The following is a 54748-nucleotide window of genomic DNA, read 5'->3' as shown; positions in this document are numbered from 1 at the left end:
ACGGGCGCTGGTGCTGTGGCTGGTGCCCGGGCGGGGGCACGGGCCTTGGCTACCGGCGCCGCATCGCGCCTGGCCGGCGCTGGCGCCATCATCACGACGGCCGGCGGTTCTGCCGACGGCGCCTGCTGCTGCTGCGGCGGCGGCGCGGCGGCCACCTCTTCACGCAGCGGTGCGGCCCGCTTGGCTTCGGACACCGCGGCCACCTGCTCGAACTCGGGCGATGTCGGCGCCGTCGACAGGTGCCAGGCCAGGTTCAGCGCCAGGCCGAACGCGCCGACGCCGGCCGCCGCCGCCCACAGGCGCGGCCCGCCGGCCTGGCCTGGTGCGAGGCCAAGCAGGCGCTGCCACCACGACGGCCGCGGCGGCAACGCGGCCCGCGCCGCCTGCAGCACCGCGTTGCGCAGCGCGGCGGGCGGCCGGCTCGCCTCGTCGGGCGCGTGCTGCAGCGCCGAGCGCAGGCGCGCGTCGGGGCGCAGTTCGTCGTCGTGGTCCGGCGGCAGCGTGCTCATGCCCCACCCCCTTTCAGGTCGGCCGCCGGCAGGTAGGCGCCCATGCAGGTGCGCAGCTTCGACAGGCCGTAGCGCAGGCGGCTTTTCGCGGTCTCGAAACCGATGCCCAATGCACCGGCCAGTTCGGCCACGCTCAGGTCGTCTTCATGGTGCAGCAAGAACGCGGCCTTCTGCGGCAGCGGCAACTCTTCGAGGCAGCTCAGCAGCCGCTGGCCGGCGCGCTGCCAGAACGCCAGCTCTTCGGGCGCCACCGCGCTCGGCGCGGGCCAGTCGAGCCAGGGTTCGCCGGCGGGCGCGAAGGGCGCGTCGCCGGCCTCGCCGGTGTCTGCATCGATGCCCCAGGCCTGCTCGCGGCCGCCGCGGCGCAGCATGTCGATCGCGCGGTGGTGGGCGATCGTGAACAGCCAGGTGCGAAACCGCGCGCCCTGCGGCGACCACTGCGGCGCGGCCTGGATCATGCGCAGCCAGGTGTCTTGAAAGACTTCGTCGGCCTGCGAGGCGAGATCGCGCCCCAGCAGGCGGCGCACGAAGCGGTACAGCGCCTGCTCGTGGCGCGCGTACAGCGCGTCGAAGGCCCGCGCGTCGCCGGCGGCAAAGGCGCGCACCAGGGCATCGTCTTGGGCGTCGTCGGTGATGTTGAGGCGGGCGTCGGTGGGTTTCACGGGCGCCGGCCAGTCTGCCACACAGCTCATTCAGGCTGATACGCGGCAGCCGGCCGTTCGGGGTCAAACCGGCCGTGGGTGTTTTCACCCGGGGGGTCGGCCAACCCCGCGCCGACAGCCCGGCCGTATCAAGCAGGGAACCCACCTCAAGGAGACCCTGATGCCACTCGCCCGATCGACCCGCCTCACCCAGCGTTGGGCCGCGGCCACCGCCCTGGCCTGCCTGATGGCCACACCCGCCGCGCAGGCCTTCTGCGGCTTCTATGTCGGCAAGGCCGACGCCGGCCTGTTCAACCAGGCCAGCCAGGTGATCATGGCCCGCGACGGCGACCGCACCGTGATCTCGATGGCCAACGACTACCAGGGCCCGCTGAACGAGTTCGCGCTGGTGGTGCCGGTGCCCACCGTGCTCAAGCGCGACCAGGTGCACATTGGCGACCCGGCGATCTTTGCCCGCGTCGACGGCTGGTCGGCGCCGCGCCTGGCCGAGTACCACGACGACAGCCCCTGCGAGCGGCGGCTGTACGAGATGAAGGCCGCCTCCATCATGCCGGCCACCGCCCCAGCCCCGGCACGCGCGAAGTCGGCCGACGCCTTGGGCGTCAAGGTCGAGGAGCAGTTCAGCGTCGGCGAGTACGACATCGTGATCCTGTCGGCCACCGAAAGCGATGGCCTCGAAACCTGGCTCGTCGGCAACGGCTACAAGCTGCCGCGCAACGCGTCGAAGGCGTTGGCGCCGTACATCCGCCAGGGCCTGAAGTTCTTCGTCGCCAAGGTCAACCTGAAGGAGCAGGCCAAGACCGGCTCGACCAGGCTGCGGCCGCTGCAGTTCGCGTTCGAGAGCCGGCGCTTCATGCTGCCGCTGCGCCTGGGCATGCTGAATGCGCAGGGCCCGCAAGACCTGGTCGTCTACATGCTGACGAAGAAGGGCCGGGTCGAGGCGAGCAACTACCGCACCGTGAAGCTGCCGGCCAACATGGACCTGCCGGTCGGCATCCGCGGCGAGTTCGGCCGCTTCTACAAGGCCTTGTTCGACAAGCAGTGGGCGCTTGAAGGCGGCCGCGCCGTCTTCACCGAGCATTTCTGGAACATGGGCTGGTGCGACCCCTGCGCGGCCGAGCCGCTGACGCCGGCCGAGCTGCGCGGCGCCGGTGTCTTCTGGCTCGACGAGCCGGGGCGCGCCGCCGGCACCCCGGTGATGCTGACCCGCCTGCACCTGCGCTACAGCCGCGACACCTTCCCCGAAGACCTGGCCTTTCTAGAGACCTCGGATCAGCAGAACTTCCAGACCCGCTACGTGCTGCGCCACCCCTACGAGGGCGTGATGAACTGCCCCGAGGCCGAGCCCTACCGCGGCCAGGTGCGCGAGCGGCGCGAGCGAGAGGCGCTGTCGCTCAACGAGCTGACCGGCTGGTCGCTGGCCGACAGCCGCAAGCTGGCCGGGCTCGAACCGGCGGTCGGCACCGACAACACCGCCCGCGGCTGGTGGAGCAAGCTGTGGCAATGAGCACCGCGATCCCGACCGCGCCGGGCGGCCTGCCGCGCGCCTGGGCCGCCTTGCGTGGCATGGATGCGCGGCTGTTCCAGCTGCTGTTCCAGGGCAGCCTGCTGCTGGTGGGCGCGCTGCTGTGCGACTTTGCGCTGCAGCCGCTGCAGGTGGCGCTGACGTTTGCGACCGTGGTCGCCACGCAGTCGGCCTGGCTGCGCGCCACCGGCCTGCAACAGCGCGGCCTGCTGTCGGCGCTGGTCACCGGGTTCGGCCTGTCGCTGCTGGTGCGGGCCGACAACCTGTGGGTGCACCCGCTGCTGGCGGTGCTCGCGATCTCGTCGAAGTTCGTCTGGCGTTACGCGTTCGTGCCGGGCCAGCCCGGCACCGGCAGCGCACACCGCTTCAACCCGGCCAACCTCGGCGCCATCGTCGCGGCCTATGGGCTGCCGGGCGCCTGGCTGTCGCCCGGGCAATGGGGCCACAGCGCGACCGCGGCGCTGGGCGTGATGCTGCTCGGCGCGGTGGTCTCATCGAAGGCGCGGCGCGCCGATGCGAGCTGGGTCTTTCTGCTGACCTATGCCGGCCTGGTCAGCGCGCGGGCGCTGTACCTGGGTGTCAACCCCTGGTCGATCTGGCACCAGATCGACAACGGCGCGCTGCTGCTGTTCGCGTTCTTCATGATCAGCGACCCGATGACCACGCCGCGCGTGGCGGTGCAGCGCGTCGTCTTTGCCGCGCTGGTGGCCCTCGGCGCGTTCGCCTGGCAGTACGGCCTGTTCAAGCCGAACGGGCCGATCGTGGCGCTGTTCGTCGCGAGCTTCGCGGTGCCATGGTTGAACCAGCGCGCGGCGCGGGCGCGGCAGGCCGTGACCTACCGCTGGTGACAGGCTCGGGTCAGCGCACGATCGGTGCGCAGGCGGGCTCGGCCAGCGCCTGCGCCGCCGGGGCCCCACGTCGCACGGCGGGCACCCGGCTGACGAAGAAGTCGACCTGCAGCGGCGGCGTGGAGCCAGCGGCCGCCGGCCCTGTCTGGCGCGGCGACACGCCGCACAACACCACCTCGTGGCCGCGCCATGTCTGCGCGCGCCGCGGCGCCGTCGGCGCGCCGAACACCATGCGCTCGGCCGGCGCGCCCTTGGCGCTCAGCTCGACGTCGACCTGCACATGGCCCGCCGTGATGCAGGCGACGCCGTTGGGGCAGCGCTGGTCGTCGATCGAGACCACCCGCAGATCGAAGCCCGCGCGCGGCAACACAGTTGTCGCACCTTGTTGCACCAGCACGCGGTCTGCCGGCGTCAGGCGCAGCGTGGCCCGCTGCACCCGCCCCGGCCCATCGGCGGGCAGCTCGCGGCCGGCCGGCGCGATGTCGACCAACGCCACCAGCTGATCGCCCATCCGCGCGAACGCGGGCGCCGACGGGCTGGGTTGGTCGCGACCCGCACCGATCGCCAGCGTGGCGGCGTAGCGCCGGCCATCGGCGGCGCGCAGCGTCAACTGCACCGCAGCGTCGCGCGACACCGCCTCCGAGGCAGAACAGCGCTCGGCCGTTCGGCACCGGCTGTCGCTCACCTCGTCCACGCTCAACACCGCGTCGCCCGAGCCGCGCGCGGATTCATGCGCGGCCAGGCTCACCGTGCGCTCATCGGGTTCGGCGCACACGGCACTGGCCAGGCCCATCCCACCGGCCAAAGCCACCATCACGGCGATCGCGCTGGATCGACGGCGTTGCTGCATGGTCCCCATCCCTCACCGCGGGCGCGTCCGGCCCCTGCGGCGCAGGGTCAAGGTCAGCAGGTCGCCCGGTGAGTTCAACCAACGCGCCAGTGGCCACCTTGGCCGACAGGGTTCTCGGCGCTCGCGCGGGCGCGTGGCCCACGCGGCCTCAGAGCCCGCTGCGCTGGCCTTCGGTGAGCGTGTCGACCTGGAACTTGCCGGTCTTGTCGACCAGCCAGATTTCCTTGTAGGTCGCCTTCGCCATGCGGGTGGGCGCCGGGAACTGGCCGATCTTGCGCAGCAGCGCAACGACCCACGGGCCGACCTCTTTCGCCGCCGCCGGCTCGCGCGTCAAGCGCACGTCGGTGACCCGGCCGCTCGCATCGACATCGGTCTCGGTGATCGCGATCGCGTACATCAGCGGCGGCAGCTTGCCGCGGTGGATGTGGGCGGGGAACGACTCATACACCCGTCGGGCCGCGTCCCGTCGGTACTCCTGGTCGGTCTGTGCCTCGGACACCGCACCAGCGCTGAGCGCGAGCGGGATCGGCACCTGGTTGAACTGGGCCAGCGCCGGAGAGCTGGCAGCCGCGCATGCGGCAAAGAGACCGGCAGCGAGGAGCGTGTTCATGCCCCGGTCTTCGTTCGAGTGCAGCGCAGCATTGAGCCGGGTGAACCCGCCCCAAATGCAACCAGACGCGACGCCGGTGACTTTATGGCGGATTGGGGCCCCCACGGCCCTTCCAGGGCGCTACCTTGCAGGCCGCGCCGAGCCAGAAGCTCGGCCCCTCGGTAGGCACGAACAGTCCTCAGGACTGTTCATGTCCGACCTCGGCCCCCCAAGGGGGCTCGCGCGGCGGACCGGCCAAGCCGGATCCGCGCACGCCACTTGGAGTGCGGCGGCTCCTGCGGAGCGCCGCGAGTGGGCTACCGCATCCAGCCTTTGCGGCGGAAGTACAGCAAAGGCGCGGCGACGGAGGCCACCATCAGGCCGATGGCGAAGTAGTAGCCGTGGCTCCACTGCAGCTCGGGCATGTATTGGAAGTTCATGCCGTAGACGCTGGCGATCAGCGTCGGTGGCAGCAGCGCGACCGAGGCGACCGAGAAGATCTTGATGATCTTGTTCTGGTTGATGTTGATGAAGCCGACGGTGGCGTCCATCAGGAAGTTGATCTTGTCGAACAGGAACGCGGTGTGCGAGTCGAGCGAGTCGATGTCGCGCAGGATCTGGCGCGACTCCTCGAACTGCTCGGCGTTGAGCATGCGGCTGCGCATCATGAAGCTGACCGCGCGGCGCGTGTCCATCACGTTGCGGCGGATGCGGCCATTCAAGTCTTCTTCTTTCGCGATCGCGGCCAGTGCCTCGCCGGCGGCGCGGTCGTCCACGTCCTGCTTCAGCACCCGCGCGCTGACCGCCTCGAGGCTGTCGTAGATGCCTTCGAGCGCATCGGCCGAGTACTCGGCGTCGGCGTCGTAGAGCTTGAGCAGCACATCTTTTGCGTCTTCGATCAAGGCCGGGATGCGGCGCGCGCGCAGGCGCAGCAGGCGAAACACCGGCAGGTCTTCGGCATGGACCGAGAACAGCACGTTGTTGTAGAGGATGAAGGCCACGCGCACGTTGCGCGGCGTGACGTCGTCATCGATCAGGAAGTCGGAGCGGATGTGCAGCTCGCCGTTGTCTTCTTCATAGAAGCGGGCCGACTCTTCGAGGTCGTCGTCGACGATGTTGTCGGGGATGCGCAGGCCGAAACGCCCGGCGATCCAGCCGATTTCTTCGGCGGTGGGCGCCTCCAGGTCGACCCAGACGGGCTGCACCTCGGCCAGCTCGGCCGCGGAATCGATTTCTTCTTGCAGCAGCCGGCCTGACAGGCGGCCTTTGTCCAGCGTGAAGACGTTGAGCATGTGGGCTCCAGCGGGGCGGGCCGACAGCTGGGGGCGGCACCGCGAAGTCACTCGGATGGGGTTGTTCGGTTCAACCGCCCACCCTGGCGACGACCACCGTTAGGCGCGGTGGCGGCTGGAGCAGGCGGTCACCGAGGGTGGGAACTGTCCACGGTGGCGTTTCAGGAGGTGAGGAAACAGCAGATTATCGCTCCGTCACGAGGCGGCGTTTCTGCACGAAACGACACAGTCTAACCGGGGTGGGAACGGTCGCTTTTTCTTGTCAAAGCGGGGTCCCGGGGGCACACTGGGTCGGACCGGTGGCGTCATCTCGGCGTCATGAAACCGGCTTGGCCTAAGCCGGTGCGGTGGGTAACCCTTTCCCTTGCAAGGAGGCCTCGATGAACTTGACGATCAGCGGACACCACCTGGAAGTGACACCTGCTCTCAGAGAGTACGTGCTCACCAAGCTGGAGCGCATCACGCGCCATTTCGATCAGGTGGTGGATGTGAACGTGCTGCTGACGGTTGAAAAGCTGAAGGAAAAGGAGCGCAGGCAGAAGGCCGAAGTGACCTTGCATGTGAAGGGCCGCGACATCTTCGTCGAGCAATCGAACGAAGACCTGTACGCGGCGATCGATCAACTGATGGACAAGCTCGACCGCCAGGTCTGCCGCCACAAGGACCGGCTGCAAGACCATCACCATGAATCGGTCAAGCGCCAGGACGCCAGCGCGACCTGAGCGCCCCAGGGTTCGGCTGGCCGAGCCCGCCTCCGAGGGGTCAAGGAACTCGGGAGCGGCCGTCGTTGCCTCCCGAGCCCCTCGGCGGCAGCCCCTGGCCACCGCCGCATCCTTCACACCCAGGCGACCCTCGTGGTCGCCTTGCTATTTGTTGACAAAGAAAATCGCCCACCGAAGCGGTGACTCGCTAGACTGTGTTGCTGCAACGCAGCATCGTCGGGTCAACCCCGGTTGAAGGGCTGACGTTGACGTCGTGTGGGATGCAACCGATTTCTATAATCCGCACCCTTAAAGCCGGAGGGATCACCGGCCGAAAGACACAGACGCCCATTGATCGTTGTTGTCGAAAGAGCCGTTCATGAACCGCCTTGCCGCCATCCTGCCCGTGGACAACGTGCTGGTGGGTGTGGAAGCCACCAGCAAGAAGCGCGCCTTTGAGCACGCGGGCCTGCTGTTCGAAAACCAGCACGCCATCGCCCGTGCCACCGTCACCGACAACCTGTTCGCCCGTGAGCGACTGGGCTCGACCGGGTTGGGCCACGGCGTCGCCGTCCCGCACGGCCGGGTCAAGGGGCTGAAGAACCCGCTGGCGTCGGTGCTGCGGGTGCAGAACCCGATCCCTTTCGACGCCCCGGACGACGAAGCGGTCAGCCTGCTGATCTTCCTGCTGGTGCCCGAAGCGGCGACCCAGCGCCACCTCGAAATCCTGTCCGAAATCGCCGAGCTGCTGTCGGACCGCGAACTGCGCGACAAGCTCAAGACCGCGCCCGATGCCGCCACCGTGCACCGGCTGATCGCCGACTGGGAACCGCTCAAGTCGGTGGCATGAGGCCCCCACGCTCACTGGCGCTCGCTGCCCCCCAACGGGGTGCTTGCAGCGGACCGGCCAAGCCGGATCCGCGCAAGGCCCTTGATGAGGTCGGCGCCAGGTGAAGCCCATTTCCATCAGCGCCGAGGCGCTGTTCGAGGAACACCAGCCTTCGCTGCGCTGGGAATGGATTGCCGGCCACGCGCACCCCGAGCGCCGCTTCGACGAAGCGGCCGTGCGCGACGCCCGCTCGGCTGCCGACCTGGTCGGCTACCTGAACTACATCCACCCTTACCGCGTGCAGCTGGTCGGGCGGCGCGAGGTGGCCTACCTGGCCGATGCGCCGGCCGAGGTGCTCGAGCGCCGCATCCAGCGCATCGTCACGCTCGAGCCGCCGGTGATCATCGTCGCCGACGACCAGCGCGCGCCGGACCGGCTGGTGGCCATGTGCGACCGCGCCGAGATCCCGCTGTTCATCACCTCGGCCTCGGCCGGCCACGTGATCGACGTGGTGCGCTCGTACCTGAGCCAGCTGTTCGCCGAGCGCACCACGCGCCACGGCGTGTTCATGGACATCCTCGGCCTGGGCGTGCTGCTGACCGGCGAATCGGGCCTGGGCAAGAGCGAACTCGGGCTGGAGCTCATCTCGCGCGGCCATGGCCTGGTGGCCGACGACGCGGTCGACCTGTTCCGCGTCTCGCAGAGCACGCTCGAGGGCCGCTGCCCCGACCTGCTGATGAACCTGCTCGAGGTGCGCGGCATCGGCCTGCTCGATATCAAGGCGATCTTTGGCGAGACCGCCGTGCGGCGCAAGATGCGCCTGAAGCTCATCGTGCACCTGGTGCGCAAAGAGACGATGGAGCGCGAGTTCGAGCGCCTGCCCTACGAGCCGCTGTACGAAGAGATCCTCGAGATCCCGGTGCGCAAGGTCGTGATCGCGGTGGACGCCGGCCGCAACCTGGCGGTGCTGGTCGAGGCCGCCGTGCGCAACACCATCCTGCAGCTGCGCGGGATCGACACCTACCAGGAGTTCATTGGCCGCCACCAGGCGGCAATGGATGCGCTCCGGGAGCCCTGAGCAGGCCCCCGCCGCCGGCCGGGCGGTGCTCGCAATCGGTCTTGGTGCAGACGGCGTACAGCGCCAGTGTGTGGTCGTGCAGCTCGAATCCGCGCGCCTGCGCCACCGAGCGCTGCCGCGCCTCGATCTCGGGGTCGAAGAACTCCTCGACCCGGCCGCAGGTCAGGCACACCAGGTGATCGTGGTGCTGGCCTTCGTTCAGCTCGAACACCGACTTGCCCGATTCGAAATGGCTGCGCGCCAGGATGCCGGCCTGCTCGAACTGCATCAGCACCCGGTAGACGGTGGCCAGCCCGATGTCCGAGCCTTCGCCCAGCAAGGCCTTGAACACGTCTTCGGCGGTCATGTGGCGCACGGTCGATTTCTGGAAGATCTCGAGGATGCGCAATCGGGGCAGGGTGGCCTTCAAGCCGCTGCTTTTCAGTTCGTCGACATGGGTGGGCATGGTCTGGCTCTCGCGGTCCGTTGCGGCCGGGGCAGGCCGCTAGAATCGTTGCATCATAGCCAGCCCGGCTCCCGCCGGGGCCTTGCGCAGTCACCGTCACGGCGGCTGCTGGCGCCCCCGGCCCGCTTGCCTTTGCGCATACCTCCCATGCCCTTGTTTCGCCTTTCCCGCATCGTCCCTGTCAGCGCTGCGCTGCTGGGCTTGGCCGCGCTCTCGGGCTGCACGCTCATCACCCGCACGATGAGCGACGGCATCACCAGCGTCATCACGCCCTACCGGGTCGAGGTGGTGCAGGGCAACGTGGTCACGCGCGAGCAGATCGCCGCGATCAAACCCGGCACGCAGCGCGGCCGTGTGAAAGACGTGCTCGGCTCGCCGCTGCTGGCCGACCCGTTCCACGCCCAGCGCTGGGACTATGTCTTCGTGATCCGCCGCCCCGGCACCGAGCCGCAGCAGCGCTCGGTTGTCGTGCTGTTCGATGGCGACGCCGTCAAGTCGGTCCAGGCGCCGGACCTGCCCAGCGAGCTGGAGTTCGTCGCGTCGATCAGCCGCCCGAGCCGCGGCGACACGCCGAAGCTCGAACTGACCGACGAAGAGCGCAAGGCCCTGCCGCTGCCGCCGAAGGTCGAGACGGCGGCGGCGGCCGCCGAGCCGCAAGGCGCGATCCGCAGCTACCCGCCGCTGGAGAACTGATGATCCGGGTCGCGATCGCCGGCGCCAGCGGCCGCATGGGCCGCATGCTGGTCGAGGCCGTTCACCAGGCGCCCGATTGCACGCTGGCCGGCGCCCTGGCGCATGCCGGCAACCCGGGCATCGGGCAAGACGCCACCGCCTGGCTGGGCCACGCGAGTGGTGTCAATGTGACCGACGACCTCGCGATCGGCCTGGCCGACACGCAGGTGCTGATCGACTTCACCCGCCCCGAGGGCACGCTGGCCCACCTGGCCGCCTGCCGTGCACGCGGCATCGCGGTGGTGATCGGCACCACCGGGTTCAGCGAAGCCCAGAAGGCCCAGATCGCCGAGGCGGCGCAAGACATCGGCGTCGTGCTGGCGCCCAACATGAGCGTCGGCGTCAATGTGGTGCTGGGGCTGCTGGACATCGCCGCGCGCGCGCTGAACGAAGGCTTCGACATCGAGATCGTCGAGGCCCACCACCGCCACAAGGTCGACGCGCCCAGCGGCACCGCGCTGGCGATGGGCGCGTCGGTCGCCCGCGCGCTCGGCCGCGACCTGAAGGCCTGCGCGGTCTACGGCCGCGAAGGCGTGACCGGCGAGCGCGACCCGTCGACGATCGGCTTTGCCACCGTGCGCGGCGGCGACATCATCGGCGACCACACCGTGCTGTTCGCCGGCACCGGCGAGCGCGTCGAGATCAGCCACAAGGCCACCAGCCGCGCGGTGTTCGCCCAGGGCAGCCTGCGCGCGGCGCGCTTTCTTGCCGGCCGCAAGCCCGGCCTGTACACGATGGCCGACGTGCTCGGGTTGGGGGCTCGCTGATGGAAGGTCTGCAAGGCTTCTGGTTCCAAAGCGATGTGATCGGCCGCGCGGTCGCTCTGATGCTGCTGGCGATGTCGGTCGGCGCCTGGGTGCTGATCTTCTGGAAGACCTGGGTGCTGCACCGCGCGCGGGTCGACCTGCGGCGCGGCATCGACGCCTTCTGGAACGCGCCCGACCGCCAGGCCGCCCGCGAGCGTCTGGCGGCGCTCGACCGCGAAGGCGTGATCGCGCCGATGGCCGAGGCGGCCTTCACGCAGCCCGGCACCGGCACGCTGCAGACCCACGGCGCGATCGAATCGCAGCTGACGCGGCGCCTGCGCGACGCGCTGCACGCCGGCCTGGCGCACCTGCAGATGGGCCAGGTCTTCCTGGCCTCGGTCGGCGCCACCGCGCCCTTCGTCGGCCTGTTCGGCACCGTCTGGGGCATCTACCACGCGCTGCTGGGCATCGCGACCTCGGGCGGCATCACGATCGAGAAGGTCGCCGGCCCGGTCGGCGAGGCGCTGGTGATGACCGCCGCCGGCCTGGCGGTGGCGATCCCCGCGGTGTTGGCCTACAACGTGTTCGGCACGTGGCTGGGCGCCTGCGAGGCCGAGCTCGAAGGCTTCGCGCACGACCTGCGCGAAATCGCGCTCCACAACGACTGACCGGGCGCGCGCCATGGCATTCGGCCGCCTCGAACGTGCCCGGGCACCCAGCCCGATGAGCGACATCAACATGACGCCGCTGATCGACGTGATGCTGGTGCTGCTGGTGATCTTCATCATCACCGCGCCGCTGATGAGCAGCAGCCTGCGCCTGGACCTGCCCAAGACCGAGGGCGGCCGCGCCAGCGAGGCGCCGAAGTTCCTCTCGCTGGCGATCGACGCCCAGGGCCAGCTCTTCGTTGCCGAGCAGTCGGTGACGCTGGACCAGCTGCGCGAGCAGGCCGAACGCGCCGCCGGCCGCGACCCGGCCACCGAGGTGCAGCTGCGCGCCGACCAGAGCGTGCCCTACGGCCGCGTGGCCGAGCTGATCGGCCTGCTGCAGCAGGCGGGGCTGTCGCGCATCGGCTTCATCACCGCCGGCGGGTCGGCGGCCAGCGCGCCGAAGTAGCCCACTTCGCCGGCGCGGCAGGTGTTCGCCGCCGGGCCGCCCCAAGGCGAGCGCTCACCCTTGGGGGGACCGGCCCGTAGGGACGTAGGGGGCCCCATCCTTACAATCCGGGGATGAACGAGAAATACGTCCCCGCCGAGGTCGAGAGCGCCGCCCAGGCCCACTGGAATTCGCGCGACGCCTACCGCGTCACCGAAGACGCGAGCAAGCCCAAGTTCTACGCCTGCTCGATGCTGCCCTACCCCTCGGGCAAGCTGCACATGGGCCATGTGCGTAACTACACCATCAACGACATGATGGCGCGGCAGCTGCGCATGAAGGGGTGCAACGTGCTGATGCCGATGGGCTGGGACGCCTTCGGCCTGCCGGCCGAGAACGCGGCGATCGACAAGAAGGTCGCGCCGGCCCAGTGGACGCGCGAGAACATCGCCGACATGAAGTCGCAGATGCAGCCGCTGGGCCTGGGCTTCGACTGGAGCCGCGAGGTCGCCACCTGCGACGCCAGCTACTACAAGTGGAACCAGTGGATGTTCCTGAAGATGCTCGAAAAGGGCATCGCCTACCGCAAGACCCAGGTCGTCAACTGGGACCCGGTGGACCAGACCGTGCTGGCCAACGAGCAGGTCGTCGACGGGCGTGGCTGGCGCTCGGGCGCGCTGGTCGAGAAGCGCGAGATCCCCGGCTACTACCTGGCCATCACGCAGTACGCCGACGAGTTGCTGGCCAACGTCGCCGACCCCGCCGCGCCGAACTACCTGGCCGGCTGGCCCGAGCGCGTGCGCCTGATGCAAGAGCACTGGATCGGCAAGAGCGAGGGCGTGCGCTTCGCGTTCACGCACGACATCCGCGGCGCCGACGGCGCGCCGATCGGCGAGGGCCGGATGTACGTCTTCACGACCCGTGCCGACACCATCATGGGCGTCACCTTCTGCGCCGTGGCGCCCGAGCACCCGCTGGCCGAGCATGCCGCGCGCGGCAACGCCGAGCTGGCCGCGTTCATCGAGGAATGCAAGAAGGGCGGCACCACCGAAGCCGAGCTGGCGCTGAAGGAAAAAGAAGGCCGCCCGACCGGGCTGTTCGTGACGCACCCGCTGACCGGCGCGCAGGTCGAGGTCTGGGTCGGCAACTACGTGTTGATGGGCTACGGCGACGGCGCCGTGATGGGCGTGCCGGCGCACGACGAGCGCGACTTCGCGTTCGCGCTCAAGTACCGCCTGCCGATCAAGCAGGTCGTGGCCGTCGAGGGTGAAACCTATTCGACCACCGCCTGGGCCGAGTGGTACGGCGACAAGCAACGCGGCCGCTGCGTCGACTCGGGCGTGCTCGATGGCCTGGCCTACAAGCCGGCCGTGGACAAGGTGGCCGAGCTGCTGGCCGCCAAGGGGCTGGGCGAGAAGAAGACCACCTGGCGCCTGCGCGACTGGGGCGTCAGCCGCCAGCGCTACTGGGGCACGCCGATCCCGATCATCCACTGCGACACCTGCGGCACCGTGCCGGTGCCGGAGAAAGACCTGCCGGTCGTGCTGCCGGAAGACCTGATCCCGGACGGCAGCGGCAACCCGCTGAACAAGTGCGAGTCGTTCCTGAAGGTCGCTTGCCCCTGCTGCGGCAAGCCGGCGCGGCGCGAGACCGACACGATGGACACCTTCGTCGACAGCGCCTGGTACTACATGCGCTACTGCGACCCGCGCAACGACGCGGCGATGGTCGGCGACGGCACCAAGTACTGGATGCCGATGGACCAGTACATCGGCGGCATCGAGCACGCCGTGCTGCACCTGCTGTACGCCCGCTTCTGGACCAAGGTCATGCGTGACATGGGGCTGGTCAGCTTCGACGAGCCGTTCACGCGCCTGTTCACCCAGGGCATGCTGCTCAACGAGTGCTTCTACCGCGAAGACCCTTCGGGCAAGAAGCGCTGGTTCTACCCGAACGAGGTCGAGGTCCAGCACGACGACAAGGGCCGCCCGGTCGGCGCCACCGCGCGCGAAGACGGCCAGCCGGTCGTGCTGGGCGGCATCGAGAAGATGTCGAAGTCGAAGAACAACGTGGTCGAACCGCGCGACATCATCGGCCGCTACGGCGCCGACACCGCGCGCATGTTCACGATGTTCGCCGGCCCGCCGCAAGACAGCGCCGCCTGGTCCGACGCCGGCGTCGAAGGCGCGCACCGCTACCTGCGCCGCCTGTGGGGCTTCGCGCACAAGCAGCGCGACAACGTGCGTGCCGGTGCCGGCGCGAGCACGAGCGAGGCCGCGCGCGCCGCCCGGCGCGAGATTCACCTGGTGCTCAAGCAGGTCAGCCACGACTTCGAACGGCTGCAGTACAACACGGTGATCTCGGGCGCGATGAAGCTGCTCAACACGCTGGAAGACGCCACGCGTGACGGCCAGGCCGAGCCGGCCTTGGTGCACGAAGGCCTGTCGGTCCTGCTGCGCGTGCTGTACCCCGCCTGCCCCCACGTCACCCACGCGCTGTGGACCGAGCTGGGCTACGCCGCGGCGATGGGCGACCTGCTCGATGCGCCCTGGCCCACGGTCGACGAGGCCGCGCTGGTGCAAGACGAGATCGAGCTGATGCTGCAGGTCAACGGCAAGCTGCGTGGCTCGATCAAGGTGCCGGCCGCGGCCGACAAGGCGGCGATCGAAGCCACCGCGCTGGCCAACCCCGAGTTCGCCAAGTTCGCCGAGGGCAAGGCGCCGAAGAAGGTCGTGATCGTGCCCGGCCGCCTGGTCAACGTGGTGGTCTGACGCATGGCGATCGCCCGGCGCACGCTGGTGGTCACCGCGCTCGGCAGCCTGGCGCTGGCCGGCTGCGGTTTTGCGCTGCGCCGGCCGGCCGAGTTGCCGTTCTCGAAGCTGGCGATCAGCGGCTTCAAGCCCAACTCGCCGATGGCCGAGGCGCTGCGCCAGTCGCTGCCGCGCAGCGTCACCGTGGTCGCGTTGCCCAAGGATGCCGACGTGGTGCTGCTGGCGATCGAAGACCGTTTCGACAAGACGGTCGCGGCCTCCACCGCCGCCGGCCAGGTGCGTGAGTTCCGCCTGCGCGTGACACTGCGCTTTAGGCTCGACCGGCCCGATGGCAGCCCGCAGCTGCCCGAGACGCAGCTCGAGCTGACGCGCGACATGAGCTACAGCGAAAGCACCGCGCTGGCCAAGCAGACCGAGGAAGCCGGCCTGGTGCGCGAGATGCGCATGGACCTGGCGCAGCAGCTGCTGCAGATGCTCGCGGCCACCGGCCGCTCGGTCGGCCAGGCCGCCGCCCAGCCGGCCAGCTGAACAGCGGCCGCGACACACGATGCAGGTTCGCGCCGACCAACTGGCCACCGCGTTGACCCGCGGCGGCCTGAAGACCATCTACACCATCCACGGCGACGAGCCGCTGCTGGCGCAAGAGGCGGCCGACGCCTTGCGCGCCGCCGCGCGCGCCGCCGGTTTCAGCGAGCGCCAGGTCTTCACCGTCAGCGGGGCGCATTTCGACTGGAGCGGCGTGCTCGGCGCGTCGCAGTCGATGGGCCTGTTCGCCGACAAGAAGATCATCGAGATCCGCATCCCCAGCGGCAAGCCGGGCAAGGACGGCTCGGCCGCGCTGCAGGCCTATTGCGACCAGTTGTCGGAAGACGTGCTGACGATCGTGCACCTGCCGCGGCTGGACCGCCAGCAGCAGCAAGGCGCCTGGTTCCTGGCGCTGGACCGCGCCGGCGTCACCGTGCGCGTCGACCCGGTCGAGCGCAACGCGCTGCCGAACTGGATTGCCCAGCGCCTGGCCAAGCAGGGCCAGCGTGTTGCGGCGGGCGAGGCGGGGCAGCAGGCGCTGGCCTTCTTCGCCGACCGCGTCGAAGGCAACCTGCTGGCGGCGCACCAGGAGCTGCAGAAGCTCGCGCTGCTGCACCCCGAGGGTGAGCTGAGCTTCGAGCAGATCGAGTCGGCGGTGCTGGACGTCGCGCGCTTCGATGTCTTCCAGCTCGGTGCGTCGGTGCTGGCCGGCCACGCGGCACGCGCGCTGCGCATGCTCGACGGGCTGAAGGCCGAAGGCGAAGCCGCGGTGCTGGTGCACTGGACGTTGGCCGAGGACGTGCGCGCCCTGAAGCGCACCCATGATGCGATGGCCGGCGGCAAGCCGCTGCCGATGGCGCTGCGCGAAGCCCGCGTCTGGGGCGACAAGGAGCGCGCCTTCGAAGCCGTGCTGCCCGGCATCGACGCCGCAGCGCTGGCCGCGCTGGTCGAGGCCGCCAGCACCTGCGACGGCCTGGTCAAAGGCCTGCGCCACCCCGGCTGGCCCGACGACGCCTGGGAGGGCCTGCGCCGGCTGATGCTGATGACGCTGGACCTGGTGGCCGGGGCGCGCAACGCGGGCCGACGCGGCCGCGCCGCCACTGCGCCGCTGGCCCTGCAGCCGACGCGGTAGGCGCTAACAGCGCAACCTCTCCGCTCCCCTGGGCGCGCGCAGCGCCGCCCACCCCAAGTGGCGTGCGCGGATCCGGCTTTGCCGGGCCGCTGCGCGAGCCCCCCTGGGGGGCAGGCCCCGGAAGGGGGCGTGGGGGCCTCAATACCCTCGCGCCCGGTCCACCAAATGCGCCAGCGGCCGGCCGGCACGCAGCGCGCCCACATTGGCCGCCACCACCTGCGCCGCGCTGCGCGGGTCGGTCAAGGCTGCCGCATGCGGCAGCACCGTGACATGCGGGTGGGCCCAGAACGGGTGCGCCACGTCCAGCGGTTCGCGCTGGAACACATCGAGCACCGCCCGCGAGAGTTGGCCGCTGTCCAGCGCCGCGAGCAGGTCCGCCTCGACGACGTGGGCGCCGCGCGCCAGGTTCACCAGCGCCGCGCCGGGCTTCATCGACGCCAGCCGGGCCGCGTCGAAGAAGCCGCGGGTGCCGTCGGTCAACGGCAGCAGGTTGACGACGATGTCGCTGACGGCGAGCAAGGGCCGCAGTGCAGCGCCGCCTTCGTGCACCACCACACCGTGCGGTGAGGGCGGTGCCCCGGCGCGCCCACCCTGCCGCCAGCCGTGCACCGCGTACCCCTGCGCCGCCAGCCGCTCGGCCACCGCCCGCCCCAGCTGACCCAGGCCCAGCACGGCCACCTGCAGCTCGCCGGCGCAGCGCTGCGGCAGCACCACCCAACGCCGCTCGCGCTGCAGCTGCGCGTAGTCGAAGTAGCCGCGGTGCAGCGACAAGACCGCCCACAACGCCGTCTCGGCCATCGCGTCGGCCATTGAGCCGTCGACCATGCGCGCCAGCGGCACGTCGGCCGGCAGCGTCGCGTCGGCCAGCAACCGGTCGACGCCGGCCCACAGCGACTGGATCAGCCGCAACGACGGCAAGGTCTTCAGCCGCCCCGGCGCAGGGTTGGCCACCAGCGCCACATCGACCGCCGACGGCTCCAACGCCGTCAGCACCGCCTCGATCCGCTCTTCGGGCAGGGCCGCGCGCAGCGCCCGCAGCCAGGCTTCGGTCTCGGCCGCGTCGAGCTCGCCACACAGATAAATACTCATCACGGCAAGCCTAACCGGTTCACAATTCCAAGGCACCGGCGTGCGTGCGCGCCGGTGGATCATCAGGGAGCATGCGCATGCCAGCGACCACCACAGCGGCTGCCGACCCGGCAGCGGGCTCGCCCCGCGCTGCGCACGCGCACGTGGGCGCCACGCCCACCTGGCTCGACCCGCCCCGGCCCTCGGCCCAGCCGCCACGCGGCCGCAGCAGCGCGCGGCGCTGGCACTGGCCGCACATGTCGATCCGCATGACGGTGCTGGCGGCCATCCTCGCCGGCGTGGTGCTGCCCGGCCTGGGCATGCTGTGGGCCGACGCACGCACCGCCCGCGTCCAGATCGACCCACTGATCGACCGCCGCCGTGAACACCTGCTGAGCCTGACCGCCATCGCGGTGGCCGAGCCGTGGCACCGCGGCCAGTTGGCCGAGCTCGCGGTGCTGCAGGCCGCCGCCTTGCGAGACCCTCTGGTCTGCGGGGTCGAGCTGCGCAGCACCGACGGCGCCGGCGCCGCGCCCGCCGGCAGCTGCGCCGGCAAGGCCGGGGTCACCTGGAGCGAACAGCCCATCATCGCCGGCGGCCAGTTGCTCGGCACGCTGCGGATGGGCTTCGACACCCGCGTGCGCGACCAACTGCTGAGCGACCGCCAGGGCGCGCTGATGCGGCTGGTGGCGGCGCAGGTGGTGCTGGGCGCGCTGGTGCTGCTGTGGGTGCTGAACTGGCGGCTGCTGCGCCCGATCGACCGGCTCAAGCGCCAGGCCGGCGCGATGGCCCAGCCCGACGCGCGCGCCGCGCCGCGCGTCGACTGGCTGCGCCAGGACGAGCTGGGCGTGCTGGGCCAGCACCTGAACCTGGCCCACGACCGGCTCGACAGCCTGCTGGCCGAGCTGGAAAGCAGCAACGCCGAGTTGCGCCGCCTGGCGATGGTCGACCAGCTGACCGGCCTGCCCAACCGGCGCCTGTTCCGCGAGCTGTTCGACCATGCGCTGGCGGTGGCCAAGCGCTCGCAGCAGACGATGGCGCTGATGTTCATCGACCTCGACCGCTTCAAGCACATCAACGACACGCTGGGCCACCCGGCCGGCGACGAGCTGCTGCGCACCCTGGGCCAGCGCCTGCGCCAGGTGATGCGCGGCTCGGACATCATCGGCCGGCTGTCGGGCGACGAGTTCCTCGCGCTGCTGCCTGACGTGAAAGGCCCCGAGGCCATTGCCCACACCGCGCTGCGCGTGATCCACGCGATCGAGGGCCCGGTGCCGCTGGCGGGCAAGGCGGCGGTGCAGATGCAGGTGTCGGCCAGCGTGGGCGTGGCGCTGTTCCCGGCCGACGGCGGCGGTTTCGACGAGCTGCTGCGCCACGCCGACCAGGCGATGTACCGCGCCAAGGCCGCGGGCCGCGGCCGCTACGTGCTGTTCCGTGAAGTGCAGCGCCCGGACACCCCCAAACCCGGCAGCGACGCCGAGCTGGCGATGGCGCTGACGCGCCACGAACTGCTGCTGCACTACCAGCCGGTGATCGACACCCACACCGGCCGCGCGGTCGGCGCCGAGGCCTTGCTGCGCTGGCAGCACCCGAGCCAGGGGCTGCTGCCACCGGCCCGCTTCTTCCACCGCGCCGAAGAATGCGGCCAGATCCACGCGCTCGAGCAGCTGGCCTTGCGCAGCGCCTGCGAGCAGCTGGCGCAATGGAAGGCGGCCGGCGTGCAGGCCGGCCACATGGCCGTCAACCTGAGTGCCGGCGAGTTTCGCCACGAGCAGCTGCCGCGCCTGCTGGCGCGGGCGCTGCAAGAGCACCACCTGGGCGCCGGCGAGCTCGAACTCGAGCTGTCGAGCCACTCGGTGATGAGCGACCCCGAGTTCACCCAGGCCCGGGTCGAAGAGCTGCGCGCGCTGGGCGTGTCACTGGTGCTCGAAGACGTGGGCTCGTCGATGCTGTCGTTGTCGCGCCTGGGCCAGTTGCACCCAGCCCGGATCAAGATCGACTCAGCGCTCGTCAGCCGCCTGCCCGAAGACCTGGAGGCGTGCGCCACGGTGCATGCGATCGTGCAGCTGGCGCGCAGCCTCGGCGTCGGCGTCGCGGCCTCGGGCGTCGAGACCGAAGCGCAGCGCGACGCGCTGACCCGGGCGGGTTGCCACTGGCAGCAGGGCTTTTTCTTCGCCCGGCCCGGCCCGGCCAGCAACGAGCCGCAATGGGCGGCCCACACCAGCCCCGGCCGCCCGGTGGCGGCCACGGTGCTGGCGCCGAGCACCTTCGATCAGCGCGTGCTGCGGCCGGCAGCCAACGCGAGCAGCCGATCCAGGCCCCACTGAACGGTGGCCGAGCGCACCGCCGTGCGGTCACCCGGCCAGACCTGGTGCTCGGCATCGGCCTTGAGCTCGGTGCCGTCGCGCCAGGCCCAGCCCAGCCAGACCAGGCCGACCGGTTTGCCCGGCGTCGCACCGCCCGGGCCGGCGATGCCGGTGACCGCCAGCGCCAGGTCGGCGGCGCTGTGGGCCAGCGCGCCGCGGGCCATGGCTAACGCCACAGCTTCGCTGACTGCGCCGTGCTCGGCGATCAGTGCCGCATCGACCCCCAGCGCCTCGGTCTTGGCCGCGTTGCTGTAGGTCACGAAGCCCCGCTCGAACCAGTCGCTGGAGCCGGCCAGGCTGGTGCACAACGCGGCGATCAGGCCGCCGGTGCAGCTCTCGGCCGTGGTGATGCGCAGGCCACGGGCGCGCAGCGCATCGGCCAGGGCCTCGACACGCTGGGCCAGGTCATCGTCATGGAGCAGCAGGGCCATCGCGTGACCCCTCGTCAGCCGACCAGCACGCGCCACAGCGCCAGCACGAGCAGCGTGCACAGCGCGGCCACTGCGTCGTCGAGCAGGATGCCCAGGCCCTGGCGCCAACCCGGCGGCTGGCCCGGGGCCGGCTTGAACAGGCGGTCGGCCCAACCGACCGGCCCCGGCTTGACCGCGTCGAAGAAACGGAACAGCGCGAACGCGGCCAGCTGCTGCCGGAAACTGGCCGGCGACATCACCCAGAGAATGGCCCAGAACGCGAGGATCTCGTCCCACACCACCGCGCTCGGGTCGCTGGTGCCCAGCGCCTGCGCGGTGCGGGTGCAGGCCCACAGGCCCAGCGCGGTGCCGCCAGCCAGCACCAGGCCCCAGCCCAGCGGCGTGAGCCAGACACTGACCACCGTGAAGGCCAGCCAGGCCCACAGCGTGCCGGCGGTGCCCGGCGCCACCGGCGACAGGCCGCTGCCGAAGCCGAGCGACAGCGCATGCGCCGGGTGCGACAGCATCAGCCGCACGCTGGCCCGGCGCGGCGGCACCGCACCGTTGTCGATCACCGGGCCGCGGCTCGCTGCACCAGTGGGTGTTTCGACGCGCACGTGCGCGTCCTCGATCGGCAGTTGGTCGTCGTGGGCCATCAGCTCTTGAAATGGTCGAAGCCGGCGAAGGCCGACAGGTCCAGCGGGTCGCGGCCGTGGGCTTCGGCGAACACCTTCATGCCCAGCGCGGCGGGCTCGATGCGGCCGATGCGGGTGACCGGCGTGCCGCTGGCCAGGCCGGCGGCGCGCACGGCATCGGCCGCGCCGGCGGGCGCCGTGAACAGCAGCTCGTAGTCGTCGCCGCCGGCCAGCAGGCATTCGCGCTGCAGCGCCAGCGGCTGCGCGGCCAGCGCGGCGCTGCGGGGCAGCGCGTCCAGCCACACGGTGGCACCGACGCCCGAGCGCCGGCGGATGTGGCCGAGGTCACCGAGCAGGCCGTCGGACAGGTCGATCGCCGCACTCGCCACACCGCGCAAGGCCTGGCCCAGCGCGACGCGCGGTTGCGGCCGCTCCATCGCCTCGCGCACCGCGCTGAAGGCATCCCCCGGCAGCTCGGCGTGGCCACGGAACACCTCGAGCGCCAGCCGCGCATCGCCCAGGCAGCCGCTGACCCACAGCTCGTCGCCGGGTGCCGCGCCGCTGCGCAGCAGCGCCAGCCCCTCGGGCACCTCGCCGATCACGGTGATGCCGATCGTCAACGGGCCGGCGGTCGTGTCGCCGCCGACCAGCTCGATCTCGTGCTGCTCGGCCAGCGCCAGCAGGCCCGATGCGAACGGCGCCAGAAACGACGCCTCGGCGCGCGGCAGGCTCAAGGCCAGCGTGAAGGCCAGCGGTTCGGCGCCGCAGGCGGCCAGGTCGCTCAGGTTGACGGCCAGGGCCTTGTGGCCCAACCGATCGGGCGCGACGGTCGACAGGAAATGGCGGCCCTCGACCAGCAGGTCGGTCGACACCGCGAGCTGCATGCCCGGCGTGGGCACCAGCAGCGCGCAGTCGTCGCCACCGCCCAGCGCGGCGCGCTGCACCGGCGGGCGGAAGTATTTTTCGATCAGGTCGAATTCACCGAGGGCCATGCCCCCGATTGTGAGCGACCTGGGTCGCCGCGATGCGCGGCCGGGCGCCCGATGTCAGGCCGGTGGGCGCAACAGATTGGCCAGCTCGACCGCCGACTTGACGTTCATCTTCTCGAACACCCGCGCGCGGTGGACCTCGACCGTGCGCACGCTGATGTCCAGCGCGTCGGCGATCAGCTTGTTCGGCTTGCCTTCGACCACCAGGTTCATCACCTCGCGTTCGCGTTCGGTCAGCTCGGCTAGGGCCCGCTCGATCTGGCGCTTGTCGGCGCGCCGGGCCAGCGCGGCCTCGCTGCGCAGCAGCGCCTGCTCGATGCGGTCGACCAAGGCATTGTCGGAAAACGGCTTCTCGACGAAGTCGAACGCGCCGCGCTTGACCGCCGCCACGGCAGTCGGCACATCGGCATGGCCGGTCAGGAAGATCACCGGCAGCGCCTGCACGAAACCACGCTCGACCAGCTGGTCGAACAAGGCCAGGCCGGACAACCCCGGCATGCGCACATCGAGCAACAGGCACGACGGCGCGGTGGGCCAGTCGGCGGGCGATTTGCCCGCCAGGAAGGCCGCGAACGCATCGCCGCTCGGGTGGCCCTCGGACAACAAGCGCCGCGTGCGCAGCAGCCAGGCCAGCGCGTCGCGCACCACGTCTTCGTCGTCGACGAGGTAGACCATCGGCAAGCCGAAACGGGAGGTCAGGCTGGGGCTGCTGTTCATTCGGCGGAGGGTTCGGCCGCGTGCCGGGCCGGATCGGGAACCGCAAGCGTAAACCGGAATTCGGTGCCCGGGCCGTTCGCCCCATTCGGCGCCGCGGGGCCGAAATCGAGCGCACCACCGTGTTGCTCGATCACCGTGCGGCACAGCGACAGCCCGAGCCCCATGCCCTCTTCGCGCGTGGTGAAGAACGGCGTGAACAGCCGGGCGGCGACTTCGGGCGCGATGCCCGGCCCGCGGTCGATCACCGACACACGCACCCAGCGCGCGTGTGTCTGCGTCACGCGCAGCGTCAGCACGCGCTGGTCCAGCGGGGTCGCGTCGCCCTCCATCGCCTGGATGCCGTTGCGCGTGAGGTTCAGCAGCACCTGCTCGACCATCGTGCGGTCGACCCACACCCGCGGCGCCGGCTTGGGGCACTCGACCTCGAGCCGCGTGCCGCTCTTGCGCGCCTGCAGCCGCACCAGCGGCAGCACGGCCTCGATCAGCACATCGGCACCCACCGCCTCGCGCGAGCGCTCGCGCCGGCGCACGAAGCCGTGCACGCTCTTGATCACCCGGCCGGCGCGCTCGGCCTGTTCGGCGATGCGTTCCAGCGCCTGGCGCAGCATCGACACCGTCTCGACCACCGTGTCGCCGGGCTGCTGGTCGGCCTCGTTGACGAGGTTCAGCGAGCCGGTGGCGTAGCTGGCGATCGCCGCCAGCGGCTGGTTCAGCTCGTGGCTCAGCAGCGAGGCCATTTCGCCCACCGTGGCCAGCCGCGCGGTGGCCTGCAGCCGCTCTTGCTGCTGGCGCGACAGCTCTTCCATCCGCCGCGCGGCGCTCACGTCGAGCACCGCGCTCATCCAGCCGGCGTGGTGGCCCACCCGGTCCAGCAGCGGCGCCTCGTAGATCATCACCGGGAAGCGCTCGCCGTTGCGGCGCATGAACTGGGTCTCGAAGCCCTCGCGCTGGGCGTTCAGGTCGCGCGCCAGCGTCAGGCGCTCGGACTGGCGCTGGCGGTACTCGTCGATGCGCTCGGGCGGCCAGTAGGGCGGTGGGTCGCTGCCGACCAGCTCGTGCGCCTCGAAGCCGACCATCGCGCAGAACGCCGGGTTCACGTAGGTGACGCGGCCACGCACATCGCGCGCGCGCAGGCCGGTGACGAGCGAGTCCTCCATCGCGCGGCGAAAGGCCAGCGCTTCGGCCAGCGCCGTCTCGGCCACCGAGCGCCGGCGCACGTCGCGCGCCAGCACCACCACCAGCCCCAGCAACAGCAGCGACAGGCCCACCACCAGCGCCAGCGTCAGGTTGGGGATCAAGCCGGGCCGGCCCTGCACCGCATCGGCCCGCAGCTGCAGCGAATTGCCCGGCAGGTCGACCAGCCGCGTCGCATGGAACACGCCGCTGCCGCGGTGCAGGCCGGCGCGCACCAGGCGCGTGCCGTCGGCCTCGACCAGCGACAGCTCGTGCTCGCCGGCGCCGGTGGCGTTGGACGCGTCTTCGAGCAACTGGCCCAGCGCCAGCGTGGCGATCATGTAGCCGCTGGGGTGCCCGCCGCGGTCGACCGGCAGGCACAGGTCGACCACCTCGAGCCCGAGCCCACCGGCCTGCGGCACGAAGTACGAGCGCGAGAACTGCGGCGACGCGACGCGGCGGGCCGTCGCGCAGGCCGCATGCATCTCGATCTCGAGCTCGCCCCGCGCCATCGTGCCGAACAGCGGCGGGCGAAACGGCGTCTCGACCGCGTCGAGCAGCCGCTGATCGTTGTCGCGCATCTCCATGCGCAGGAACTCGCGCCGCTGGCGCAGCATCTCTTGCGCGTCGTAGTGCCACTGCGTCAGCGGCGGGTCGTTCCAGGTCAACGACTGCGCGCTTTGCAGGTTGCGCTGCACCAGCCGCCGCATCTCGCCCGAGGCAGCCGCGGCCACTGCGTCGGCGCGGTCTTGTGCGCGGGCCTCTTCGTAGCTGAGGGTCAGCCCGACCAGCAGCGACTGCGCCACCAGCAGCAGCGCCACCAGTGCGCCCCACAGCAGCCAGCGCACGCCGCGGCGCGCGCGCGGCGGCTCGGGCGACGGGGCACTGGCGGCGGGCAGGTTCATCGGCGCAGTATGGTGGGGGCGAAGGCCGGTGCCGTAAGCAGTTTCGCGCATGCCCGGTGTCAGCTTGCTTGGCGACACTGCACGACGACGGAAGCTGTCAAAGCTGTCAAGGCCCGCCTCCTACAATCCGCCCCCCCACGCTGCGCGAGGACCGCCCCATGCCGACCTTCGAGGAAAAACGAGCCGAACTGCGCCGCGCCGCGCTGGAGTACCACGAGTTCCCGACGCCGGGCAAGGTGGCGATCAGCGCGACCAAGCAGCTGATCAACCAGCGCGACCTGGCGCTGGCGTACTCGCCCGGCGTGGCCGCCGCCTGCGAAGAGATCGTCGAAGACCCGACCAACGCGTTCCGCTACACCTCGCGCGGCAACCTGGTCGCGGTGGTCACCAACGGCACCGCGGTGCTGGGCCTGGGTGACATCGGCCCGCTGGCCAGCAAGCCGGTGATGGAAGGCAAGGGCGTGCTGTTCAAGAAGTTCGCCGGCATCGATGTGTTCGACATCGAGGTCAACGAGAAAGACCCCGACAAGCTGGTCGAGGTGATCGCCGCGCTGGAGCCCACCTTCGGCGGCATCAACCTCGAGGACATCAAGGCGCCCGACTGTTTCTACGTCGAGCGCAAGCTGCGCGAGCGGCTGAAGATCCCCGTCTTCCACGACGACCAGCACGGCACCGCGATCGTCGTCGGCGCCGCACTGCTGAACGGCCTGAAGGTCGTCGGCAAGAGCATCAAGGACGTCAAGCTGGTCGCCTCGGGCGCGGGCGCCGCGGCGCTGGCCTGCCTGAACCTGCTGCTCAAGCTCGGCCTGCCGAAGGAAAACATCTGGGTCACCGACCTGGCCGGCGTCGTCTACCAAGGCCGTACCGAGTTGATGGACCCGGACAAGGCCGAATTCGCGCAACCGACCGACCTGCGCAAGCTGGCCGAGGTGATCGTCGGCGCCGATGTGTTCCTGGGCCTGTCGGCCGGCGGCGTGCTGAAGCCCGAGATGGTCAAGTCGATGGGACCCAGGCCGATGATCTTCGCCCTGGCCAACCCGACGCCGGAGATCATGCCGGAAGAGGTCAAGGCGGTGCGCGACGACGCGATCATGGCCACCGGCCGCACCGACTACCCGAACCAGGTCAACAACGTCCTGTGCTTCCCGTACATCTTCCGCGGTGCGCTCGACTGCAACGCGAAGACGATCAACGACGAGATGGAGATCGCCGCGGTGCGCGCCATCGCCGAGCTGGCGCAGGCCGAGCAGAGCGATGTGGTGGCCACCGCCTACGCCGGCGCCACGCTGTCGTTCGGGCCCGAGTACCTGATCCCGAAGCCGTTCGACCCGCGGCTGATGATGCAGATCGCGCCGGCCGTGGCCGATGCGGCGCGCGCCTCGGGTGTGGCGCAGCGGCCGATCACCGACCTGGCGGCCTACCGCGACAAGCTGCAGAGCTTCGTCTACGCGTCGGGCACGCTGATGAAGCCGATCTTCACGATCGCGAAAAAGGCCCAGGCCAAGCGCGTGGCCTTCGCCGAGGGCGAGGACCGGCGCGTGCTGTCGGCGGTGCAGGTGGTCGTCGACGAGGGCCTGGCCCAGCCGTGGCTGGTGGGCCGCGGCAGCGTGATCCGGGCGCGGATCGAGAAGATGGGCCTGCGCCTGAAGGAAGGCCGCGACTTCGAGCTGGTCAACATCGACGACGACCAGCGCTACCGCGACTACTGGCAGACCTACCACCAGATGATGGACCGGCGCGGCGTGACCGAGCAGCTGGCCAAGATCGAGATGCGGCGCCGGCTGACGCTGATCTCGAGCATGCTGCTGCACAAGGGCGAGGTCGACGGCATGATCTGCGGCACCTGGGGCTCGACCGAGCTGCACCTGAACCACATCGGCCAGGTGATCGGCAAGCGCCCGGGGGTCCACACCTTCGCCTGCATGAACGGGCTGCTGCTGCCGGGGCGCCAGGTGTTCCTGGTCGACACCCACGTCAACTACGACCCGACGGCCCAGCAGCTGTGCGAGATCACGGTGCTGGCGGCCGAAGAGATGCGCCGCTTCGGCATCCAGCCCAAGGCCGCGCTGCTGTCGCACTCGAACTTCGGCTCCAGCAACCAGCCCTCGGCGGTGAAGATGCGTGAAGCGCTGGCGCTGATCCAGCAGGCCGCGCCGTGGCTCGAGATCGACGGCGAGATGCACGGCGACGCCGCGCTCGACGCCGCCTACCGCGCAGAGTTGATGCCACGTAGCACCCTGAAGGGCGAGGCCAACCTGCTGGTGCTGCCCAACATCGACGCCGCCAACATCAGCTACAACCTGCTGAAAACAGCCTCCGGCGGCGGCATCGCGATCGGCCCGGTGCTGCTCGGCGCGGCCAAGCCGGTGCACATCCTGACGCCGTCCACCACGGTGCGCCGGATCGTCAACATGACCGCATTGACCGTCGCCGACGTCAACGCCGCACGCTGAATACCAGCATGCCAGGCGCGCTACTTCGTTGAATTTGCAAAAGTTTTCACGAAGTTAGCAAACACTTAACCACCAGGTCATTGCCTCATTTTGGGGCAGTGGCCTTGTGGTTTTTCTGCTCATCGGGTAGCATTCGTGTTTAAGTCTTCAGGGTAAACCCGTGGCGTACTTAGGTCCACTGCTGGTGAGAGGGTCCTTGCGAAAGTGGGGTCTCACCGTCGCAGCAGCGGGCCTGCTGAGTGGCGTCGCGTTGGTGAACTTCAGCGCTGCGGCGAGTTCCGGCGATGGCTCTTCGAGCCCCGCCGCTCGCCCGGCGACCGGCACGGTGTCGCTTGCGGCCCTGCCGGCGGAGGCGCAGCAAACCGAGCGCTTGATCCGTTCCGGTGGCCCCTTCCCCTACGAGAAGGACGGCATCGTGTTCGGCAACCGAGAGCAACTGCTGCCGCGCCAACCGCGAGGTTTTTACCACGAGTACACCGTGCGCACGCCGGGTTCACGTGACCGGGGCGCGCGGCGCATCGTATGCGGCGGCCGTCAACCGCGGGAACCTGAAGCCTGTTTTTATACCGAAGACCATTACGCAAGCTTCAAGCGCATCGCACCCTGACGGGACGGCAGTTGAGCAAGCGGGTACGAACGACCGGATTTTTTGTTGACCAAGGAGGAACGCGACCATGCTTTTGCAGACCGTCCGTCCCAACATCGTGCAGGCGATACGCGCGTATCGGGTCGATGACCTGATGCGCTCGGCCCAGGAAGCGGGCCAGCATTTTTTGTACGCCAACCTCACCGAGGCGCAGTCCAAACAAGAGGTGGTGGATGGCATCGCCACTTCGTTCCTGTTTCCGCAGCACTTCGGCAAGAACCTCGATGCGCTGTTCGACTGCATGACCGACCTGGTCCACAAGTCAGGCATCCAGCCCGGCTTCGTGGTCGTGTTGGAGCAGATCCCCGACAACTCACGCTTCGACCGTGAATCGCGCGAGCAGCTGCTCGACGTGTTCCGCGATGCGGCAGACTTTTGGGCGGAACGAAAAATACCCTTCAGGTGTTTTTATTCTTTTCAGTAGCCCGCTCCCAAGAAAACGGGTCATGGGAGCGGGCGGTGGAAACGGCCCCCAACGAAACCAAGCCGGCCGCCAAGGCCAGCACCAAGACAGGCATCAACCCGAACTTCGGGATGAACATGCCGATGATGAGCAGCGCGTTCGATACCGCGATGTGGCTCAACGCGGCTTGACAAGCCCACCCCCGAGGCGCCCCTGGCGCCTCCCCCCTACGGGGGCGCTGGCAGCGGCCCGGCCAAGCCGGTTCCGCGACAGCCGCTGGAAGTGACATCAGCCCGCCTTTTGGCGGGCTTTGTCATTCAAGACAACGATTGGGCGAGGGCGACGAACTCGGCCACCGGCACCTCTTCGGCGCGGCGCTGCAGGTCGAAGGTGCCGGTGAAGCCCTGCTCGTCGAGCCAGCGCCCGAGCGAGTGGCGCAACAGCTTGCGGCGCTGCGAGAACGCCGCCGCCACCATCGCCTCGAAGCGCGGTGCGTCGATGGCGGCGAAGTCGCGCAGCGGCACCATCCGCACCACCGCCGAATCGACCTGCGGCGGCGGGTCGAACGACTCGGGCGGCACGTCGATCAGTGATTCGATGTCGTAGCGCCACTGCAGCATCACCGACAGCCGGCCATAGGCCTTGCTGCCCGGTCCGGCGGCCATGCGGTCGACGACTTCTTTCTGCAGCATGAAGTGCTGGTCGGCCACCCGGTCGGCCCAGGGCAGCAGGTGGAACAGGATCGGCGTGGAGATGTTGTACGGCAGGTTGCCGGCCACCTTGAGCTTGGCGCCGCCCAGGCGGTCCGCCAGCGCACCGAAATCGACCTTCAGCACATCGGACTCGACCACGTCGAGGCCCGGCGTCTTGCGCAGGCGGGCGGCCAGATCGCGGTCCAGCTCGACCACGGTGAGCTGCCTGCAACGGGCCAGCAAGGGCAGGGTCAAGGCGCCCAGGCCGGGGCCGATCTCGACCACCGGCTCGCCCGGGCGCGGGTCGATCGCGCGCACGATGGCATCGATGATGGCGCTGTCGGTCAGGAAGTGCTGGCCGAAGCGCTTGCGCGCCTGGTGTTTCACTTATTGCTGCGGCGGCTCGCGCATCTCGATGTAGGCCCGCGAACGCAGTTCGGTCACCCAGTCGAGGTAAGCCGGCTCGAACTTCTGCTCCTTCAGCATGTTGCGCGCCTGCTCACGCAACTCCTTCGGGTCGACCGCCACCTGGCGGCGCTCCATCACCTGGATCAGGTGCACGCCGAAGCGCGAGACGATCGGCGCCGAGATGCCGCCCGGCGGCAGCTTGTTCATCGTCTCTTCGAACTCGGGCACGAAGCTGCCCGGCGCGGCCCAACCGAGGTCGCCGCCGCTGGTGGCGCTGCCGTCTTCCGAGTACTGGCGCGCCAGGTCTTCGAACTTGCGGTTGCCGGCGACGATCTGGTCGCGGAACTCGGCCAGGCGGCGCTGCGCCGCGTCGGCCGTCAGCGCCGCCGAGGGGCGCAGCAGGATGTGGCGGGCCCGGGTCTGGGTGACCGAGACGCCACCGGCGTCGCTGCGCGACAGCAGCTTCAGGATGTGGAAGCCCGCGCCGCTGCGCAGCGGCTCGGCCGTGACAGCGCCAACGGCCAGCGGCTTGACGGCGTCGACGAACAGGTCGGGCAGACGGTCGGCCGGCTTGGCGCCGATCTCGCCGCCCTTGTCCTTGTTGCCGTCTTCGGACACCGACTTGGCCACCAGCTCGAACGGCTCGCCGCCGCGCACCCGGGCCAGTGCGGCCATGATCTTCTCGCGCCGCTGGGCCACCACGCCGGCATCGGCGCCTTCGGGCACGGTGACCAGGATCTGCGCGATGTTCAGCTCGGCCGCGCCAGCGGCCTGGCTCTTGCGCGACGCGATCACGTTGTCGATCTCGGCGTCGGTGATCTTGATGCGGCTGACGACCTCGCGCTCGCGCACGCGCTCGGCCAGCATCTGGTCGCGCAGGTTGTTGCGAAAGCGTGTGTAGTCGATGCCTTCGATCTTCAGCCGCTCTTGCAGCTTGTCGAGGGTGAGCTTGTTGGCCGCGGCGACGTTGGCCACGGCCCGGTCGAGCTCGGGGTCGTCGACCTTCATGCCGCTGTCGCGGGCATAGGTGACGATCACGCGCTCTTCGATCAACGCGTTGAGCACCTGCTTGCGCAGCTCGTCATCGGCCGGCAGGCGGGTGCCGTTGCGGATCGCGTCGAGCTTGATCCGGTTCATGCGCTGGTCGACCTCGACCTGGGTCACCAGCTCGTTGTTGACGATGGCCACGATGTAGTCGGCCGCACGGGCGGCCGGTGCGGTCGCGGGTTGCGCGAGGCCGGCGCTGGAGGCCAGCAGGCCGGCACAGATCGCCAGGGCGGCGCGAATTCGGGTCGAATCGATCATGGGGTGGGCGTCTTGGGCGAGGGCGCCGCGTCGTCGTCGCGCAGCAACTGGTAACCGGGGATATTGTCCTTCAGGACCTTGAGGGGGTTGCTGCCCAGCCGGGACAGGCCGATCAGCTCCAACTGCAACATCCAGCGGGTGGTCGATTCGGTCTGGCCGGTCGACACACGCTGGTAGACGATGCGGCCGATCCAGCAGCCAGCGTCGTATTCGACCCCGGCCAGCGCGTCGGTGACCCGGCTGTCGCGCATGCTGAAGTTGACCCGGCCGACACCGTACAGCGTGCCCTGGCAGGCGCCACCGCCGGCCCGGGGCTCGCCGCGGTAGATCGGCCATTGCCAGCCAAGTTCAAACTGTTCGTTCAGGTCGCGTGCATAGCGGTAGGTGCCGGCCAGCGTGTGGAACGGCGCGGGCTGGTAGCGCACCGCGACGATCGAACGCACCGGTTTGTCGATCGCGGCGCCGTACTGCACGCTGGCGTCGAAGATCCAGTTCTGCCACAGCGAGCCGGAGCCGAACAGCAAGATATCCGACACCCGCTTGTCGCCCGGCACTTCTTCCGGCGTCAGGCGCTGGTCGCGGAACAGGAAGCGCTGGGCCACCCCCAGGCGCAGCCGTTCGACACCGGTGTCCTGCTCCTGCCAGCGCGAGGTGGTGCCCAGCGTCACCTGGTGCGCATCGGCCACGCGGTCGATGCCGGAGAACGGGTTGTCGGCGTAGATCGAGACCGCGTTGAAATCGCTCGGCGCGGTGTCGAACACCGGCAGCGACGACTGGTCCTTCCACGGCGTGTTGACGTAGTGCAGGCGCGGCTCGAGCGTCTGCCGCAGGTGGATGCCGAACCAGTCGGTCGCACGGTCGAAGCGCAGGCCGGCATCGGCGCTGAGCGTCGGGATCGTGCGGCTGGCCTCGCTGCGGCCGTCGCTCATCGGCACCGCGGTGCGGTAGCTGGCGGCGTTGAACGACATGCGCGGCGTGAACCAGCCCCAGCCCTCGTCGACCGGGCGCGACAACGCCCCCAGCAGATGCACCCGGGTGCCATCGGGCCGAAGGTCGCCCACCGGCCGGTCGGTCAGCTCGAAGCGGTTGGCCTCCAGCTCCAGCTCCCACCGCAGGCCCAGGCCACCTTCGTTGACCGGCTCGCCGACCAGCCCGCGGCTGCGCACGCCCACCTGCGGCGCCCGTTGGTAGGGTGGCAGGATGGTTTCGGTGTCCTGCAGCACCTGCCAGCCCTGCACGCGCGCATAGGTGTCCAGGCTCCAGTCGGCGGTGAAGTCGTAGTGGCCATCGGCCTGCGCGGCCTGCGACAACAGGCGCCGCGTCTTGCTCGGCAGCTGGTTGGCGAAGTCTTTCCAGTAGTCGTCGTCCGAGGCCCGCATCACGTCGGTGTCGTAACGCCAATGGCTGCCGACGCTGCCGGCGTGCTCCCACTCGTAGGCATGGCGCTCGCGGCCGGCCAGGCGGTCGTGCGGCACCGCATGCACCTCGAGCCGGCCGGCGTCGCTGGGCTGCAGGTAGCGGAACTCGGCCTGCAGGCCCACACCGCGGCTGGACGCGACCGACGGCGTCGTCGTCAGGTCGTAGTTGGGCGCCAGGTTCCAGTAGTACGGCACCGCCAGCGACACGCCGGCCCGGCTGTCGATGTCGAACGCCGGCGGCAGCCAGCCCGACTTGCGCGCCTCGGTGGCCGGAAAGCTCAGCACCGGCGCGGCCAGGATCGGCACGCCGAGGAAGCGCAGCACCGCACCGTGGGCCACGCCTTCGTTGTGCTCGAAGTCGAGCTCCAGCTTGTCGGCCGACAGCAGCCAGTCCGGCGTGCCGGTGCCGTCGCGGTTGCAGCTGGTGTAGTCGGCACGGCGCGCGCTCAGGCGCTTGTCGCCGACGAAATCGAGGCGGCGCGCGCGGCCGCCGGCGCCGGTGCGCTCGAAGTAGTACTCGGGCTTGAGCACGTAGCCCTCGCGCGAGCCGAGGTTGAACTCGGCCTCGGTGCCGTTGAAGCGGTCACCGTCACGCCGCAGGCTGACATGGCCGGTGACCTTCGCCCATTGGGTCGCCGCGTTGTAGCGCAGCAGGTCGGCGCTGAGCGTCAGGTTGCCCTGGCGCAGCTCGACCTCACCCTCGGCGAGGGTCTCCTGGTCCAGCGTGCTGCGCACCGAGCGTGCCGTCAGCTCTGCCGGCAGCGATCGCGCCGCATCGGCGGCCACCGCACCGCCGCAGGCCAGCGCGCAGGCCGAAGCCAACACGCTCCAGGCGGGCGCGGGGCGAGACAAGGCGGGCGTGGCCCGAAGGCGATGAAGAGGCAGGCGCAGCAAGCAGGGGGCCACCAGGGAGGGTGCTCCAGCGCAGCACCGTGGAAGGGTCGCGCGCGAGCAGGCGGGGGGCGTCTCTAGAATCGGGCCGGATTATCCATGGCCTGCCCGCGATACCCGTGACGACCCCTACATCACCCGCCACATCCGCGTCGCCCGCCGACCTCGTCCCCTGGGCCGATGCCGAGCGCCAGACGGCCTTCCAGCGCTGGCTGGCCCCGCTCGCCGCCGCCCAGGGCTGGCAGCCGGCCAGCCTGCGCGTGGCCTCGGCCGACGCGAGCGCGCGCCGCTACCTGCGCCTCAGCGGCCCGGGCGGGCGCAGCGCGATCGTGATGGACGCGCCGCCGGCGTCGATCGACAGCCGGCCTTTCCTGGCGATGGCCGCGCGCATCACGGCCGCCGGCCTGCATGCACCGCAGGTGCTGGCAGCCGATGCCGAACAAGGCTTCGTGCTGTTGTCCGACCTGGGCACGCGCCCCTACCTCGACGCGCTGCGCGAAGCCGACGGCGCCGAGGCGAACCGGCTGATGCGCGACGCGATCCGCGCGCTGGTGCATTGGCAGTCGACGATCGACGCCAGCGCGCTGCCACCCTATGACGAGGCGTTCTTGCGCCGCGAGCTGGCGCTGTTTCCCGAGTGGTGCGTGCAGCGCGAATTCGGCATCCAGTGGACCGACGCGCAGCAGGCACGCTGGCAGCAGGTGTGCGACGCACTGGTGACCAGCGCGCTGGCGCAGCCGGTGGTCGCCGTGCACCGCGACTACATGCCGCGCAACCTGATGGTGGCCGACCCCAACCCCGGCATCCTGGACTTCCAGGACGCGCTGGCCGGGCCGATCAGCTACGACATCGCCTCGCTGCTGCGCGACGCCTTCCTCTCGTGGGACGAGGAGCACGAGCTCGACTGGGCGGTGCGCTACTGGGAGGCCGCGCGCAAGGCCGGCTTGCCGGTCGACGAAGACTTCGGCGAGTTCTGGCGCCAGCTCGAGTGGATGGGCCTGCAGCGCCACCTGAAGGTGATGGGCATCTTCTGCCGCCTGAAGCACCGCGACGGCAAGCCGCACTACCGGGACGATCTGCCGCGCTTTTTCGCCTACGCCAACAAGGTGGCGCTGCGCTACCGGCCGTTGGCACCGCTGCTGGCGCTGCTGGAGCCGATGAACGAGCAGAAGCTCGCGTCGGGCTACACCTTCTAGAGCCGCCGCAGCACCGGTCAGGCGTCTTCGGGCGCCACGGTCTCGGCCGCCGCGGCGGCGGCCAGCGCAGCCGCCACCTCGCAGCCCGGATCGGTTTCGCAACCGGCCGCGGCCAGCCACGGGTCGCGGTCTTCGCCGCCGAAGATCTGGATCAGGAAATCCATCATCACCCGGGTGCGCGCCGGCACATGCTGGCGCGTGGGCATGCCGACCCACAGCGTCGTGCTGTGCAGCCGCCAGGCCGGCAGCACACGCTCCAGCGCGTGCTCCATCAGCGCATCTTCGACCACGAACGACGGCAACCCGGCCACGCCCAGCCCGGCCAGCGCGGCGGCATAGTTGGTGTCGGTGTTCAGCGTGCTGAGCACGCCGCGCTTGGGCATCGCATGGAAGACCTCGCCATCGCCGGCCCCGTCTTCACCGAAGCGGCCCCGGTAGAAGGTGACGCCGCGCTGCAGGTCGGACAGCGGCGGGATCAACACGTCGTGGTCGATCAGCTCGCGCGGGTGCTTGGGCCGGCCGCGCCGGTTCAGGTATTCGGGCGCGGCCACCGTGACCACCTCGGACCGCGCCAGCCGGCGGGCGATGAAGTTGCCGTCCAGCGGCTTGCGCAGGGCCATCACCGACAGGTCGAAGCTGTCGTCAACCGTCTCGACCGCACCACTGGCGACGATCTCGATCGACACCAGCGGGTACTTGGCGCGAAAGCGCGGCAGGTGCTTGGCCAACTGGTGCACCGCCACGGCGGGTGGCATCAACAGCCGCACCGGGCCGCGGGGCTCGGCGACCGAGGCCTGCGCCAGCGCCTCGGCCTCGTCGACGTCGGCCAGGATGCGGCGCACCCGCTCGAGGTAGTTCTCGCCCACCTCGGTCAGCGCCGTGCGGCGCGTGGTGCGGTTCATCAACCGCGCGCCGAGGTGCTCTTCGAGTTCGGCCACCAGCCGGGTGACCACCGCAGGCGCCAGGTCGAGCGCACGCGCCGCCCCGGCGAAACTGCCTTCGTCGACAACGCGGGCGAACACCCGCATGGCACGCAGGGAATCCATGCGGGCGATTATTGCGCCAGCGGCAAATTTTGTGAACCGGGAGGGCTCTTTATTTGCCGAACACGAATTCCCGCGCGCGGCGGGTGGGCGGTCAGCTGCTGAGGCAGGTCTTCATGAAGGCCTTGCGCTCATCGCCCTTCTTGCCCTTGGCCTGCTCGTTGCAGGTGCGCATCTTGTCGGTCTGCGACGCGCGCTTGGCAGACAGGCATTCCTTCATGAAGGCCTTGCGCTCGTCGCCCGCCTTGCCGGTGGCCTCCTCGTTGCAGTGGGCCATCTTCTCTTGCTGGGCGGTCTTGGCCTTGGCGGGCGCCGATGCGGCGGCGGCCGCGGCGGCAGGCGCAGATGCCGGGGTGGCCGGGGCCTGGGCGGAGACCGCCAAGGTGGTGGCCGCCAGGGCCAGTGCGGTGAGCAGCTTCTTCATCGATCGCTCCTTTTCTCGCGGCGACGCCGCGCATCACAAGATCTTTCGGGGGTGGGCCAGCGCTTCGTGGGCCGAATGCAGCCGGCGCACCAGCACCTTGATGAAGGCCTCGTCGAAGCGGTGCCGCGTGTCCGGGCTCAGCTGGGCCAGGCTCTCGGGGTTGAACGACACCGTCGTGCACGGCTCGGAGACGATCACGTCGGTGGCGTGCTTGCGCAGGTCGGGGCTGGGCGCCAGGTAGGCCATCTCGCCGACCGAGGTGCCGGCCCCCAGGCGCGCCACCCGCTCGCCGTCGCGATGGACCTCGACCTCACCTTGCGCGATGCAGTAGAACTGCTTGCCCTCCTGGCCACGCTTGAAGATGCGGTGGCCGAACGGGAAACGCTGCCACTTCGCGCGGTGCACCACCTCCCACAGCTCGACATCGCCGAAGTCGGAGAAGAACTCCATGTCCCGCAGCAGGTTGAAGCGCTCGGAATCGAGCACCCGCTGCAGCTGGCCGCGCGGCACCTCGTGGTTGGTGATCAGCGCCGACAACGATTGCGCGAACTGGTCCCAGTCTTCGGGCCGGTCGGCCGGCGACTTGGCGAGCGCGCCGCGGATCGTCTGGTCCAGCGCCTGGCTGACGCCTTCGCGCATGCCGATCAGCGACTCGGGCTCGGCATGGCAGATCATGTTCAGCAAGGCGGCATGGCTGTCGGCCTCGAACGGCGGCCGGCCGGCGATCAGGTGGTACAGCACCGCGGCCAGCGAGTAGATGTCGGCGCGGCCATCGAGCGTCGAGCCTTCGAGCTGCTCGGGCGACATGTAGGCAAGCGAGCCGACGCGGTGGATCTGCGTGCGGTCCGAGCCCATGTTCAGCACGCTGCCGAAATCGGTCAGCTTGATGTCGAGCACCTCGGGGCCATCGGTCAGCGCCAGGATGTTGGCCGGCTTCACGTCGCGGTGGATCAGGCCCTGGCGGTAGACATAACCCAGCGCCATGGCGCACTTGAAGCCGATTTCGACCACCTGCTCGAGCGGCAGCAGCCGGTCTTGCTGGCAGAACACGCGCAGCGTCGCGCCGGGCACGTACTCCATCACCAGGTAGGGCGAGACCGGGTCGTCGACCGCGTCGTGGATCTGCACCACGTTCGGGTGGTTCAGCCGGCCCACCAGCGCCGCTTCGGCGGCAAAAAAGTGTGACGAGAAGTGCACGTCGGCTTCCGAACGACCGGCGCTGGGGCGCACCCGCTTGATCGCCACCTCGCGGTTGTTGAAGTCGTCGAAGGCCAGGAAGACCTCGCTCGTCGCGCCCTCGCCAAGCTTTTGCAGCACCCGGTATTTGCCGATGGTGGGCGGGTCGTCCGGGTCCAGCCGCGGCATCGCCACGGTGGCCTGGCCCCGCGACCGCGAGCGCGACGAACTCGTCGCCGGTGCGGTGGACGTGGAGGTCGACGTCGGTGACGAGCGAGTGCGGGAAGAGGAGGACGCCACGTTGCGGGTCTGTCTGCGCCTGGCGAAAGTCCAAAGACGTTGGGCAGGGTAACAGGGCCGCCCCGCCCCCTGCAACCGGCAAGGCCCGGCCGCGGGGCAGCCGAACTTAGAATCGACCGCATCATGATCCAAGCCAAGGCAGAGCTGCAGCTCGCGCTGGCTCGCGCCGTGGCGCAGCTGGCCCCCGACCACCCGGTCACCCCGGTCTTCGAATCGCCGAAGCAGGCCGCCCATGGCGACCTGGCCATCACGGTGGCGATGCAACTGGCCAAGCCACTGAAGAGCAACCCGCGCGCGGTGGCCGAGACGCTGGTGGCCACGCTGAACGCCCAGCCGGAAGTCCAGCGCTGGGTCTCGGCGCTCGAGATCGCCGGCCCCGGCTTCATCAACCTGCGCCTGTCGCCGGCGGCCAAGCAGGCCGTGGTGGCCGAGGTGCGCCAGGCCGGCGCCAAATTTGGCTGCCAGCCGGCGAACGGCCAGAAGCTGATGGTCGAATTCGTCTCGGCCAACCCGACCGGGCCGCTGCATGTGGGCCACGGCCGCAATGCAGCGCTGGGAGACTCCGTCAGCGCGCTGTTCGAGAGCCAGGGCTGGGCGGTCACGCGCGAGTTCTATTACAACGATGCCGGCGTGCAGATCGCGACCCTGGCCACCTCGACCCAGTGCCGCCTCAAGGGCCTGAAGCCCGGCGACGCCGACTGGCCCGAAGCCGCCTACAACGGCGACTACATCGCCGACATCGCCGAGGCTTTCAAGGCCCGGCAGACGGTCAGCGCCGACGACCGCAGCTTCACCGCGTCTGGCGATCCGGACGACCTCGAAGGCATCCGCCAGTTCGCCGTCGCCTACCTGCGCCACGAGCAAGACCTCGACCTGCAGGCCTTCGGCGTGCACTTCGACAACTACTTCCTCGAATCCAGCCTCTACACCGAAAAGCGTGTCGAGAAGACGGTGGACCTGCTGAACGCCTCGGGCAAGACTTACGAGGAAGGCGGCGCACTGTGGCTGCGCACGACCGACTACGGTGACGACAAGGACCGCGTGATGCGCAAGTCCGACGGCACCTACACCTACTTTCTGCCCGACGTGGCCTACCACATCAGCAAGTGGGAACGCGGCTACACCAAGGTCATCGACGTGCTGGGCACGGACCACCACGGCTCCATCGCGCGCGTGCGCGGCGGCCTGCAGGCCGCGGGTGTCGGCATCGCGCCGGGCTACCCGGACTACCTGCTGTACAAGATGATCACCGTGATGCGCGACGGCCAGGAGGTCAAGCTCGGCAAGCGCGCCGGCGGCTACGTCACGCTGCGCGACCTGATCGAGTGGACCAGCCGCGACGCGGTGCGCTTCTTCCTCGTCAGCCGCAAGGCCGACACCGAGTTCACCTTCGACATCGATCTGGCGCTGAAGCAGAACGACGAGAACCCGGTGTTCTATGTGCAGTACGCGCACGCGCGCATCTGCTCGGTGCTGACCAAGGCGGCCGAGCAAGGCCACGACGACGCGGCGATCGCGGCGGCCGACCTGTCGCTGCTGACGGCACCGAGCGAGCTCGCGCTGATGCTCAAGCTCGCCGACTACCCCGCCATGCTCAGCAGCGCCGCGCGCGACTTGGCGCCGCACGACGTGGCCTTCTATCTGCGCGACCTGGCCGCGGCGTACCACGGCTACTATGCCGCCGAGCGTTTCCTGGTCGACGACGCGGCGCTGGCCCGCGCGCGACTGGCGCTGCTGGACGCGACGCGCCAGGTGCTGCGCAATGCGCTGGCGCTGCTGGGCGTCAGCGCGCCGAACGCGATGTCACGAGATCAACCCGCTGCGGAGACCGCATGAGTGTGCATACCGGAAGCCTGACGACGCTGCGGCGCGCCGGCTTCGCGAAACAACGCGGCGGCTTTGCCGTGGGCCTGATCGTCGGCCTGTTGATCGGCCTGGCGCTCGCGCTGGGCGTGGCGCTGTACATCGCCAAGGTGCCCTCGCCGTTCCACGACAAGGTGCCGCACCGCACGCCCGAGCAAGAGGCCGCCGAGGCCGAGAAGATGCGCAACTGGGACCCGAACGCGGGCCTGGGCGGCAAGCCGGTGGTGCCCCCGCGGCCGGCCGCCAGCGCCGCGTCGGCGCCTGCGCCGGTGGCCCTGCCCGGCAGCGACGGCAAGCCGGTGCGCCAGGGGACCGCCGAGATCCCCAGCTTGCCCCCGGCCGGCCTCAAGTCCAGCCGCGACGCCGCCGCGATCCTGGCCGGCGAGCCGGTGCCCGGCGCCAAGCCGCCCTCGGTGCCGCGGCCCGGTGGTGATCCGTTCATGTACTTCGTGCAGGTCGGCGCCTACTCGAGCGGCGACGATGCCGAGCAACAGCGCGCCAAGTTGGCTCTGCTGGGCTTCGGCGCCAAGGTCTCCGAGCGCGAACAGGGCGGCCGCACGATCCACCGCGTGCGCCTGGGCCCGTTCGACAGCCAGGCCGAAGCGGCCACGCAGCAAGACCGCCTGAAGTCCAACGGGGTCGACGCCGCGCTCGTGCGCCAGGAACGCAACCCCTGACCGCCGCACGTTCAGGGAACTGAACCGCGGCGAACGCATCCACGCCCCATCCCCTTGCCCCCCGACCAGCCCCGAGGACCCTCGTGAAGCAAACCCCGATCAGCCGCCGCGACTTCAACTCCATTGGCCTGGCCAGCGCCGCCGGCGGCCTCGGCCTGCTGGCCGGCGTGGCCACCCCGGCCCACGCCCAGGGCGGCCCGATCGAGGGCACCCACTACCTGCGCCTCGCCCAGCCGGTGCCGATGACCAGCACCGGCAAGGTCGAGGTCGTCGAGTTCTTCTGGTACGGCTGCCCGCACTGCTACGCACTGGAGCCGTTCGTCGAAGCCTGGCAAGCCAAGCTGCCGGCCGACGTGAACTTCCGCCGTGTGCCGGTGGGCTTCGCGCCGCAGCACGAGTTCCACCAGAAGGTGTTCTACACGCTCGAGGCCATGGGCCAGTTGGGCAACCTGCACCGCAAGTTCTTCGATTCCATCCACAAAGACCACAAGCGCATGGCCACCGAGGCCGAGCTCGTGGCCTTCGCCACCGCCAACGGGCTGGACGGCACCAAGTTTGCCGACACGATGAAGTCGTTCACCGTGATCGGCAAGGTGCGCCAGGCCAAGCAGCTGTCGGATGCCTACCATGTCGACGGCGTGCCGATGGTCGGCGTGCAGGGCCGCTACACCACCTCGGCCACGATGGCCGCCGGGGCCGAGCGCACCTTCGCCGTGGTCGACTTCCTGGTCGACAAGGCCCGCAAGTCGGCCTGATGCCCAGCCGGCACCTGACCAGGTGCTGACGCCCCTGTAAAGGCGCCGTCTCGGCGCCCGTTTGCCACCGGCGTTCGCCGCGCAGGGGCTAGAATGGCCTGCAAGTTTCATGCCGCACGCCATGCGCCCGACGATGCCCCACCGTTTCCTGTCCGCGACGCTCGCCGCCAGCGCCCTGCTGGCCGCTGCCTGGGGCCTGCCGGCGCGCGCCGAAAAGGCCGACCGCGGCAAGCCGCTGGAGGTCGAAAGCGATGGTTCGCAGTCAGCCACCGTGGACCTGAAAACCAAGCTGACGGTCATCAGCGGCCACGTCGTCGTGACCCAGGGCACGCTGCAGATCAAGGCCGACCGGATCGAGGTGCGCGAGAACGCGCCCGGCCGCTACCAGGCCAACGCGCTGGGCAACACCACCCAGCCCGCCACCTTCCGCCAGAAGCGCGACCGCGTCGACGAGTTCGTCGAGGGCGAGGCCGAGCGGGTCGAATACGACGGCGCGGCCGAGAAGGTGCGCTTCGTCGGCAATGCCAAGCTGCGCGTCGTGCGCCCCGGCACCGCGCCCGACGAAGCCAACGCCGCCGTGATCACCTACGACCAGCGCACCGACACCATCGTCTTCGAGGGCGGCCCGCCTGCCGCGCCGGGCGCCGAGCCGGGCCGGGCACGGCTGGTGTTCATCCCCCGCAGCCCCGATGCCGCCGCGTCGGAGCCAGGCAAATGAGGGCCGCCACCTCGCGCCGCCCGGGGCGCCAGCCATGAACGCGCCGTCGCCCGACGTGGCCGCGCTGGCCAGCGCGGCCGGCAACAGCCGGCTCGACGCCACAGGCCTGCGCAAGAGTTATGGCGCACGCATGGTGGTGAAAGACGTGCACCTGGCCGTCGGCGCCGGCGAAGTCGTCGGCCTGCTCGGGCCCAACGGCGCCGGCAAGACCACCACCTTCTACATGGTCGTCGGCCTGGTGCGCTGCGACGCCGGCTCGATCCACATCGACGGCGTGGCGGTCGAGCGCAAGCCGATTCACCAGCGCTCGCGCCTGGGCCTGAGCTACCTGCCGCAAGAAGCCTCGATCTTCCGCAAGCTGACGGTCGAAGAAAACATCCGCGCGGTGCTCGAGCTGCAGCTGGACGAGCGCGGCAAGCCGCTGGGCACGGCCGAGATCACACGCCAGCTCGACACCCTGCTGCACGACCTGAGCCTGACCGGCCTGCGCGATTCGCCGGCCCCGGCCCTGTCGGGCGGTGAACGCCGCCGCGTCGAGATCGCCCGTGCGCTGGCCACGCAGCCGCGCTTCATCCTGCTCGACGAGCCGTTCGCCGGCGTCGACCCGATCGCGGTGATCGAGATCCAGCGCATCATCGGCTTTCTCAAGGCGCGTGGCATCGGTGTGCTGATCACCGACCACAACGTGCGCGAGACGCTCGGCATCTGCGACCGCGCCTACATCATCAGCGAGGGCAGCGTGCTGGCCGAAGGCACGCCCGACCACATCATCGAGAACCCGGACGTGCGCCGGGTCTACCTCGGCGAACACTTCAAGATGTGATGTCGGCCCCCCGGTCCACCTTTGGTGCCCCGGCCCCTGCTGGGCCTGGGGTCGGCGCGGCCGCCTGGCAGCGGCCCGGCGCGGCCGCGCGCGCTGCCTGCAGAGGCGGGCGATGAAGCCCACGCTCCAGGTTCGCCTGTCGCAGCATCTGGCGTTGACGCCGCAGCTGCAGCAATCGATCCGCCTGTTGCAGCTGTCGACGCTGGAGCTGCACCAGGAAGTCGAGCAGATGCTCGAGCAGAACCCCTTTCTCGAGCCCGAGGAAGACGCGACGCTGTTCGACTACAGCGCCAACGAGAAGTCCACGCCCAGCCAGCGCGAAGAGCAGGACGCGCCGGGCAGCACGGTCGGCGAGGGCGGCGACGAACCATCGGGCATGGACTCGGCCGATTTCGGCACCACCGAGCGCGACGACTGGGAGAACGGCACCGAGCGCGACGACTTCGACGGCATCCGCGAATTGCCGTCGGCCAACGCGGCCGGCAGCGGCGGTGACGAAGACGGCCTCGACGCCCAAGACCGCAACACGCCGACGCCGACGCTGCAAGACCACCTGCGGGCCCAGCTGTCCGGCATGCGCCTGTCGCCCACCGATGCGGCCGCGGTGCAGGTGCTGATCGAATCGCTCGACGACGACGGCTACCTCGACGGCACGCTCGAAGACATCGTCGACCGCCTGGCCGATGCGCTGGGCGTGGTGGGTGAAGACGCGCGCGACGACCTGCTCAGCCAGCTGCGCTGCGGCCTGAAGTGGCTGCAAAGCATGGAGCCAGCCGGCGTGGGCGCCGCCAACCTGGGTGATTGCCTGGCGCTTCAGTTGCGCGACACACCGGCCTGCCCGGCGCGCGACTGCGCGCTGACGATCTGCCGCCAACACCTGGAGCTGCTGGCCCGGCGCGACCTGAAGAAGCTGGCCAGCGCCACCGGCGCCGACGAAGCCACGGTGAAGGCGGCGCAGGCCCTGATCGTCGCCTGCGAGCCCAAGCCCGCCCGGCCGTTTGCGCGGGCCGAGAACCTGATCGTCGTGCCCGACGTGATCGTCACCAAGTCCGGCCGCGGCTGGAAGGTGATGCTCAACCCCGACGTGATGCCCAAGCTGCGCGTGTCCGATGTCTACGCCCAGGCTGTGCGCGGCCAGCGCGGCGGCGCCGGCAACAACAGCGGCCTGAGCGCGCGGCTGCAAGAGGCACGCTGGTTCATCCGCAACATCCAGCAGCGCTTCGACACCATCCTGCGCGTCAGCCAGGCCATCGTCGAGCGGCAGAAGGCCTTCTTCACCCACGGCGAGATCGCGATGAAGCCGCTGGTGCTGCGCGAGATCGCCGACGAGCTGGGCCTGCACGAGTCCACCATCTCGCGCGTGACCACCGCAAAGTACATGAACACGCCGTTCGGCACCTTCGAGCTGAAGTACTTCTTCGGCTCGTCGCTGAACACCGACGCCGGCGGCAATGCGTCGAGCACCGCGGTGCGCGCCCTGATCAAGCAGTTCGTCGCCGCCGAAAACACCGCCAAGCCGCTGTCGGACAGCCAGATCGCCGACATGCTCGAAGAGCAGGGCATCCAGGTCGCGCGCCGCACCGTCGCCAAATACCGCGAAGCGCTGAAGATCGCGCCAGCCAACCTGCGAAAAGCAATGTGATGGAGCCCCCACGCTGCCCTCCGGGTTGACGCTGGCGCCATGGAAACACTGAAATGACAAACGAAGCCCCCGCACCGCGCCGGGTGATCAAGGCTGCTGCTGCCGGCCCGCGCAGTGCGGTCGAGCGCGGCACGCTGTTCCTGCCCTGCGCTGCCGGCACCGAACCGTTGCTGGTCGACGAATGCCGCCGGCTGCTGCAGGACCGCTGCCCGGTCGAGGCCGGCCGTGGCGGCGTCTATGTCGATGGTGACGTCGATGCCGCGATGCGGCTGAACCTCGGCAGCCGGCTGGCGCAGCGCGTGTTGTGGCAGGTGGTCGATGGCCCCTATGCGAACGAGCACGATCTGTATGCGATGGCCCGCCGCGTCCACTGGGCCGACTGGATCACCCCGCGCCAGACGATTCGCGTCGATGCCTCGGCCTGGCGTTCGCCGCTGAAGAGCCTGAACTTCGCCGCGCTGCGCATCAAGGACGCCGTGTGCGACGTGATGCGCGAGGCGGCCGGTGAGCGCCCGAGCGTCGACACCCGCCACCCCGACCTGTCGCTGGTGCTGCACCTCGGGCCCGAGCACGCGAGCTTGTCGGTGGATCTTTCCGGCGAGGCACTGTTCAAGCGCGGCTGGCGCGACGCGCAAGGCCTGAAGGGCGAGGCGCCGCTGAAAGAGACGCTCGCCGCGTCGATGCTGGCCGCGGCCGGTTGGCAAGGCCGGCCCGAAGACGGTGGCTTGCTCGACCCCTGCTGCGGTGCCGGCACGATCGCGATCGAGGCTGCGCAGATCGCCTGCGGCATCGCGCCCGGGTTGGCGCGCCGCTTCGCGTTCGAGAAGCTGCTGCCGTTCCGCGCCCACCTGGGCGCCTGGTCCACGCTGCGCCAGCAGGCGCAGAACGCGGTCCACGCCCCCGCGGTGCCGATCTGGGCCGGCGACGTGTCGTTCCGCATGACCGACTTCGCCACCCGCAACGCCGAGCGCGCCGGCGTGCTGCACGCGATCGAGTTCAAGACCGCCGATGCGCTGCAGCGCCCGGCACCGGCCGAGCGCGGCGTGATCGTGATGAACCCGCCCTACGGCGAACGCATCGCGCCCAAAGGCCAAGGCCAGGGCGCGGGCCCGGCACGCGGCGAAAGCGGCGGCGAAAAGTTCGAAGGCGCGGCCGACGCGGCCGACTTCTACGCCCGCCTGGCCGCCCACTGGAAGAAACACTACGCCGGCTGGACCGCGCAGGTGCTGACGCCCGAGCCCAAACTGCCCGGCCTGATGCGCCTGAAGGAAAGCCGCCGCGTGCCGATGTGGAACGGCGCGATCGAATGCCGCCTGTTCCGCTTCGACATGGTGGCTGGAACAAACCGTTGACCTGACGGGACGCGCACAGCGCCGTCCCCTCCAAGTGGCGTGCGCGGATCCGGCTTGCCGGTCCGCTGCGCGAGCCCCCCCGGGGGGCAGCCCCTGGAAGGGGCGTGGGGGCCTGCTTCAGTACATGTAGAGTTTCAGGACGAAGTCCGCGCCGATCGCGCCGCCGCCGCCGATCGGGCCGCCGGCCCACCAGACGTCCACACGGTAGGTGCCCGGCGGCACCAGGCCCGGCCCCGTGCCGACACCCTGGTAGAAGTTCGACGCGATCATGTCGACGTCGTACTCGGCCGACTCGGCGATGGCCGGGCCGTAGATGCCGTACGGTGTTTCGTAGTGGCCGGCCATGTGCATCGGCGCACCGCCGGTCGACGGCGTCAGCGTGACCTGGAACATCGTCAGCGCCGACACCCACGGGTAGCTGGTCTTGCTGCCGACCATCGCGCTGAAGTGCGCGTTCAGGCAACCCGACTGCAGGGTGACCTTGGTGCTCAGCACCGGCGTCTTGTCGAAACGCGTGCTCTCGCCGCCACCGCCGACGGCCGCGAAATTCCAGGCCGTGGTCTTGACGCCTTCGTAGACGGTGTCGAGCACCTGGTTCACCTTGCCGCGGCAGGGCGGATGCACCCCGGCCAGAGCCCGCGGGTCGTTTTCAGACATGAACTGCTCCCGGCTCTGCGCCATCGCAGCACCGGACGTGGACAGCGCAGCCGCGGCCAGCGCGACGGGCGCGAGCGCCTGCAGAAGGCGAGCTTGCAAAGTGGCCATGGTGAAGTCTCCATGAGGGGTTTGGGTAGGCGAAGGTTTGTGAGCCTTCGACCATCGGGCCCTCGGCGTTGCAGCGGGTGCGAGGCGATTCGAGAACCTGACACTGGAAAAGACGCCCTGCGCTGGCGCGAACCGGACACGCGCCCACCCCCCAGTTCATGGGGGTTCAGCGCAGACGCCACCGAAACTCTGCACAGGGGCTTGGCAATCTACTAACTGTTTAGTACTATTTGCGTCGTACTAGTCGACTCGTACTCACCCGCCCCCCAACCGAAAGGCACGAATGACATCGCCCCATCCGACCGAAGGCGAGCTGGCAATCCTGCAAGTGCTGTGGGATCGCCAGTCGCCATGCACCGTGCGCGAGGTACACGAAGCCTTGTCGCATCACAAGGAAACGGCCTACACGACGGTGCTGAAGATGATGACCATCATGGCCGACAAGGGACTGCTGCAGCGCGACGAGAGCGAGCGCAGCCACCGCTACAGCGCGCTGCATCCCGAACCCGAAGTGCAGTCGGTGCTGGTCAAGGACCTGATGCAACGCGCGTTCGCCGGCTCGGCGCTGCAACTGGTGCAACGAGCCCTCGATGTGGACCAGCCCAGCCGCGCCGAATTGGACGCGATCGCTCAGCTGATCGCCGATGCCAAGGCCAAGCGCGGCAAGCGCTGAGGCCTGCGAGGAAGAACACGATGAACACCTTATGGACATTGTTGGAGACCGCGCTGGCGCAGTCTCTGGTAGCCGCGCTGTGGCAGGACGCCCTGTTGGGCGGGCTGGCCGCGCTCGCGCTGTGGACGATGCGGCGCAGCAGCGCAGCGGCCCGTCACGCGGTCGGCATGCTGTTTCTGCTGGCGATGGTGGTCGCACCCGCCTGGCAACTCGTCGACACCTTGCTCGCGCCCGCCGCCGCGTCCTTGGCCGCCGCCGGCTTGCCGGTGCACTGGGCCGGCACGGCCGCGCCGGGCATCGAAGGGAGCATCGGCTACTGGCAGGCACCGGCCTGGCTGGCCTGGGCCTGGGCCGGCGGCGTGCTGGTGATGCTGGTTCGCCTGGGGGGTGGCTGGTGGTGGCTGCGAACGCTCGAGCGGCAAGCCAGCGTCATGCCCGTCCCGCCGGCATGGCTGGCTTGCGTGCATCGCCTGCGGTCGGCACTGGGCATCGCCCGGCCCGTCGCACTGCGTCTGCTGCCCGGCGAAGCCTCGCCTTTCACGGCGCGGGCCTGGCGGCCGGTCATCTGGTTGCCGATCAGCCTGCTGACCCGACTGGCGCCTGAGCAGATCGAAGCGCTGATCGCCCACGAACTTGCGCACATCCGCCGGCTGGACTGGCTCTGGAACGGCCTGCAATGCACGGTCGAGGCGCTGCTGTTCTTCCATCCGGCCGTCTGGTGGTTGAGCCGGCAGGTGCGCATTGAGCGTGAGCAGGCCTGCGACCAACTCGCCGCCAGCGTCTGCGGTGACGCGCTGGTCGTCGCCGAAGCCCTGGCCGCGCTGGGCGAAACGATGAACGGCCCGGGCAAGCTCCGTTCGGTGGTGCCCGTGCTGGCGCAGGCCGCGCAAGGCGGAAGCCTGCAGCAGCGCGTGGCGCACCTGCTGACGGCCGGCCACCCCGCAGCGCCGCGCTGGGGTGTTGCGGCCGTCCTTGCAACGGTGCTTTGTGCCGGTGGTGTCTGGGCTGCACAGGCCGCCAGTGGCGCTGTTCCTGCTGTCCCGGCGACGCCGCCCGCCCCGCGGGTTTCGACCACGCCAGCGGCAGACCCTTGGTGGACCACGGTCGGCAACTCCACCCGGATCCGCATCCACGACAAGGGCGAAGTGCGCGACTATCACGCGTGGGTCTCGGCGAACGGCGAGCACCACGAGACCTTCCGCATCGATGGCCGGCTGGTCGAGATCACGCCCGAGGTGCGTGCATGGATCGACGCTCATCCTCCCGCGGCCGAAGCTCCGCAGCCGCCCGAGCCGCCCGCCCCACCGGAGCCACCCGCCCCGCCGGAGCCGCCCAAGATCAGCGAGGATCCGGCCTACCTGACGGTGCTCGCCGCCGTCCAGCAAGACGCCGCCGCAGTGCAGCGCCTGGGCACACCGATCCAGCTGGCCGATGACTGTGGCCCCTGCAAGATCGACGACGACAGTGCATCGCTGACCTTGTCGGCCCGTGGTCCCAAGGGCCAGGTCACGATCAAGGCCGAGAGTCGCCTCGTCAAGGGCCAGTGGCAGGTCAGCAGCCTGGAGTTGCGGCCCAGCCTGGCGCAGCGCATGGGTCTGTCCCACTGACCTCGAGCTCGCCCTAAGAGCCAAACCACCGATACGCCAGCCCCCGGCGCCGCTCGCGGCCTGCCGGTGGGCAGTCACGCCGGTACGAACCCATTTCCAACCACCACAACGTTCAAAAGAGACACACGATGACACTTCGCTTCCGCCCTGCCGTCCGCTGGACTCTCGCTCTGTCGACGCTCGCGCTGTGCGCCGCGACCGCCTTCGCCCAGCCCGCCGGCTCGCCGCCCGATGGCCCTTCGCCCCAGGCGCCGCTGAACACGGCGCAGCGCAAAGCCATCGTTGACACGCTGGCCCAGCAACTGCGCATCCGCTACGTCTACCCGAACAAGATCGAGCCGGTCGCCAAGCAGCTGCAGGCTCGCTCCGCCAAGGGGGCGTACGAGAACGCCACGACCGTCGAAGCGATGGGCGAGGCGCTCAACAAGGACCTGCGCGAGATCGGCAATGACCGGCACTTCCGCGTCGAGTTCGACCCCGAAGTGCAGACGCTGCCGGTGGGCGCCGAGCCGCCCAAGCCGACGCGGGAGGAGATCGACCAAGGCCGCGAACAGGCCGCGATGATGGGCTTCGGCATCACCCGCATCCAGCGCCTGCCGGGCAACATCGGCTACCTGGATCTGCGCGGGTTCGGCCCGACCGAGTTCATCGCTGGCGGCTATGACGCCGCGATGCTGCTGCTGGGCGGCACCGACGCGCTGGTGATCGACCTGCGCAACAACGGTGGTGGTTCGCCATCGAGCGTCACCTACCTGCTCAGCCACTTCTTCGCCGAGGGCGACGAACGCCACCTCAACGACATCTACGACCGCCCCACCAACACGACGCGCGAATACTGGACGCTGCCGATCAGCAGCCCCCGCTACACCAAGCCGATCGCCGTGCTGACCTCGAAGCACACCTTCTCGGGCGGCGAGGAATGCGCCTACGACCTGCAGACGCAAAAGCGCGCCAAGCTGTACGGCGAGACCACCGGCGGCGCGGCCAACCCGGGTGAGATGGTGGCCCTGGGCCACGGCCTGGCGGCATTCGTGCCGACCGGTCGCGCGATCAACGGCGTCACGAAGAAGGATTGGGAAATGGTCGGCGTGGTGCCGGACGTCTCGCTGCCGGCTTCCGATGCCTTGAGTGCCGCGTACGTCGCTCTGCTCGAGCAGAGCGCCAGCGAGACGAAGAACCCGGAACAGCGTGACCAGGTCAAAGACGTGCTGGCGCGTGCCCAGGCGGGCAAGATCGACCTGCCCATCTACACGCCGCGCCGTCCGCCGGCCCCCTGAGGCGTCAGGCCTGTTGTTGCGCGGCCGCCGCGGCCTCGGCCTGGCGGCTGCGCAACCACCACAGCATCGCCGCCAGTGCCGCCAGCGGCAGCAGCGCGCCGAAGTTCATCGCCTGCCAGCCGCCGGTGGTCACCAGGGCGCCCGAGCTGAACGAGGTCAGCGTCATCGTGCCCAGCACCCAGCGGTCCATCAGCGCCTGTGCGCGCACCCGGTGGCTCGCCGGGTAGCTCTCGGTGTAGAGCGCGGTGCCGCCGATGTAGAGAAAGTTCCAGCCCACCCCCAGCACCAGCAGCGCGGCGGTGAAGTGCATCAGGTCGACACCGTGCAGCGCCAGCGCGATGCAGGCCGCGCTCAGCAGCACGCCGGCGGCCAGCACCGGCAACACGCCGACACGGCGGATCAGCGGGCCGGTGAAGAAGCTCGGCACGTACATGCCCAGCACATGCCACTCCAGCACCCAGGCCACGGCCGAAAACGGGTGTGAGCAGACCGCCATCGCGATCGGCGTGGCGGCCATCAGCAGGTTCATCACGCCGTAGCCCAGCGCCGACGCGGCGATCGCCACGATGAAGGCCGGCTGTCGCGCCACCCCGGCGGGCAAGCGGCCCGCGGCGCCGGCCGGGGCCGGTGGCAGCGCCGGGAACGGGATGCGCGCCAGCGCCAGCATCGACAAGGCGGCAACCACCACCAGCGCGGCATAGGCGCCCGCGAACGGCGCCGCCAGCGCATCGCGCGTGGCCTGCGCCAGCTGCGGCCCGATCACCCCACCGAGGATGCCGCCGGCCAGCACCCACGAGATCGCCCGCTCGCGCCCTTCGGGGCCGACCAGTTCGGCCGCGGCAAACCGGTACAGCGCCGCATTGGCGTTGTAGTAGCCGGCCACCACCGTGGCGGCGATGAGCAGCCAGAAGCTGCCGATCAGGGCCGCCAGCGCACACAGCGCCGACGAGACCATCGCCACCGCCAGCCCCATCTGGAACGCCCGCTTGCGGCCATAGCGCTGCTGGTGCCGCGCGACCAGCCCGGTGCACAGCGCACCGCCCAGCACATAGGCCGTCAGCGGCAGCGTCGCCATCCAGCCCTGCGGTGCCAGCGCCAGGCCGACCAGGCCGTTGATCGCCATGAAGGTGACGTTGTTGGTGAGGAACAGGCCCTGGCACAGCGTCAGCCAGGCCAGCGGTGCGTTGAAACGCCCGGCCGCGCTCACGCCAGCGCCCCGATCAACACCAGGGCCGCCAGCGGCGCGGTGTCGGCGCGCAGCACGCGCGGGCCGAGGCTCACCGGCGTGAAGCCGCGCTGGCGCGCGAGCGCCTCCTCGGCCGTGTCCAGCCCGCCTTCGGGGCCGCTGAGCAGCAGCCAGTCGGTGGCCGGCGATGCCGTGGCCAGGCTGGCCAGCGGCACCGCGTCGTCGGCCAGGCTCAGCACGTGACAGGCCGCGCCCGCCTGCGTCGCGCCGAGCCAGTCGGCTAGGCTGCGCACCGGGGCCACCTGCGGCACCTGCGTGCGCCCGCTTTGCTCGGCCGCGGCCACCGCCACCGCTTGCCAATGCGCCTGCCGCCGCTCGGCGCGTTCGCCCGCCAGCTTCAGCACCGAGCGCGCACATTGCAGCGGCTGGATGGCCGCCACACCGAGCTCGGTCGCCTTCTCGACCAGCGCGTCCATGCGCTCGTTGGCGGGCATGCCCAGCGCCAGCGTCACGCGCCGCGCCAGTTCGCGTGACGCGGGCTGCGGCGCGCCGATGCGCACGGCCACCTGCTGGCGGCCGCTCATCTGCAGCACCTCGGCGGCCCATTCGCCGCCCTGACCGTTGAACAGCGTCAGCGGGGCACCGGGCTGCAAGCGCAGCACCTGCACATGGCGCGCCACCTCGGTCGGCAGGTCGATGTCGTCACCCTCGCGCAGCGGGGCGTCCAGATACAAACGTGGGGGCATCATGCGAGTGTGCCGCATTCACAATCGGCCCCAAGGAGGCACCCGACGATGGACCCGATCGCGAAAGCAACCGAGCTGCTGCAGGCGGCCGACGAATGCCATGACGACCACCCGAGCGCGGCGGCCGTGCTGCTGCGCCAGATCGACGCCGATGCGTTGAACCCCGGGCAGCGGCCACGGTATGCCTTCTTGCTCAACCATGTGCTGGCCGAAAAACTGGGCCAGCCGGCCGAGGCCTGGCAGCGCCAGCAGGCGGTGTTGGCGGCATGCGGCAACGAAGCGCCGCTGCCGGTGCTGCGCCAGGCCGGTGCCGCCGCCCGCATGGCCGGCGACACCGCTGCCGAGGCGGCCCTCGGCCAACGCCTGGCCGACGCCGCCGGGGTCGGCCCCGCGCAGGCGGCCGAGCTGCTGGTGCTGGCGGCCGCCAGCTTCCAGGTGCCGCTGCTGGCGCCCGAGGCCGCCGGCCACGCCACGCTGGCCGCGCTGGCCCCTTTGCACACGCCGGTGTGGCAGCAGGCCAGCGGCCTGGACACGACCGCCGCGGTGATGACCAACAACCTCGCCTCCGACCTGGCCGAGCGGCCCGTGGCCGAGCTGGCGGTCGAGCCGTTGCGCCGCGCCCTGGCCGACGCGGCCGAGCTGTCGCAGGGCTTGTGGCAACGCGCCGGGCAGTGGGTGAACCACGAGCGCGCCCACTACCTGCGGGCCTTCACCGCCAACGCGCTGGGCGACGCCGAAACCGCCGAGCAGCAAGCGCGCGCTGGCCTGGTGCTGCTGGCCAACCACGACAAGGACAACCAGGAGCGGGTCGACCAGGCCTTCTTGCGCTCAGAGCTGTCCCACGCGCTGGCCCGGCTCGGCCGCGCGGCCGACGCCCAGGTCGAGCGCAGCCAGGCCGACGCGCTGATCGAAGCGCTGGACGACGCCGAGATCACCGCCTAGTATCGCCGCCGCGTCGCGCGGCAGCAAGCCCTGGACACCGGCGCCTGAACGCGGTCAGCCCGGCGGCTGGCGAGCAGCGGCCGGGCGAACAGAGAACAAGACGACGCGGGGCGCGGGCGGCCAGCGGGCCGCGGCGACCGGGCGCCGGAGGGTCAGGCCTTGACGGCGCCGATCGCGTAGGTGAGCTCGCCGACCGCGGCCATGCCGTGCTCGGTGCGCAATTGCTCGGCGAACTTCAGCGCCAGGGAGCGCAGTTCGTCGGGCCCGGTGCACTTTTCGACCTCGAGCATGAAGCGGTAGCCGCGCATCAGGCCCAGCTTGGCCTTGCCGACCGAGGTGAGCGCGTCGTACAGCGCGTTGTAACCCGCCATGCGGATGACCTGCTGGGTGCGGGTCCAGTCGGCGTCGTTGCCAGGCGCGGGGGCCGGCGCAGCCGGCGTGGCCGCGGCCCCACCTTCGCGGATGTCGACCGGAATGTCGACCGTCATCGTCTTGGCCACCGCCTTGGCCGCCGGCGTGGCGGCCATGTTGGCCTCGGTGATCAGCCCTTCGGAACGCAGCAGCGCCACGTCGTCGGGCGTGACGCCGTGCACCTGCACCAGCCAATCCTCGATGGTGCGTGAATCGTTGATGACCAGCAGCAGGTTGCGCACCGGTCTGCTGAGCTTGAGCGCGCGGGCCTGAATCTCGGCCTGGCCGGCGGCGGTCCTGATGTAACGAGACGACATGCTCGATCCCAAGAAAGGGTCCCAAACGCGGCTTCACCCCTCCGGCGAGCCCCATGCAGGGCCCCACCGGCGGCGTTCAGCCACCCGGTCAAGCCACCCCCATGAACGGGCCGGAGGTGGCCCCCGGCACTGCAGTGCAGCCCCGGGCGCCCGCCGCTATGACGCGGTCAGGCGTTCATTTTTTGTCGCGCAACTCTCTGCGCAACACCTTTCCCACCGGTGTCTTCGGCAGTTCCGTACGGAACTCAATGATCTTTGGCCGTTTGTAACCGGTGAGATTTGCCTCGCACCAGCCGCGCACGTCGGCATCGGTGATCCCCGGGTCTTTTTTCACGATCACGACCTTCACCGCCTCGCCGGCTTTTTCGTCCGGCACGCCCACGGCCGCGCATTCGAGCACGCCTGGCATTTGGGTGATGACGTCTTCGACCTCGTTCGGGTACACGTTGAAACCCGATACGAGGATCATGTCCTTCTTGCGGTCGACGATCTTGAAGTAGCCACGCTCGTCGACCACGCCGATGTCGCCGGTGCGGAAGAACCCGTCGGCGGTCATCACCTTGGCGGTCTCGTCGGGCCGCTGCCAGTAGCCGGCCATCACCTGCGGGCCGCGGATCGCGATCTCGCCCGGCTGGCCCAGCGGCACCTCGTGGCCGTCGTCGTCCAGCAGGCTCAGCTCGGTGTTGCTGACGGGCAGGCCGATCGTGCCGGTGTAGGCGGTGTTGTCGACCGGGTTGCAGGCGGCCACCGGTGAGGTTTCCGACAAGCCGTAGCCCTCGCAGATCGGGCAACCGGTCTTTTCGAGCCACAACCGCGCCGTGGCCTGCTGCACCGCCATGCCGCCGCCGACCGAGATCACCAGATGGCTCCAGTCGACGGTGTCGAAGTCGGCGTGGTTGGCCAGCGCGTTGAACAGCGTGTTGACCGCCGGAAAGCTGTGGAAGCGCTCGCGCGACAGCTCTTTCAGCACCGCGGGGATGTCGCGCGGGTTGGCCACCAGGATGTTGCAGCCGCCCATGCGCAGGCTGAGCATCATGTTCGTGTTGAAGCCGAAGATGTGGTACAGCGGCAGCGCGCAGATGGTGACGATCTGCTCACCCTGCGGGATCTTCTTGAGCGCCGGCTGGTACCAGGCTTCGGACTGCAGCACGTTGGCCACCAGGTTGCGGTGCAGCAGCACCGCGCCCTTGCTGACACCGGTGGTGCCGCCGGTGTACTGCAGCACGGCGATGTCGTCCGGCCCGACCTTGGGTGCGGTGAACGGCTTGCCGCGGCCGCGCGAGATCGCGTCGTTGAAGCGCACCGGGTTGGGCAGCGAGAACGCCGGCACCATCTTCTTCACCTTGCGCACCACGTGGTTGACGATGGTGCCCTTGATCAGGCCCAGCAGGTCACCCATCGCGGCCAGCACGATCTGCTTGGTCGGCACCGCGTCGATCACCTGCTGCAGCGTGGAGGCGAAGTTCTCCAGGATCACGATCGCCTTGGCGCCCGAGTCCTTCAGCTGGTGTTCCAGCTCGCGCGGCGTGTACAGCGGGTTGACGTTGACCACCACCAGGCCGGCGCGCAGGATGCCGGCCACCGCGATCGGGTACTGCGGCACGTTGGGCAGCATGATCGCGACGCGGTCGCCGCGCGCCAGGCCCAGGCTCTGCAGGTAGGCCGCGAAAGCACGCGACAAGTCGTCGATCAGCTCGAAGCTGAACGACTTGCCCATGAAACGGTAGGCCGGCAGCTTGGCGTGCTTGCGAAAACTCTCGTCGAGCAACGCGACCAGCGAGGCATAGACATCGGTCTTGACCTCGGCCGGAACGCCCGCGGGGTACTGCTTCAGCCAGGATTTTTCCATCCGTCACTACTTTCTTTGTCGACCCGCGATTCTGACCGCCATGGTCAATGCCCCCCATCAGGGGATTCGATAGCGCAATTGGGGGTTAGCCCCTAGAGGTGTTGGCCCCCACGGCAGGAAGTAGAGCCCCCACGCCCCCTTCCGGGGGCTGCCCCCCGAGGGGGCTCGCGCAGCGGACTGGCAAAGCCAGCTCCGCGC

General features: G+C 70.0%; 52 protein-coding genes (1 of these 52 cut by a window edge). 29 read left to right on the top strand and 23 right to left on the bottom strand.

Annotated features, from left to right (window positions below; all coding sequences use genetic code 11):
• Together ACE3SG_RS23740 and ACE3SG_RS23735 are read right to left on the bottom strand one after the other, a co-directional pair.
• On the bottom strand, window positions 1-509 hold the start of the coding sequence (locus ACE3SG_RS23740) for a hypothetical protein (protein ID WP_374568706.1). The gene continues 679 nt to the left of window position 1, outside the view; the window shows 509 of its 1188 coding nt (coding positions 1-509); the start codon lies at window positions 507-509; the stop codon falls past the left edge of the window.
• Complete coding sequence (locus tag ACE3SG_RS23735) at window positions 506-1171, bottom strand: sigma-70 family RNA polymerase sigma factor (protein WP_374568705.1); 666 nt, start codon at window positions 1169-1171, stop codon at window positions 506-508. The genes ACE3SG_RS23740 and ACE3SG_RS23735 overlap by 4 nt, the downstream gene beginning before the upstream one ends.
• A gap of 160 nt (window positions 1172-1331) precedes the next feature.
• Here ACE3SG_RS23735 and ACE3SG_RS23730 point away from each other — a divergent pair, with 160 nt between their 5' ends.
• Both ACE3SG_RS23730 and ACE3SG_RS23725 read left to right on the top strand, forming a co-directional pair.
• On the top strand, window positions 1332-2678 hold the full coding sequence (locus tag ACE3SG_RS23730) for a DUF2330 domain-containing protein (protein ID WP_374568704.1): 1347 nt from the start codon (window positions 1332-1334) through the stop codon (window positions 2676-2678).
• Window positions 2675-3544 (top strand): RnfABCDGE type electron transport complex subunit D, encoded by an 870-nt coding sequence (locus ACE3SG_RS23725; RefSeq protein ID WP_374568703.1) that lies wholly within the window; start codon window positions 2675-2677, stop codon window positions 3542-3544. Before ACE3SG_RS23730 ends, ACE3SG_RS23725 begins: the two co-directional genes overlap by 4 nt.
• Before the next feature lie 10 nt (window positions 3545-3554).
• On the opposite strand, the gene ACE3SG_RS23720 is transcribed toward ACE3SG_RS23725, so the two are convergent.
• From ACE3SG_RS23720 to corA, 3 genes are all read right to left on the bottom strand, one after another.
• A complete protein-coding gene (locus ACE3SG_RS23720) occupies window positions 3555-4394 on the bottom strand; it encodes a hypothetical protein (protein ID WP_374568702.1) in 840 nt (279 codons plus the stop codon).
• A 148-nt stretch (window positions 4395-4542) separates the two neighbouring features.
• A complete protein-coding gene (locus tag ACE3SG_RS23715) occupies window positions 4543-5004 on the bottom strand; it encodes a hypothetical protein (RefSeq protein WP_374568701.1) in 462 nt (153 codons plus the stop codon).
• Between the two features lie 296 nt (window positions 5005-5300).
• On the bottom strand, window positions 5301-6275 hold the full coding sequence (gene corA / locus ACE3SG_RS23710) for a magnesium/cobalt transporter CorA (protein ID WP_374568700.1): 975 nt from the start codon (window positions 6273-6275) through the stop codon (window positions 5301-5303).
• A gap of 380 nt (window positions 6276-6655) precedes the next feature.
• Between corA and hpf the strand changes: the two genes are divergently transcribed.
• The 3 genes from hpf (at window position 6656) to hprK (ending at window position 8883) form a co-directional block, all read left to right on the top strand.
• Window positions 6656-6997, top strand: a complete 342-nt coding sequence (gene hpf / locus ACE3SG_RS23705; RefSeq protein ID WP_374568699.1) for a ribosome hibernation-promoting factor, HPF/YfiA family — start codon at window positions 6656-6658, stop codon at window positions 6995-6997.
• 358 nt (window positions 6998-7355) lie between these two features.
• On the top strand, window positions 7356-7826 hold the full coding sequence (locus ACE3SG_RS23700) for a PTS sugar transporter subunit IIA (RefSeq protein WP_374568698.1): 471 nt from the start codon (window positions 7356-7358) through the stop codon (window positions 7824-7826).
• Between the two features lie 100 nt (window positions 7827-7926).
• Complete coding sequence (gene hprK, locus ACE3SG_RS23695; protein ID WP_329721492.1) at window positions 7927-8883, top strand: HPr(Ser) kinase/phosphatase; 957 nt, start codon at window positions 7927-7929, stop codon at window positions 8881-8883.
• Here hprK and fur read toward each other — a convergent pair.
• Window positions 8837-9328, bottom strand: coding sequence for a ferric iron uptake transcriptional regulator (gene fur / locus ACE3SG_RS23690; RefSeq protein WP_374568697.1), 492 nt, complete (start codon window positions 9326-9328; stop codon window positions 8837-8839). The genes hprK and fur overlap by 47 nt on opposite strands.
• Before the next feature lie 147 nt (window positions 9329-9475).
• Here fur and ACE3SG_RS23685 point away from each other — a divergent pair, with 147 nt between their 5' ends.
• The 7 genes from ACE3SG_RS23685 (at window position 9476) to holA (ending at window position 16329) form a co-directional block, all read left to right on the top strand.
• Window positions 9476-10021 carry an outer membrane protein assembly factor BamE gene (locus ACE3SG_RS23685; RefSeq protein WP_374568696.1) on the top strand — a complete coding sequence of 182 codons (546 nt, stop codon included), beginning with the start codon at window positions 9476-9478 and terminating at the stop codon, window positions 10019-10021.
• On the top strand, window positions 10021-10827 hold the full coding sequence (dapB, locus tag ACE3SG_RS23680; RefSeq protein ID WP_374568695.1) for a 4-hydroxy-tetrahydrodipicolinate reductase: 807 nt from the start codon (window positions 10021-10023) through the stop codon (window positions 10825-10827). Before ACE3SG_RS23685 ends, dapB begins: the two co-directional genes overlap by 1 nt.
• Complete coding sequence (locus ACE3SG_RS23675) at window positions 10827-11474, top strand: MotA/TolQ/ExbB proton channel family protein (protein WP_374568694.1); 648 nt, start codon at window positions 10827-10829, stop codon at window positions 11472-11474. Before dapB ends, ACE3SG_RS23675 begins: the two co-directional genes overlap by 1 nt.
• Before the next feature lie 13 nt (window positions 11475-11487).
• Window positions 11488-11922: an ExbD/TolR family protein gene (locus ACE3SG_RS23670; RefSeq protein WP_374568693.1), complete on the top strand. Its 435-nt coding sequence runs from the start codon at window positions 11488-11490 to the stop codon at window positions 11920-11922.
• A 113-nt stretch (window positions 11923-12035) separates the two neighbouring features.
• A complete protein-coding gene (leuS, locus tag ACE3SG_RS23665; protein ID WP_374568692.1) occupies window positions 12036-14672 on the top strand; it encodes a leucine--tRNA ligase in 2637 nt (878 codons plus the stop codon).
• A 3-nt stretch (window positions 14673-14675) separates the two neighbouring features.
• Window positions 14676-15200 carry an LPS assembly lipoprotein LptE gene (gene lptE / locus ACE3SG_RS23660; RefSeq protein ID WP_374568691.1) on the top strand — a complete coding sequence of 175 codons (525 nt, stop codon included), beginning with the start codon at window positions 14676-14678 and terminating at the stop codon, window positions 15198-15200.
• A 19-nt stretch (window positions 15201-15219) separates the two neighbouring features.
• Window positions 15220-16329, top strand: coding sequence for a DNA polymerase III subunit delta (gene holA, locus ACE3SG_RS23655; protein WP_374568690.1), 1110 nt, complete (start codon window positions 15220-15222; stop codon window positions 16327-16329).
• Between the two features lie 138 nt (window positions 16330-16467).
• Here holA and ACE3SG_RS23650 read toward each other — a convergent pair whose 3' ends face one another.
• Window positions 16468-17418 carry a 2-hydroxyacid dehydrogenase gene (locus ACE3SG_RS23650; protein WP_374568689.1) on the bottom strand — a complete coding sequence of 317 codons (951 nt, stop codon included), beginning with the start codon at window positions 17416-17418 and terminating at the stop codon, window positions 16468-16470.
• A 77-nt stretch (window positions 17419-17495) separates the two neighbouring features.
• On the opposite strand from ACE3SG_RS23650, the gene ACE3SG_RS23645 reads away from it, so the two are divergent.
• The gene (locus ACE3SG_RS23645) at window positions 17496-19724 is read left to right on the top strand and encodes a putative bifunctional diguanylate cyclase/phosphodiesterase (protein ID WP_374568688.1); all 2229 of its coding nucleotides are present in this window, start codon (window positions 17496-17498) and stop codon (window positions 19722-19724) included.
• Here ACE3SG_RS23645 and ACE3SG_RS23640 read toward each other — a convergent pair.
• Genes ACE3SG_RS23640 through ACE3SG_RS23620 form a run of 5 tightly spaced genes read right to left on the bottom strand, consistent with a single transcriptional unit; the run spans window position 19670 to window position 24592 of the window.
• The gene (locus ACE3SG_RS23640; RefSeq protein WP_374568687.1) at window positions 19670-20194 is read right to left on the bottom strand and encodes a CinA family protein; all 525 of its coding nucleotides are present in this window, start codon (window positions 20192-20194) and stop codon (window positions 19670-19672) included. The two genes, ACE3SG_RS23645 and ACE3SG_RS23640, sit on opposite strands and share 55 nt — an antisense overlap.
• A gap of 14 nt (window positions 20195-20208) precedes the next feature.
• Entirely contained in the window at window positions 20209-20829 is a 621-nt protein-coding gene (locus ACE3SG_RS23635) for a phosphatidylglycerophosphatase A (RefSeq protein ID WP_374568686.1), read from the bottom strand.
• Window positions 20829-21800 (bottom strand): thiamine-phosphate kinase, encoded by a 972-nt coding sequence (gene thiL / locus ACE3SG_RS23630; protein ID WP_374568685.1) that lies wholly within the window; start codon window positions 21798-21800, stop codon window positions 20829-20831. The genes ACE3SG_RS23635 and thiL overlap by 1 nt, the downstream gene beginning before the upstream one ends.
• Before the next feature lie 54 nt (window positions 21801-21854).
• Window positions 21855-22514 carry a response regulator transcription factor gene (locus ACE3SG_RS23625; protein ID WP_374568684.1) on the bottom strand — a complete coding sequence of 220 codons (660 nt, stop codon included), beginning with the start codon at window positions 22512-22514 and terminating at the stop codon, window positions 21855-21857.
• Window positions 22511-24592 carry a sensor histidine kinase gene (locus ACE3SG_RS23620; RefSeq protein WP_374568683.1) on the bottom strand — a complete coding sequence of 694 codons (2082 nt, stop codon included), beginning with the start codon at window positions 24590-24592 and terminating at the stop codon, window positions 22511-22513. Before ACE3SG_RS23620 ends, ACE3SG_RS23625 begins: the two co-directional genes overlap by 4 nt.
• A 158-nt stretch (window positions 24593-24750) precedes the next feature.
• Between ACE3SG_RS23620 and ACE3SG_RS23615 the strand changes: the two genes are divergently transcribed.
• From ACE3SG_RS23615 to ACE3SG_RS23600, 4 genes are all read left to right on the top strand, one after another.
• Entirely contained in the window at window positions 24751-27045 is a 2295-nt protein-coding gene (locus ACE3SG_RS23615; protein ID WP_374568682.1) for an NADP-dependent malic enzyme, read from the top strand.
• Window positions 27046-27241: 196 nt separating this feature from the next.
• Window positions 27242-27652 carry a ribonuclease gene (locus ACE3SG_RS23610; protein WP_374568681.1) on the top strand — a complete coding sequence of 137 codons (411 nt, stop codon included), beginning with the start codon at window positions 27242-27244 and terminating at the stop codon, window positions 27650-27652.
• 67 nt (window positions 27653-27719) lie between these two features.
• Window positions 27720-28115 (top strand): barstar family protein, encoded by a 396-nt coding sequence (locus ACE3SG_RS23605; RefSeq protein ID WP_374568680.1) that lies wholly within the window; start codon window positions 27720-27722, stop codon window positions 28113-28115.
• A 35-nt stretch (window positions 28116-28150) separates the two neighbouring features.
• Complete coding sequence (locus tag ACE3SG_RS23600; RefSeq protein WP_329718429.1) at window positions 28151-28285, top strand: hypothetical protein; 135 nt, start codon at window positions 28151-28153, stop codon at window positions 28283-28285.
• Window positions 28286-28411: 126 nt separating this feature from the next.
• Here ACE3SG_RS23600 and rsmA read toward each other — a convergent pair whose 3' ends face one another.
• Genes rsmA through ACE3SG_RS23585 form a run of 3 tightly spaced genes read right to left on the bottom strand, consistent with a single transcriptional unit; the run spans window position 28412 to window position 32769 of the window.
• Entirely contained in the window at window positions 28412-29173 is a 762-nt protein-coding gene (rsmA, locus tag ACE3SG_RS23595; protein ID WP_374568679.1) for a 16S rRNA (adenine(1518)-N(6)/adenine(1519)-N(6))-dimethyltransferase RsmA, read from the bottom strand.
• Entirely contained in the window at window positions 29174-30499 is a 1326-nt protein-coding gene (locus ACE3SG_RS23590) for a peptidylprolyl isomerase (protein WP_374568678.1), read from the bottom strand.
• The gene (locus tag ACE3SG_RS23585) at window positions 30496-32769 is read right to left on the bottom strand and encodes an LPS-assembly protein LptD (protein WP_374568677.1); all 2274 of its coding nucleotides are present in this window, start codon (window positions 32767-32769) and stop codon (window positions 30496-30498) included. The genes ACE3SG_RS23590 and ACE3SG_RS23585 overlap by 4 nt, the downstream gene beginning before the upstream one ends.
• A 251-nt stretch (window positions 32770-33020) precedes the next feature.
• Between ACE3SG_RS23585 and ACE3SG_RS23580 the strand changes: the two genes are divergently transcribed.
• Window positions 33021-34004, top strand: coding sequence for an aminoglycoside phosphotransferase family protein (locus ACE3SG_RS23580; RefSeq protein ID WP_374568762.1), 984 nt, complete (start codon window positions 33021-33023; stop codon window positions 34002-34004).
• Window positions 34005-34021: 17 nt separating this feature from the next.
• On the opposite strand, the gene ACE3SG_RS23575 is transcribed toward ACE3SG_RS23580, so the two are convergent.
• The 3 genes from ACE3SG_RS23575 to ACE3SG_RS23565 form a co-directional block, all read right to left on the bottom strand.
• Window positions 34022-35050, bottom strand: coding sequence for a LysR family transcriptional regulator (locus ACE3SG_RS23575; RefSeq protein ID WP_374568676.1), 1029 nt, complete (start codon window positions 35048-35050; stop codon window positions 34022-34024).
• 91 nt (window positions 35051-35141) lie between these two features.
• Window positions 35142-35471 carry a PsiF family protein gene (locus ACE3SG_RS23570; RefSeq protein WP_374568675.1) on the bottom strand — a complete coding sequence of 110 codons (330 nt, stop codon included), beginning with the start codon at window positions 35469-35471 and terminating at the stop codon, window positions 35142-35144.
• A gap of 33 nt (window positions 35472-35504) precedes the next feature.
• Complete coding sequence (locus ACE3SG_RS23565) at window positions 35505-36836, bottom strand: protein kinase (protein WP_374568674.1); 1332 nt, start codon at window positions 36834-36836, stop codon at window positions 35505-35507.
• 234 nt (window positions 36837-37070) lie between these two features.
• Between ACE3SG_RS23565 and argS the strand changes: the two genes are divergently transcribed.
• The 7 genes from argS (at window position 37071) to ACE3SG_RS23530 (ending at window position 44777) form a co-directional block, all read left to right on the top strand.
• Window positions 37071-38783, top strand: a complete 1713-nt coding sequence (argS, locus tag ACE3SG_RS23560) for an arginine--tRNA ligase (protein WP_374568673.1) — start codon at window positions 37071-37073, stop codon at window positions 38781-38783.
• Window positions 38780-39487, top strand: a complete 708-nt coding sequence (locus ACE3SG_RS23555; RefSeq protein ID WP_374568672.1) for an SPOR domain-containing protein — start codon at window positions 38780-38782, stop codon at window positions 39485-39487. Before argS ends, ACE3SG_RS23555 begins: the two co-directional genes overlap by 4 nt.
• Before the next feature lie 83 nt (window positions 39488-39570).
• On the top strand, window positions 39571-40242 hold the full coding sequence (locus tag ACE3SG_RS23550) for a thiol:disulfide interchange protein DsbA/DsbL (RefSeq protein ID WP_374568671.1): 672 nt from the start codon (window positions 39571-39573) through the stop codon (window positions 40240-40242).
• A 133-nt stretch (window positions 40243-40375) separates the two neighbouring features.
• Window positions 40376-40960: a lipopolysaccharide transport periplasmic protein LptA gene (gene lptA / locus ACE3SG_RS23545; protein WP_374568670.1), complete on the top strand. Its 585-nt coding sequence runs from the start codon at window positions 40376-40378 to the stop codon at window positions 40958-40960.
• 34 nt (window positions 40961-40994) lie between these two features.
• Complete coding sequence (lptB, locus tag ACE3SG_RS23540; protein WP_374568669.1) at window positions 40995-41783, top strand: LPS export ABC transporter ATP-binding protein; 789 nt, start codon at window positions 40995-40997, stop codon at window positions 41781-41783.
• A gap of 112 nt (window positions 41784-41895) precedes the next feature.
• Complete coding sequence (locus tag ACE3SG_RS23535; protein WP_374568668.1) at window positions 41896-43425, top strand: RNA polymerase factor sigma-54; 1530 nt, start codon at window positions 41896-41898, stop codon at window positions 43423-43425.
• Between the two features lie 53 nt (window positions 43426-43478).
• Window positions 43479-44777 (top strand): class I SAM-dependent RNA methyltransferase, encoded by a 1299-nt coding sequence (locus tag ACE3SG_RS23530; RefSeq protein ID WP_374568667.1) that lies wholly within the window; start codon window positions 43479-43481, stop codon window positions 44775-44777.
• A 117-nt stretch (window positions 44778-44894) separates the two neighbouring features.
• Here ACE3SG_RS23530 and ACE3SG_RS23525 read toward each other — a convergent pair whose 3' ends face one another.
• Window positions 44895-45542 (bottom strand): hypothetical protein, encoded by a 648-nt coding sequence (locus tag ACE3SG_RS23525; RefSeq protein WP_374568666.1) that lies wholly within the window; start codon window positions 45540-45542, stop codon window positions 44895-44897.
• A 283-nt stretch (window positions 45543-45825) separates the two neighbouring features.
• Here ACE3SG_RS23525 and ACE3SG_RS23520 point away from each other — a divergent pair, with 283 nt between their 5' ends.
• The 3 genes from ACE3SG_RS23520 (at window position 45826) to ACE3SG_RS23510 (ending at window position 49099) form a co-directional block, all read left to right on the top strand.
• Complete coding sequence (locus ACE3SG_RS23520; protein WP_374568665.1) at window positions 45826-46215, top strand: BlaI/MecI/CopY family transcriptional regulator; 390 nt, start codon at window positions 45826-45828, stop codon at window positions 46213-46215.
• Between the two features lie 20 nt (window positions 46216-46235).
• Window positions 46236-47822, top strand: a complete 1587-nt coding sequence (locus tag ACE3SG_RS23515; RefSeq protein WP_374568664.1) for a M56 family metallopeptidase — start codon at window positions 46236-46238, stop codon at window positions 47820-47822.
• Window positions 47823-47950: 128 nt separating this feature from the next.
• Window positions 47951-49099 (top strand): S41 family peptidase, encoded by a 1149-nt coding sequence (locus tag ACE3SG_RS23510; RefSeq protein WP_374568663.1) that lies wholly within the window; start codon window positions 47951-47953, stop codon window positions 49097-49099.
• 4 nt (window positions 49100-49103) lie between these two features.
• Here the strand turns inward: ACE3SG_RS23510 and ACE3SG_RS23505 are convergent, their stop codons facing one another.
• Window positions 49104-50306 (bottom strand): MFS transporter, encoded by a 1203-nt coding sequence (locus ACE3SG_RS23505; protein WP_374568662.1) that lies wholly within the window; start codon window positions 50304-50306, stop codon window positions 49104-49106.
• Entirely contained in the window at window positions 50303-51031 is a 729-nt protein-coding gene (locus tag ACE3SG_RS23500) for a 16S rRNA (uracil(1498)-N(3))-methyltransferase (RefSeq protein ID WP_374568661.1), read from the bottom strand. The genes ACE3SG_RS23505 and ACE3SG_RS23500 overlap by 4 nt, the downstream gene beginning before the upstream one ends.
• A gap of 48 nt (window positions 51032-51079) precedes the next feature.
• On the opposite strand from ACE3SG_RS23500, the gene ACE3SG_RS23495 reads away from it, so the two are divergent.
• On the top strand, window positions 51080-51973 hold the full coding sequence (locus tag ACE3SG_RS23495) for a hypothetical protein (RefSeq protein WP_374568660.1): 894 nt from the start codon (window positions 51080-51082) through the stop codon (window positions 51971-51973).
• A 152-nt stretch (window positions 51974-52125) separates the two neighbouring features.
• Here ACE3SG_RS23495 and ACE3SG_RS23490 read toward each other — a convergent pair whose 3' ends face one another.
• Together ACE3SG_RS23490 and ACE3SG_RS23485 are read right to left on the bottom strand one after the other, a co-directional pair.
• Window positions 52126-52701, bottom strand: coding sequence for a hypothetical protein (locus ACE3SG_RS23490; RefSeq protein ID WP_374568659.1), 576 nt, complete (start codon window positions 52699-52701; stop codon window positions 52126-52128).
• Window positions 52702-52876: 175 nt separating this feature from the next.
• Entirely contained in the window at window positions 52877-54550 is a 1674-nt protein-coding gene (locus ACE3SG_RS23485) for a long-chain-fatty-acid--CoA ligase (RefSeq protein ID WP_374568658.1), read from the bottom strand.
• Window positions 54551-54748: the final 198 nt, after the last annotated feature.

Source organism: Ideonella sp. (genome assembly GCF_041914305.1).
GTDB lineage: Bacteria > Pseudomonadota > Gammaproteobacteria > Burkholderiales > Burkholderiaceae_C > Ideonella.
Note: the sequence above shows the minus strand (reverse complement) of the source record. Positions and strands in the feature narration are given on the sequence as shown.

What these genes read in the sequence shown, in the direction of transcription:
- ACE3SG_RS23645 (WP_374568688.1), top strand. Translation starts at nt 17,496, where the DNA reads ATGCCAGCGACCACCACAGCGGCTGCCGACCCGGCAGCGGGCTCGCCC.
- ACE3SG_RS23575 (WP_374568676.1), bottom strand. Translation starts at nt 35,050, where the DNA reads ATGGATTCCCTGCGTGCCATGCGGGTGTTCGCCCGCGTTGTCGACGAA.
- lptB (WP_374568669.1), top strand. Translation starts at nt 40,995, where the DNA reads ATGAACGCGCCGTCGCCCGACGTGGCCGCGCTGGCCAGCGCGGCCGGC.
- ACE3SG_RS23615 (WP_374568682.1), top strand. Translation starts at nt 24,751, where the DNA reads ATGCCGACCTTCGAGGAAAAACGAGCCGAACTGCGCCGCGCCGCGCTG.
- ACE3SG_RS23640 (WP_374568687.1), bottom strand. Translation starts at nt 20,194, where the DNA reads ATGGCCCTGCTGCTCCATGACGATGACCTGGCCCAGCGTGTCGAGGCC.
- ACE3SG_RS23590 (WP_374568678.1), bottom strand. Translation starts at nt 30,499, where the DNA reads ATGATCGATTCGACCCGAATTCGCGCCGCCCTGGCGATCTGTGCCGGC.
- ACE3SG_RS23625 (WP_374568684.1), bottom strand. Translation starts at nt 22,514, where the DNA reads ATGAACAGCAGCCCCAGCCTGACCTCCCGTTTCGGCTTGCCGATGGTC.
- ACE3SG_RS23650 (WP_374568689.1), bottom strand. Translation starts at nt 17,418, where the DNA reads ATGAGTATTTATCTGTGTGGCGAGCTCGACGCGGCCGAGACCGAAGCC.
- ACE3SG_RS23675 (WP_374568694.1), top strand. Translation starts at nt 10,827, where the DNA reads ATGGAAGGTCTGCAAGGCTTCTGGTTCCAAAGCGATGTGATCGGCCGC.
- ACE3SG_RS23730 (WP_374568704.1), top strand. Translation starts at nt 1,332, where the DNA reads ATGCCACTCGCCCGATCGACCCGCCTCACCCAGCGTTGGGCCGCGGCC.
- ACE3SG_RS23490 (WP_374568659.1), bottom strand. Translation starts at nt 52,701, where the DNA reads ATGTCGTCTCGTTACATCAGGACCGCCGCCGGCCAGGCCGAGATTCAG.
- ACE3SG_RS23720 (WP_374568702.1), bottom strand. Translation starts at nt 4,394, where the DNA reads ATGCAGCAACGCCGTCGATCCAGCGCGATCGCCGTGATGGTGGCTTTG.
- ACE3SG_RS23520 (WP_374568665.1), top strand. Translation starts at nt 45,826, where the DNA reads ATGACATCGCCCCATCCGACCGAAGGCGAGCTGGCAATCCTGCAAGTG.
- ACE3SG_RS23700 (WP_374568698.1), top strand. Translation starts at nt 7,356, where the DNA reads ATGAACCGCCTTGCCGCCATCCTGCCCGTGGACAACGTGCTGGTGGGT.
- ACE3SG_RS23685 (WP_374568696.1), top strand. Translation starts at nt 9,476, where the DNA reads ATGCCCTTGTTTCGCCTTTCCCGCATCGTCCCTGTCAGCGCTGCGCTG.
- fur (WP_374568697.1), bottom strand. Translation starts at nt 9,328, where the DNA reads ATGCCCACCCATGTCGACGAACTGAAAAGCAGCGGCTTGAAGGCCACC.
- ACE3SG_RS23525 (WP_374568666.1), bottom strand. Translation starts at nt 45,542, where the DNA reads ATGGCCACTTTGCAAGCTCGCCTTCTGCAGGCGCTCGCGCCCGTCGCG.
- ACE3SG_RS23515 (WP_374568664.1), top strand. Translation starts at nt 46,236, where the DNA reads ATGAACACCTTATGGACATTGTTGGAGACCGCGCTGGCGCAGTCTCTG.
- ACE3SG_RS23485 (WP_374568658.1), bottom strand. Translation starts at nt 54,550, where the DNA reads ATGGAAAAATCCTGGCTGAAGCAGTACCCCGCGGGCGTTCCGGCCGAG.
- ACE3SG_RS23555 (WP_374568672.1), top strand. Translation starts at nt 38,780, where the DNA reads ATGAGTGTGCATACCGGAAGCCTGACGACGCTGCGGCGCGCCGGCTTC.
- lptA (WP_374568670.1), top strand. Translation starts at nt 40,376, where the DNA reads ATGCCCCACCGTTTCCTGTCCGCGACGCTCGCCGCCAGCGCCCTGCTG.
- ACE3SG_RS23570 (WP_374568675.1), bottom strand. Translation starts at nt 35,471, where the DNA reads ATGAAGAAGCTGCTCACCGCACTGGCCCTGGCGGCCACCACCTTGGCG.
- ACE3SG_RS23670 (WP_374568693.1), top strand. Translation starts at nt 11,488, where the DNA reads ATGGCATTCGGCCGCCTCGAACGTGCCCGGGCACCCAGCCCGATGAGC.
- ACE3SG_RS23510 (WP_374568663.1), top strand. Translation starts at nt 47,951, where the DNA reads ATGACACTTCGCTTCCGCCCTGCCGTCCGCTGGACTCTCGCTCTGTCG.
- ACE3SG_RS23500 (WP_374568661.1), bottom strand. Translation starts at nt 51,031, where the DNA reads ATGCCCCCACGTTTGTATCTGGACGCCCCGCTGCGCGAGGGTGACGAC.
- ACE3SG_RS23605 (WP_374568680.1), top strand. Translation starts at nt 27,720, where the DNA reads ATGCTTTTGCAGACCGTCCGTCCCAACATCGTGCAGGCGATACGCGCG.
- ACE3SG_RS23715 (WP_374568701.1), bottom strand. Translation starts at nt 5,004, where the DNA reads ATGAACACGCTCCTCGCTGCCGGTCTCTTTGCCGCATGCGCGGCTGCC.
- thiL (WP_374568685.1), bottom strand. Translation starts at nt 21,800, where the DNA reads ATGGCCCTCGGTGAATTCGACCTGATCGAAAAATACTTCCGCCCGCCG.
- dapB (WP_374568695.1), top strand. Translation starts at nt 10,021, where the DNA reads ATGATCCGGGTCGCGATCGCCGGCGCCAGCGGCCGCATGGGCCGCATG.
- lptE (WP_374568691.1), top strand. Translation starts at nt 14,676, where the DNA reads ATGGCGATCGCCCGGCGCACGCTGGTGGTCACCGCGCTCGGCAGCCTG.
- argS (WP_374568673.1), top strand. Translation starts at nt 37,071, where the DNA reads ATGATCCAAGCCAAGGCAGAGCTGCAGCTCGCGCTGGCTCGCGCCGTG.
- ACE3SG_RS23635 (WP_374568686.1), bottom strand. Translation starts at nt 20,829, where the DNA reads ATGGCCCACGACGACCAACTGCCGATCGAGGACGCGCACGTGCGCGTC.
- ACE3SG_RS23530 (WP_374568667.1), top strand. Translation starts at nt 43,479, where the DNA reads ATGACAAACGAAGCCCCCGCACCGCGCCGGGTGATCAAGGCTGCTGCT.
- ACE3SG_RS23725 (WP_374568703.1), top strand. Translation starts at nt 2,675, where the DNA reads ATGAGCACCGCGATCCCGACCGCGCCGGGCGGCCTGCCGCGCGCCTGG.
- corA (WP_374568700.1), bottom strand. Translation starts at nt 6,275, where the DNA reads ATGCTCAACGTCTTCACGCTGGACAAAGGCCGCCTGTCAGGCCGGCTG.
- hpf (WP_374568699.1), top strand. Translation starts at nt 6,656, where the DNA reads ATGAACTTGACGATCAGCGGACACCACCTGGAAGTGACACCTGCTCTC.
- ACE3SG_RS23620 (WP_374568683.1), bottom strand. Translation starts at nt 24,592, where the DNA reads ATGAACCTGCCCGCCGCCAGTGCCCCGTCGCCCGAGCCGCCGCGCGCG.
- ACE3SG_RS23565 (WP_374568674.1), bottom strand. Translation starts at nt 36,836, where the DNA reads ATGCCGCGGCTGGACCCGGACGACCCGCCCACCATCGGCAAATACCGG.
- leuS (WP_374568692.1), top strand. Translation starts at nt 12,036, where the DNA reads ATGAACGAGAAATACGTCCCCGCCGAGGTCGAGAGCGCCGCCCAGGCC.
- ACE3SG_RS23535 (WP_374568668.1), top strand. Translation starts at nt 41,896, where the DNA reads ATGAAGCCCACGCTCCAGGTTCGCCTGTCGCAGCATCTGGCGTTGACG.
- ACE3SG_RS23495 (WP_374568660.1), top strand. Translation starts at nt 51,080, where the DNA reads ATGGACCCGATCGCGAAAGCAACCGAGCTGCTGCAGGCGGCCGACGAA.
- holA (WP_374568690.1), top strand. Translation starts at nt 15,220, where the DNA reads ATGCAGGTTCGCGCCGACCAACTGGCCACCGCGTTGACCCGCGGCGGC.